At 65.8% G+C, this 56,681-nt stretch carries 50 protein-coding genes, 1 pseudogene and 1 riboswitch (1 of these 52 running past the window's edge); of the genes and pseudogenes, 27 read left to right on the top strand and 24 right to left on the bottom strand.

Annotation, left to right across the window (positions count from 1 at the left end):
- Positions 1-1,243, bottom strand: partial view of an ATP-dependent Clp protease ATP-binding subunit ClpA gene (gene clpA / locus LO787_RS25800; RefSeq protein WP_232493811.1) — the 5' portion only. The gene continues 1,127 nt to the left of window position 1, outside the view; 1,243 of the gene's 2,370 nt are visible here — the first part of the coding sequence; its start codon is at positions 1,241-1,243; its stop codon lies beyond the left edge, outside the window.
- Between the two features lie 146 nt (positions 1,244-1,389).
- The gene (locus LO787_RS25795; protein ID WP_232493810.1) at positions 1,390-1,608 is read right to left on the bottom strand and encodes a DUF1192 domain-containing protein; all 219 of its coding nucleotides are present in this window, start codon (positions 1,606-1,608) and stop codon (positions 1,390-1,392) included.
- Positions 1,609-1,756: 148 nt separating this feature from the next.
- Between LO787_RS25795 and LO787_RS25790 the strand changes: the two genes are divergently transcribed.
- The 3 genes from LO787_RS25790 to LO787_RS25780 all read left to right on the top strand — a co-directional run bounded on the left by LO787_RS25790 (position 1,757) and on the right by LO787_RS25780 (position 4,211).
- Positions 1,757-2,041, top strand: a complete 285-nt coding sequence (locus LO787_RS25790; protein ID WP_232493809.1) for a GIY-YIG nuclease family protein — start codon at positions 1,757-1,759, stop codon at positions 2,039-2,041.
- Positions 2,042-2,300: 259 nt separating this feature from the next.
- Positions 2,301-3,305, top strand: coding sequence for an NAD(P)H-quinone oxidoreductase (locus LO787_RS25785; RefSeq protein ID WP_232493808.1), 1,005 nt, complete (start codon positions 2,301-2,303; stop codon positions 3,303-3,305).
- A gap of 198 nt (positions 3,306-3,503) precedes the next feature.
- Entirely contained in the window at positions 3,504-4,211 is a 708-nt protein-coding gene (locus tag LO787_RS25780; RefSeq protein ID WP_232493807.1) for a DUF1013 domain-containing protein, read from the top strand.
- 98 nt (positions 4,212-4,309) lie between these two features.
- Here LO787_RS25780 and LO787_RS25775 read toward each other — a convergent pair whose 3' ends face one another.
- Entirely contained in the window at positions 4,310-4,786 is a 477-nt protein-coding gene (locus tag LO787_RS25775; RefSeq protein WP_232493806.1) for a bactofilin family protein, read from the bottom strand.
- Between the two features lies 1 nt (position 4,787).
- Positions 4,788-5,897, bottom strand: coding sequence for a M23 family metallopeptidase (locus LO787_RS25770; RefSeq protein WP_232493805.1), 1,110 nt, complete (start codon positions 5,895-5,897; stop codon positions 4,788-4,790).
- 289 nt (positions 5,898-6,186) lie between these two features.
- On the opposite strand from LO787_RS25770, the gene LO787_RS25765 reads away from it, so the two are divergent.
- The 5 genes from LO787_RS25765 (at position 6,187) to LO787_RS25745 (ending at position 9,582) form a co-directional block, all read left to right on the top strand.
- Positions 6,187-7,476: a glutamate-5-semialdehyde dehydrogenase gene (locus LO787_RS25765; protein WP_232493804.1), complete on the top strand. Its 1,290-nt coding sequence runs from the start codon at positions 6,187-6,189 to the stop codon at positions 7,474-7,476.
- Complete coding sequence (locus LO787_RS25760) at positions 7,440-8,138, top strand: nicotinate-nucleotide adenylyltransferase (protein ID WP_232493803.1); 699 nt, start codon at positions 7,440-7,442, stop codon at positions 8,136-8,138. The genes LO787_RS25765 and LO787_RS25760 overlap by 37 nt, the downstream gene beginning before the upstream one ends.
- Positions 8,139-8,251: 113 nt before the next feature.
- A complete protein-coding gene (gene rsfS, locus LO787_RS25755) occupies positions 8,252-8,653 on the top strand; it encodes a ribosome silencing factor (protein WP_232493802.1) in 402 nt (133 codons plus the stop codon).
- 113 nt (positions 8,654-8,766) lie between these two features.
- Positions 8,767-9,192: a 23S rRNA (pseudouridine(1915)-N(3))-methyltransferase RlmH gene (locus LO787_RS25750; RefSeq protein WP_232493801.1), complete on the top strand. Its 426-nt coding sequence runs from the start codon at positions 8,767-8,769 to the stop codon at positions 9,190-9,192.
- A gap of 9 nt (positions 9,193-9,201) precedes the next feature.
- Positions 9,202-9,582 (top strand): ribonuclease HI, encoded by a 381-nt coding sequence (locus tag LO787_RS25745; RefSeq protein WP_232493800.1) that lies wholly within the window; start codon positions 9,202-9,204, stop codon positions 9,580-9,582.
- Positions 9,583-9,593: 11 nt separating this feature from the next.
- Here LO787_RS25745 and LO787_RS25740 read toward each other — a convergent pair whose 3' ends face one another.
- Together LO787_RS25740 and LO787_RS25735 are read right to left on the bottom strand one after the other, a co-directional pair.
- Entirely contained in the window at positions 9,594-10,163 is a 570-nt protein-coding gene (locus LO787_RS25740) for a hypothetical protein (RefSeq protein WP_232493799.1), read from the bottom strand.
- A 65-nt stretch (positions 10,164-10,228) separates the two neighbouring features.
- Positions 10,229-10,621 carry a RidA family protein gene (locus LO787_RS25735; RefSeq protein ID WP_232493798.1) on the bottom strand — a complete coding sequence of 131 codons (393 nt, stop codon included), beginning with the start codon at positions 10,619-10,621 and terminating at the stop codon, positions 10,229-10,231.
- A gap of 143 nt (positions 10,622-10,764) precedes the next feature.
- Between LO787_RS25735 and LO787_RS25730 the strand changes: the two genes are divergently transcribed.
- Positions 10,765-11,352, top strand: a complete 588-nt coding sequence (locus LO787_RS25730; protein ID WP_232493797.1) for a TetR/AcrR family transcriptional regulator — start codon at positions 10,765-10,767, stop codon at positions 11,350-11,352.
- A gap of 91 nt (positions 11,353-11,443) precedes the next feature.
- The gene (locus tag LO787_RS25725) at positions 11,444-12,679 is read left to right on the top strand and encodes a murein hydrolase activator EnvC family protein (RefSeq protein ID WP_232493796.1); all 1,236 of its coding nucleotides are present in this window, start codon (positions 11,444-11,446) and stop codon (positions 12,677-12,679) included.
- 470 nt (positions 12,680-13,149) lie between these two features.
- Here the strand turns inward: LO787_RS25725 and LO787_RS25720 are convergent, their stop codons facing one another.
- The 10 genes from LO787_RS25720 to LO787_RS25675 form a co-directional block, all read right to left on the bottom strand.
- A complete protein-coding gene (locus LO787_RS25720; protein ID WP_232493795.1) occupies positions 13,150-14,316 on the bottom strand; it encodes a tyrosine-type recombinase/integrase in 1,167 nt (388 codons plus the stop codon).
- Positions 14,317-14,804: 488 nt separating this feature from the next.
- The gene (gene cobU / locus LO787_RS25715; protein ID WP_232493794.1) at positions 14,805-15,311 is read right to left on the bottom strand and encodes a bifunctional adenosylcobinamide kinase/adenosylcobinamide-phosphate guanylyltransferase; all 507 of its coding nucleotides are present in this window, start codon (positions 15,309-15,311) and stop codon (positions 14,805-14,807) included.
- Positions 15,308-16,765 carry a cobyric acid synthase gene (locus LO787_RS25710; RefSeq protein WP_232493793.1) on the bottom strand — a complete coding sequence of 486 codons (1,458 nt, stop codon included), beginning with the start codon at positions 16,763-16,765 and terminating at the stop codon, positions 15,308-15,310. The genes cobU and LO787_RS25710 overlap by 4 nt, the downstream gene beginning before the upstream one ends.
- Complete coding sequence (cbiB, locus tag LO787_RS25705; protein WP_232493792.1) at positions 16,753-17,691, bottom strand: adenosylcobinamide-phosphate synthase CbiB; 939 nt, start codon at positions 17,689-17,691, stop codon at positions 16,753-16,755. The genes LO787_RS25710 and cbiB overlap by 13 nt, the downstream gene beginning before the upstream one ends.
- Positions 17,684-18,658, bottom strand: coding sequence for an aminotransferase class I/II-fold pyridoxal phosphate-dependent enzyme (locus LO787_RS25700; RefSeq protein WP_232493791.1), 975 nt, complete (start codon positions 18,656-18,658; stop codon positions 17,684-17,686). The genes cbiB and LO787_RS25700 overlap by 8 nt, the downstream gene beginning before the upstream one ends.
- Positions 18,655-19,365: an adenosylcobinamide-GDP ribazoletransferase gene (locus tag LO787_RS25695; protein WP_232493790.1), complete on the bottom strand. Its 711-nt coding sequence runs from the start codon at positions 19,363-19,365 to the stop codon at positions 18,655-18,657. Before LO787_RS25695 ends, LO787_RS25700 begins: the two co-directional genes overlap by 4 nt.
- 154 nt (positions 19,366-19,519) lie before the next feature.
- The gene (locus tag LO787_RS25690; protein ID WP_232493789.1) at positions 19,520-20,080 is read right to left on the bottom strand and encodes a histidine phosphatase family protein; all 561 of its coding nucleotides are present in this window, start codon (positions 20,078-20,080) and stop codon (positions 19,520-19,522) included.
- The gene (gene cobT / locus LO787_RS25685; protein ID WP_232493788.1) at positions 20,077-21,093 is read right to left on the bottom strand and encodes a nicotinate-nucleotide--dimethylbenzimidazole phosphoribosyltransferase; all 1,017 of its coding nucleotides are present in this window, start codon (positions 21,091-21,093) and stop codon (positions 20,077-20,079) included. The genes LO787_RS25690 and cobT overlap by 4 nt, the downstream gene beginning before the upstream one ends.
- On the bottom strand, positions 21,090-21,497 hold the full coding sequence (locus tag LO787_RS25680; protein ID WP_232493787.1) for a DUF1636 domain-containing protein: 408 nt from the start codon (positions 21,495-21,497) through the stop codon (positions 21,090-21,092). The genes cobT and LO787_RS25680 overlap by 4 nt, the downstream gene beginning before the upstream one ends.
- A 319-nt stretch (positions 21,498-21,816) precedes the next feature.
- A complete protein-coding gene (locus LO787_RS25675; protein ID WP_232493786.1) occupies positions 21,817-23,784 on the bottom strand; it encodes a TonB-dependent receptor plug domain-containing protein in 1,968 nt (655 codons plus the stop codon).
- 167 nt (positions 23,785-23,951) lie between these two features.
- Positions 23,952-24,143, bottom strand: a riboswitch (cobalamin riboswitch).
- A gap of 74 nt (positions 24,144-24,217) precedes the next feature.
- Between LO787_RS25675 and LO787_RS25670 the strand changes: the two genes are divergently transcribed.
- Positions 24,218-25,525, top strand: coding sequence for a cobyrinic acid a,c-diamide synthase CobB (locus tag LO787_RS25670; protein ID WP_232493785.1), 1,308 nt, complete (start codon positions 24,218-24,220; stop codon positions 25,523-25,525).
- Here LO787_RS25670 and mdoH read toward each other — a convergent pair.
- The 4 genes from mdoH to LO787_RS25650 form a co-directional block, all read right to left on the bottom strand.
- On the bottom strand, positions 25,504-27,342 hold the full coding sequence (gene mdoH / locus LO787_RS25665) for a glucans biosynthesis glucosyltransferase MdoH (RefSeq protein WP_232493784.1): 1,839 nt from the start codon (positions 27,340-27,342) through the stop codon (positions 25,504-25,506). The genes LO787_RS25670 and mdoH overlap by 22 nt on opposite strands.
- Positions 27,339-28,829: an OpgD/OpgG family glucan biosynthesis protein gene (locus LO787_RS25660; RefSeq protein ID WP_232496423.1), complete on the bottom strand. Its 1,491-nt coding sequence runs from the start codon at positions 28,827-28,829 to the stop codon at positions 27,339-27,341. Before LO787_RS25660 ends, mdoH begins: the two co-directional genes overlap by 4 nt.
- Positions 28,830-28,927: 98 nt before the next feature.
- Positions 28,928-30,136 (bottom strand): efflux RND transporter periplasmic adaptor subunit, encoded by a 1,209-nt coding sequence (locus LO787_RS25655; RefSeq protein WP_232493783.1) that lies wholly within the window; start codon positions 30,134-30,136, stop codon positions 28,928-28,930.
- Positions 30,129-31,184, bottom strand: a complete 1,056-nt coding sequence (locus LO787_RS25650; RefSeq protein WP_232493782.1) for a TolC family protein — start codon at positions 31,182-31,184, stop codon at positions 30,129-30,131. The genes LO787_RS25655 and LO787_RS25650 overlap by 8 nt, the downstream gene beginning before the upstream one ends.
- 449 nt (positions 31,185-31,633) lie before the next feature.
- Between LO787_RS25650 and LO787_RS26130 the strand changes: the two genes are divergently transcribed.
- The 5 genes and pseudogenes from LO787_RS26130 to LO787_RS25630 all read left to right on the top strand — a co-directional run bounded on the left by LO787_RS26130 (position 31,634) and on the right by LO787_RS25630 (position 34,854).
- Positions 31,634-31,768, top strand: a complete 135-nt coding sequence (locus LO787_RS26130) for a cupin domain-containing protein (RefSeq protein ID WP_255700827.1) — start codon at positions 31,634-31,636, stop codon at positions 31,766-31,768.
- Positions 31,769-31,811: 43 nt separating this feature from the next.
- A pseudogene (locus LO787_RS25645) lies at positions 31,812-32,219 on the top strand (hypothetical protein); the annotation flags it as partial.
- Positions 32,220-32,376: 157 nt separating this feature from the next.
- A complete protein-coding gene (locus LO787_RS25640; protein WP_232493781.1) occupies positions 32,377-32,583 on the top strand; it encodes a hypothetical protein in 207 nt (68 codons plus the stop codon).
- Complete coding sequence (locus LO787_RS25635; protein ID WP_232493780.1) at positions 32,580-32,858, top strand: MFS transporter; 279 nt, start codon at positions 32,580-32,582, stop codon at positions 32,856-32,858. The genes LO787_RS25640 and LO787_RS25635 overlap by 4 nt, the downstream gene beginning before the upstream one ends.
- Positions 32,859-33,279: 421 nt before the next feature.
- Positions 33,280-34,854 (top strand): DUF389 domain-containing protein, encoded by a 1,575-nt coding sequence (locus tag LO787_RS25630; protein WP_232493779.1) that lies wholly within the window; start codon positions 33,280-33,282, stop codon positions 34,852-34,854.
- Positions 34,855-35,380: 526 nt separating this feature from the next.
- Here the strand turns inward: LO787_RS25630 and LO787_RS25625 are convergent.
- From LO787_RS25625 to LO787_RS25615, 3 genes are read right to left on the bottom strand one after another with little or no spacing between them, the layout of a single operon-like run.
- A complete protein-coding gene (locus LO787_RS25625; RefSeq protein WP_232493778.1) occupies positions 35,381-38,470 on the bottom strand; it encodes a TonB-dependent receptor in 3,090 nt (1,029 codons plus the stop codon).
- A 23-nt stretch (positions 38,471-38,493) separates the two neighbouring features.
- Positions 38,494-39,426 (bottom strand): FecR family protein, encoded by a 933-nt coding sequence (locus tag LO787_RS25620; protein WP_232493777.1) that lies wholly within the window; start codon positions 39,424-39,426, stop codon positions 38,494-38,496.
- On the bottom strand, positions 39,423-39,992 hold the full coding sequence (locus LO787_RS25615; protein ID WP_232493776.1) for an RNA polymerase sigma factor: 570 nt from the start codon (positions 39,990-39,992) through the stop codon (positions 39,423-39,425). Before LO787_RS25615 ends, LO787_RS25620 begins: the two co-directional genes overlap by 4 nt.
- Positions 39,993-40,238: 246 nt before the next feature.
- On the opposite strand from LO787_RS25615, the gene LO787_RS25610 reads away from it, so the two are divergent.
- The 5 genes from LO787_RS25610 to LO787_RS25590 all read left to right on the top strand — a co-directional run bounded on the left by LO787_RS25610 (position 40,239) and on the right by LO787_RS25590 (position 50,168).
- Positions 40,239-42,842, top strand: coding sequence for a TonB-dependent receptor (locus LO787_RS25610; protein WP_232493775.1), 2,604 nt, complete (start codon positions 40,239-40,241; stop codon positions 42,840-42,842).
- 11 nt (positions 42,843-42,853) lie between these two features.
- Entirely contained in the window at positions 42,854-44,287 is a 1,434-nt protein-coding gene (locus LO787_RS25605; protein ID WP_232493774.1) for an alkaline phosphatase family protein, read from the top strand.
- 69 nt (positions 44,288-44,356) lie between these two features.
- The gene (locus LO787_RS25600; protein ID WP_232493773.1) at positions 44,357-47,377 is read left to right on the top strand and encodes a TonB-dependent receptor; all 3,021 of its coding nucleotides are present in this window, start codon (positions 44,357-44,359) and stop codon (positions 47,375-47,377) included.
- Between the two features lie 67 nt (positions 47,378-47,444).
- Positions 47,445-49,073, top strand: a complete 1,629-nt coding sequence (locus tag LO787_RS25595; RefSeq protein WP_232493772.1) for an alkaline phosphatase D family protein — start codon at positions 47,445-47,447, stop codon at positions 49,071-49,073.
- A 24-nt stretch (positions 49,074-49,097) separates the two neighbouring features.
- Positions 49,098-50,168 (top strand): hypothetical protein, encoded by a 1,071-nt coding sequence (locus LO787_RS25590; protein ID WP_232493771.1) that lies wholly within the window; start codon positions 49,098-49,100, stop codon positions 50,166-50,168.
- 29 nt (positions 50,169-50,197) lie between these two features.
- Here LO787_RS25590 and LO787_RS25585 read toward each other — a convergent pair whose 3' ends face one another.
- Complete coding sequence (locus tag LO787_RS25585) at positions 50,198-50,338, bottom strand: hypothetical protein (RefSeq protein WP_232493770.1); 141 nt, start codon at positions 50,336-50,338, stop codon at positions 50,198-50,200.
- Between LO787_RS25585 and LO787_RS25580 the strand changes: the two genes are divergently transcribed.
- The 6 genes from LO787_RS25580 to LO787_RS25555 all read left to right on the top strand — a co-directional run bounded on the left by LO787_RS25580 (position 50,327) and on the right by LO787_RS25555 (position 56,667).
- Positions 50,327-50,728, top strand: coding sequence for a hypothetical protein (locus LO787_RS25580; RefSeq protein ID WP_232493769.1), 402 nt, complete (start codon positions 50,327-50,329; stop codon positions 50,726-50,728). The genes LO787_RS25585 and LO787_RS25580 overlap by 12 nt on opposite strands.
- On the top strand, positions 50,682-51,779 hold the full coding sequence (locus LO787_RS25575) for a hypothetical protein (RefSeq protein WP_232493768.1): 1,098 nt from the start codon (positions 50,682-50,684) through the stop codon (positions 51,777-51,779). Before LO787_RS25580 ends, LO787_RS25575 begins: the two co-directional genes overlap by 47 nt.
- Positions 51,780-51,803: 24 nt before the next feature.
- A complete protein-coding gene (locus LO787_RS25570; protein WP_232493767.1) occupies positions 51,804-53,285 on the top strand; it encodes a hypothetical protein in 1,482 nt (493 codons plus the stop codon).
- Positions 53,286-53,876: 591 nt separating this feature from the next.
- Positions 53,877-54,674 carry an extracellular catalytic domain type 1 short-chain-length polyhydroxyalkanoate depolymerase gene (locus LO787_RS25565; RefSeq protein WP_232493766.1) on the top strand — a complete coding sequence of 266 codons (798 nt, stop codon included), beginning with the start codon at positions 53,877-53,879 and terminating at the stop codon, positions 54,672-54,674.
- On the top strand, positions 54,671-55,117 hold the full coding sequence (locus tag LO787_RS25560; protein ID WP_232493765.1) for a barstar family protein: 447 nt from the start codon (positions 54,671-54,673) through the stop codon (positions 55,115-55,117). The genes LO787_RS25565 and LO787_RS25560 overlap by 4 nt, the downstream gene beginning before the upstream one ends.
- An 86-nt stretch (positions 55,118-55,203) precedes the next feature.
- Positions 55,204-56,667 carry a CYTH and CHAD domain-containing protein gene (locus LO787_RS25555; RefSeq protein WP_232493764.1) on the top strand — a complete coding sequence of 488 codons (1,464 nt, stop codon included), beginning with the start codon at positions 55,204-55,206 and terminating at the stop codon, positions 56,665-56,667.
- The last annotated feature ends 14 nt before the right edge of the window (positions 56,668-56,681 follow it).

Raw genomic sequence — 56,681 nt, 5'->3', positions numbered from 1 at the left:
TCACGTCGATCGCCTTGTCGGGCAGCTTGCGGTCGTTGATGTAGCGCGCCGAAAGCTCGACCGCGGTCTTGATCGCGTCAGGCGTGTACTTGACGCGGTGGTGTTCCTCGAACGCGGTGCGCAGGCCACGCAGGATCTTGATCGTATCCTCGATGGTCGGCTCGTTCACGTCGATCTTCTGGAACCGGCGCAGCAGGGCGCGGTCCTTCTCGAAGTGGTTGCGGAACTCCTTGTAGGTGGTCGAGCCGATGCAGCGGATCGTGCCGCCCGACAGCGCCGGCTTGAGCAGGTTCGAGGCGTCCATCGCGCCGCCGCTGGTCGCGCCCGCGCCAATCACGGTGTGGATCTCGTCGATGAAGAGGACCGCGTGCGGCATCTTCTCCAGTTCGGAGACGACCTGCTTGAGACGTTCCTCGAAGTCGCCGCGATAGCGGGTGCCCGCCAGCAGCGAGCCCATGTCGAGCGAGTAGATGACCGCTTCGGCCAGAACCTCGGGCACTTCGCCCTCGACGATCTTGCGCGCGAGACCTTCGGCGATGGCGGTCTTGCCGACGCCGGGATCGCCCACGTAGAGCGGGTTGTTCTTGGAACGACGGCACAGGATCTGGATGGTGCGATCCACTTCGGGGCCGCGACCGATCAGCGGGTCGACCTTGCCGTTCAGCGCCTTCTCGTTGAGGTTGACGGTGAACTGGTCGAGCGCGGAATCCTTCTTGCCCGCGGAAGCCTTGGCCTCTGCCTTGTCTTCGGGCGTCGGCGGGGTCTCCTCGGCGCCCTTGGGGCTGCGGTCCTCGATCCGCTTGCCGCCCTTGCCGATGCCGTGGCTGATGTAGCTGACGGCGTCGAGGCGGCTCATGTCCTGCTGCTGCAGGAAGTAGACCGCGTAGGAATCGCGCTCGGAGAACAGGGCGACCAGCACGTTGGCGCCGGTCACGGTGTCCTTGCCTGACGACTGGACGTGCAGGATCGCGCGCTGGATCACGCGCTGGAAACCGGCGGTCGGGGCGGGATCGCCCTTTTCCTCGGTCTTGAGCGACTGGTATTCCTGGTCGAGATACTGGCGCACCACGTCGCCAAGGTCGCCGAGGTCCACGCCGCAGGCCTGCATGACCTGTGCCGCGTCGGTATCGTCGATCAGCGCGAGCAGCAAATGCTCGAGCGTCGCGTACTCGTGGCTCCGTTCCGACGCATGGGACAGGGCCGAGTGCAGGGTCTTTTCAAGGCTTTGGGCGAAACTTGGCATTTAAGCGACCTTCATTTCGAGGGACGACTCTCCTGTGTGGGGAGCTTGGTGGTCGGTGGTTACGATAGTGATATAGGCATGCTCGGGATCGTTGCGAGGGGGCCTGCCAGCGGATGCCGAAAGGCAGCGAGACGAGGCTGCTATCCTCAAGATGATCGCGGCCTGAACAGCGCATCCGCCGCGAGGCGGTGTGCGGACGATGCGTTTCTATGTGCGCGGATGCGGGCGATCTCGGCTTCGAGAAGCGCGCTGCGCGCGTCCAGTTCGTCCAGCGAATAGCGATCCAGGCTTTCACCGGCGAGGAGGCTGGCGGCTCCGAAGTCGCCCTCGGATGACCGCCGCAGAGGTCGGTCTTCTTCGTCCATTGCAATGCAACATCGGACTCGAAATCGGCAGTGTCAATGGGGCCTTGGTGGAGGGTGTGGATGATGGGTAGTTCCCAGGTGCCGTTAAAATATTGTCGTCATCCCAGCGAAGGCTGGGACCGCTGGCAGCATTCGCTACGCTGGCGTGATGCGCGGCTGGACCTACATGCTCACCAACAAGCCTCGCGGCGTGCTGTACATCGGCGTGACCGCCGATCTGCCCGCACGTATGATGCAACATCGCAATGCGGCGGGCTCGGCATTCTGTCGCAAATACGGGCTCAAGCGGCTGGTGCTGATCGAGCCGCATGAGCGGATCGAGGATGCGATTCGTCGAGAAAAGGCGCTCAAGGCGTGGAAGCGGGACTGGAAGATCCGGCTGATCGAGGAAGGAAATCCGCAATGGGTGGACCTGTTCGATCGATTGATCTGAGCGAACGTGCCATTCAAAAACATGCCGCCATCCCAGCGAAGGCTGGGACCGTTATGACCCTGTCACGCCCGATCGCGCCGGCGCTACCTGACGGCACTTACCTAGCCGCAAGCGTTCAACACAACGGCCAGCGGTCCCAGCCTTCGCTGGGATGACGATTGTTTTATAAATCATTGTTCGGAATGGATCGCCATTTGCCTTCATTGTCGCGCGGTTTTCAGGTTCCCCACCCCCCGCATCCTGTGGCACAGGGGGGCTCATGTTAGCTGACCTTCCTGTCACCATGACCGCGGTTGGGTACGACTCGCCCGGCGGCCCCGATGTCCTTCGCGTAGAAACGGTTACGGTGCCTCGGCCCGGACCCGGCGAAGTGTTGGTCAAGGTTGCCTTCGCGGGGGTCAACCGTCCCGATGTGGTGCAGCGGCAGGGCAGCTATCCCCCGCCGCCCGGCGCCTCGCCGATTCCCGGGCTGGAGATTTCCGGTACGGTGGCCGCGCTGGGCGAGGGCGTCAGTGCCTTCGTTCCGGGACAGCAGGTCTGCGCGCTCGTTTCGGGCGGAGGATATGCGCAATACTGCATTGCAAAAGCGGGCCACTGTCTGCCGGTGCCGGACGGTCTGCCGCTGGACGAGGCGGCGGCGCTGCCGGAAACGCTGTTCACCGTGTGGCATAACGTGTTCGAGCGCGGCTACGCCCGGGAGGGCGAGTGGCTGCTCGTCCACGGCGGCACCAGCGGCATCGGCACGATGGCAGCGATGCTGGGACGGCATTTCGGGCTGACGGTGATCGTTACCTGCGGTTCGGCGGAGAAGTGCGAGGCGGCGCTCAGGATCGGCGCGCATCACGCGATCGACTACAAGGCCAGCGACTTCGTCGAGGAAGTGGCGCGGATCACCGAGGGGCGCGGCGTCGACGTCGTGCTCGACATGGTTGCGGGCTCCTACGTGGCGCGCAATCTCAAGTGCCTCGCACCCGATGGCCGCCACGTCACCATCGCGGTGCAGGGCGGCGCGAAGGCGGAGATCAACATGGCCGTGGTGATGACGCGGCGCTACACGCTCACCGGATCGACGCTGCGGCCGCGGACCGATGCATTCAAGGCGATGGTCGCGCAGGAGATCCTCGACTGCGCCTGGCCGCTGGTGGAGGAGGGGTTGCTGCGGCCGGTGATGGACGCGCGCTTCCCGCTCGCCGATGCTGCTGCCGCTCATGCGCGGATGGAAGCGGGCGATCATGTCGGCAAGATCGTGCTGGAGGCGGGCTGAGGGGCGCTCGGTGTACGCTAGGTGCCGTTCAGTACACCCGAAATGATGCCTGAAGGGCGTTTCACGTGAAACGCATCGACGGAATGACGCAATTTTCGGCCCCTTTTACTTGCTCCTCCGGCAAAAATTCCCTAAATCGACCCGGTGAGGCCGCTCCGCGAAGGGGCGGCCCTTATTGTTTCCGCCGGAGATAGAGACATGAGCCAGCCCACTCCGCTGATGCCGCACGCGACCGCCTCGTGGCTGGTCGACACGACCGCGCTGACTTTCGAGCAGATCGCAGAATTCTGCGGGCTCCACATGCTCGAAGTGCAGGCGATGGCCGACGATCTGGCATCCAGCAAGTACACCGGTCGCGACCCCGTGCGCTCGGGCGAGCTGACGATGGAAGAGATCGAGAAGGGGCAGGCCAACCCCGACTACAAGCTGCGCATGCACAAGGTGCCGGTCACTTCGACCCGCACCAAGGGCCCGCGCTACACCCCGGTCTCGAAGCGCCAGGACAAGCCCGACGGCATCGCCTGGATCCTGCGCAACCATCCCGAAGTTTCGGACGCGCAGATCGGCAAGCTGATCGGCACCACGCGCAACACGATCGCGGCGATCCGCGACCGTTCGCACTGGAACATCGCCAACATCACTCCCAAGGATCCCGTCACGCTGGGCCTGTGCTCGCAGCGCGAACTGGATGCGCTCGTCGCCAAGGCGGCGAAGAAGGCGGGGATCGAGGACGATGGCCAGAACGATGAGCGTCTGGTCGATGACCGGCAGGCCCTGATCGACGAACTGCGCGCCGAGCGCGAGGCCGCCTCGCGCGCCGCCAGCGAAGCCGCTCAGGAAGCCGAAGTCGCAGCCTGGCTCGAAGCCAAGCGTGCCGCCGAAGCCGCCGAGGCACGCGGCGAGTAAGATCGCCCGAGGCTGAATCGAAAAGGGGACATGGGATCGGCTCCCATGTCCCCTTTTTCGTGCCCGAAACGATCATGGAAGACCCGCCGGTCCGGGACTCACTCTGCCGCGGAAGGCAGGTCCAGTTCGCCCTCGACGGGCTCGGCCTGAACGGCCTCGACCTTGGCGGCCTCCGCCTTTGCAGGCGCAGAGGCTGGCAGTCGCGCAATCGCTGGCGGATGCTGCCCGCCGTGCGGAGTCAGGCGCCCTTCCAGACGCGCGCCCTGCTCGATGGTCAGCGTGTCGTAGGACACGTCACCCTCGATCCGCGCGGTCTTGAGGATCACGACGTCGCGCGCCGCAACCGCGCCGCGCACAAGTCCGGCAATCCGAACCGATTCGGCCCGCACCGCGCCGGTGATCTCGCTGCCCTCGCCCTGGACGAGCGAACTGCAGGAAATGTCGCCGTTGACGCAGCCGTCGACGTGCAGGTCGGCGCTTGCCGAGATGTCGCCGGTGATGGCGGTGTCGCTCCCCAGCATCGAGAAGCTGGAACTGTTGATGCTCGCACGCGAGCTTATGAAGGCCTTGGCCATGTCAGTGGTTCTCCCTCTGGGCCCCGTTGTTTCCCTGGATGCTTGCCCCCTGATTTCGTGCCGCTTCGAGGAACGGGCGCGGATTGACCGGACGGTCGTTCACGCGCACCTCGAAGTGCAGATGCGGTCCCGTCGAGCGGCCGGTGCTTCCCATCGCACCGATCAGCGCCCCGGCTTCGACTTCCTGTCCCACGCGGGTGCGGAAGCCGGAAAGGTGCCCGTAGCGGGTCATCAACCCGTTGCCGTGCGTCACCTCGATGCAGTTGCCGTAGCCCGACTTCTGCCCGACGAAAGTCACGCGGCCCTGAGCGGCCGCATAGATCGGCGAGCCCATCGGTCCGGGAAAATCGAGCCCGGCGTGGAACGCCGCGCCGCCGGTGAACGGGTCCGAACGATAGCCGTAGCTGGATGAGACGTAGGCGACATGCGCCGGGCTCACCTGCGGGATCGAGGCGAGGCCGTTCTCCAGCGCATCCATGCGCGACAGGCTGCGGCCCATCTTCACGAAGCGCGGATCGACGCTGCCATCGGCTCCGGTGGCGAGCTTCACCAGCGGGCCACCCTCGGCCATGCGAGCGCGGGAGATCATCGCGTTGGGATTGAGGCCGAGCTTGCGGATCGAGGCCATCGCGGCATCGGAGCGCTGGTCGGCATAGCGGGTGAGACGGTCTACAAGAGCGAGCTGCTCGGCCTCGATCTGGGCGAGAGCACCGGCACCGGGAATCGCGGCGCTGACCTTCTTCACGGTTGCATCGGTCTGCGCAGTCGGTTGCGCCTCGCCGGACTGCTCGGGCAGTTCCTGGATATGAGCATCGACCACCTGCTCGATGAATTTCTGGCGGCGGGCGAGATCGGCTGCGACGGTATCGACGTTCTCGCGGTACTGTGCAACGTTCTGTTCGGCCTTGGCGACGTTGGCCGCGCGCTTGGCGAGTGCGGCGCTTTCGCTGCCGGTGGAAACCTGCGAGAGCGCAAGCGCGCCCACCGATGCGGCCCACATTCCGAGCACGCCGACTGCGGCTCCTGCGGCCATCTTCTGTGCCCGCGAGGAAACGCGGATGAAACGAACCTGTCCCTGCGACCGCATGATGAACTCGCGGTCAGCGAACATGGTCCGGAGGCGCTGAAGCAGCGCCTCGGCTGACTTGGAAGGCAAAACGACCCCGCTTGAAATCTATGTCTCAGTCCCGGGCCGGGCAGTTAGCAGCGGGAAGTTACCAAGGCGAATCGGCTGAACGTGAACCTCTGCGGAATCGGGGCGAGTCGATATGGACTCGCGGCGAGTTGAGGAACCTTGCCGAAATGCGGTAAAAATCGGCAGGCGAATCGATTGCAAACGCCTGTTCGGGCGCCTTGCAATCCGGTGACAACTGCACGCTGCGATGATAGTCCCGCTTCCCATGACCGAGCAGAGCACCCTGATCGCCGAACCCGCAGCCCTCTCGCCCGAGGCGCTGGTCGAACAGCTCGCCCGTGACGGTCGCGCGGCCCAGCGCGTCCTCGCGAAGCTGACCGATGCCGAGAAGGCCGGGGCGCTGCGAGCTGCCGCCACGGCGCTGCGTGACGCGGAAGGTGAGATTCTCGCCGCCAACGCGCAGGATATCGCTGCTGGTGAAGCGAAGGGATTGTCCGGCGCGATGCTCGACCGCCTTCGGCTCGATCCCGCGCGCCTTGCGGGAATCGCTGACGCCGTGGATCAGGTCGCGAACCTGCCTGATCCGGTCGGCGAAGTTATCGCCGCCAGCGAGCGCCCCAACGGCCTCAGGCTTTCGCGCGTTCGCATCCCGATCGGGCTGATCGGCATCATCTACGAAAGCCGTCCCAACGTTACCGCCGACGCCGCTGCTCTCTGCCTGCGCTCGGGCAATGCGGTGATGCTGCGCGGCGGGAGCGAGGCCCTGAATTCCAACCGCGCCATCCGCGCAGCCTTTGCCAGGGGGCTGGCGAGCGTCGGCCTGCCCGAAGCCGCGATCCAGCTCATCCCGACGCAGGACCGTGCCGTCGTCGGCGCGATGCTGACGGCTGCGGGGCTGATCGACATGATCGTCCCGCGCGGCGGCAAGAGCCTCGTCGCACGCGTGCAGGCCGATGCGCGCGTGCCCGTGCTCGCGCATCTCGACGGCATCTGCCACACGTATGTTCATGCTGCCGCCGATGCGGAAATGGCGCGCAAGCTCACGCTGAACGCCAAGATGCGCCGCACCGGCATCTGCGGGGCAATGGAGACGCTGCTGCTCGACACGCAGTTCCCCGAGAGCGAATCGGTCGTCGCAGGCCTGCTCGATGCGGGCTGCGAGCTGCGCGGCGATGCCCGCGCGCAGGCGCTCGATCCGCGCGTCCTGCCAGCCACGGACGAGGACTGGGATACCGAATATCTCGATGCCGTGCTGGCAGTCGCTGTCGTAGATGGAATCGAACCGGCGCTGGAGCATATCGCTACGCATTCCTCGCACCACACCGAGGCCATCGTTACCGACGACGCCGAAACCGCCGAGCGCTTTCTTGCCGAAGTCGACAGCGCGATCGTCATGGTCAACGCCTCCAGCCAGTTCGCCGACGGCGGCGAGTTCGGCCTCGGTGCAGAGATCGGCATAGCCACCGGCCGGCTGCATGCGCGCGGTCCGGTGGCGCTCGAAGGCCTGACGACCTACAAGTGGCAGGTCCGCGGCACCGGGCAGGCGCGCCCCTGAAACCGGCCAGATCTCGCCCCGGCCCCGTGACGGGGCTGCTCGGCGGCAGCTTCAACCCGGCGCATGGCGGGCACCGGCGGATCACGCTTTTCGCGATCGAGGCGCTCGCATTGGACGAAGCATGGTGGCTGGTCTCGCCCGGCAACCCGCTCAAACCGAGCACCGGAATGGCCCCGCTCACCGCAAGGGTGGGTTCGGCGCAACGACAGGCGCGAAGAGCGCGAATCTGGGCCACGGCGATCGAGCGTGAACTGGGCACCCGGTTCACCGTCGATACTCTCAAAGCCCTGCTCAAACGCTACCCCAAGCGGCGCTTCGTGTGGCTCATGGGGGCAGACAACCTCGCCCAGTTGCATCGCTGGAAGGACTGGCGGACACTGGCACGACTCATGCCGATTGCGGTGATCGCGCGTCCGGGGTATGATGGCGCTGCCCTCGCGAGCCCCGCGATGGCCTGGCTGGGGCGCTTCCGGAGACCCCTGACCAGCCTTCGCGGTCCGGAAAGGTGGAGCGCACCTGCGCTGGTGACATTGCGATTCGACCCCGATACGCGGTCGGCAACGGCGATACGCCAGGCCGATCCCGACTGGGCACGAAGGTTCGGAAATCGACCTTCGCGTGACGCAGTCACGTTCCACATGATCCCCGGGACGGCGGAATGACTGGCCTTTCGGCCTCTTTCCCGCATATCCGGCTTACACGGCAGACGATCGAACGCGGCAGGGTGGTTTCCATCCTGTCCGGTCGGTTTTGAAAGGAGCAGAACCCAACCAAGATGCCACAGGCAGAACTACAGCCGGAATCAACCGGCGCCACCCCGCTTCCGACGCTGATCGAAAGCGATGATCCGTTGCTCAACCTCGTCCTCTCGTCGCTCGACGACGATCAGGCGCAGGAACTGGTGACGATCGACCTCGACGGCAAATCGAGCATCGCCGACTTCATGGTGATCGCTTCGGGCCGTTCGACCCGCCAGGTCGCCTCGATGGCGCAGAAACTTGGCGAGCGACTGAAGGAAAACGGCTTCGGCCATCCGCGTATCGAAGGCCTTCCGGCGGCCGACTGGGTGCTCGTCGATGCGGGCAGCGTGGTCGTCCACCTGTTCCGTCCCGAAGTGCGCACCTTCTACAACCTCGAGCGGATGTGGGGCTTCGACGGCCCGTCCGGGGCGGCCTGATCTCCGCCTAGAGGATGATCCTCCGGTCGCGACGGTGGCCGGAAAATCGAAAGGAAATCACGCGGGGGTCCTGCTCCGTCCCCGCGTTCCTGGCCCGATTGCGCTAGAAAATCATGCTGCTGCACATCATTGCCCGCGGAAAGATCGGCCGTTCGCCTGAGGGTGAGCTGCTGGACCGCTATGCAAAGCGCATCTCCTGGCCGTTCCGGCACAGCGAGCTGCCCGACACGGGCGGCAAGGTGCCTCCTCCCGCCCATACCCCGGTCCGCGAAGTCTTGCTCGACGAGCGGGGCAAGGCGATGAGCTCGGAAGAGTTCGCCGCGCTGCTCGGCCGCTGGCGGGACGAGGGCGTTCGCGAATGCCGCTTCCTGATCGGCGCGGCTGATGGCCATGGTGACGAGGCCCGTGCGCAGGCGGACCACCTCCTCTGTTTCGGCCGCATGACGTGGCCGCACATGATGGCGCGCGCGATGCTGGCCGAGCAGCTCTGGCGCGCCACCGCGATCCTGTCCGGCCATCCGTACCATCGATCCGGGTGAGCAAGCGACGTGGTGCGCAGGCTGAAGGTGTTCTTCGACGGCGGCTGCCGCCCCAACCCCGGCCCGATCGAGGCCGCGGTGGTGGTGCGGGGCGTTGCGCACATCTTCGAGGATTGCGGCTCCGGCTCGAACAGCGACGCCGAATGGCTGGCACTGATCCGCGCCCTGGAAGTCTGCCGCGATCAGGGTCTTACCGAAGTCGAACTGATTGGTGACGCCGTGGAAGTGATCCGGCAGGCGAACCGGGCCTTGCAGCATGGACAGGGCTCGCAGCCTCACGCGGCCCGGTTCCTGGCCCTTGCGGCAGAGGTCGCACCCTCGCGCATCCGCTGGATCAGGCGCGAGCAGAACCTTGCGGGGATTGCACTGGCCGCCCGGCATCCACGCTGAGCAAGACGGCTCTATCTGCTCAACGCGTAAGTCGCCGTGGCGATGACCTGCACGCGATCCGTGCTTTGTCCCGGCGCCTTTGCACGGCTGATCACCATCGAGAATGCCGGGTCGACCCGACTTCTGAACTGTGTCGACACCATGTCCCCGCGCACGGTGCTACCGAGTTTTTCCCAGCGCTTGCCGAATTCCGGAGCGCTGAGCACAGCTTCCACAGGCGGTTGAAGATCTGCTGCACCGCCTCCGGTGACGTGGCACATCGGCAACCGATCCGAAGTGACCAGAACATACCCCGCATCTGTGGTTGAATTGATGCGCCAGTAATGGTTGCCTGCCCGCAACGCCGTAGGCGGAAGGTTGATCTCCTCGACGCGATCGACCGCTCCAATCTGGTTGCCGAGCCCGGTGCTCGAAACGAAGGGCTCGCTCCCGCTTTCCCAACTGGCGGGGTTCAGCACCCACTCCTCGCACCCCTTCAGGGCGCCGTTGAAGCCGGTTTCCAGCACACTCTGCGCATGCGCGGGGTGGGAGAGTGCCGTTGCGGCGACGAGCAGGATGAGCCGGTGCATGGCTGCGATCATTAGTCGCAATCCCTCTTCTTTCCCAGCCCGGGGGGGGTTGGTGATCGCAGGTCGGATTGGCCCCATCATCCGGGAATACGGGCGATCACCTTGATCTCGAAATCGAAGCCCGCCAGCCAGTTCACGCCTATGGCCGTCCAGTTTGGGTAGGGCTGTTCCGGGAAGACCTCCGCCTTCACGGCCATGAAGGTATCGAACTGCTTTTCCGGATCGGTATGGAAGCTCGTCACATCGACGATGTCGTCCAGTCCGCATCCTGCGGCTTTGAGCGTCGCTTCCAGATTGGCGAAGGCGAGCCGGACCTGCGCCGCGTAATCAGGCTCCGGCGAGCCGTCCGTGCGGCTCCCTACTTGCCCTGAGACGAACAGTAGGTCGCCTGATCGGATCGCTGCCGAGTAGGCATGGTTCGCGTAAAGCTCATGGCGACCTTCGGGGAATACGGCTTGGCGCTTGGCCATGGATTATCTCCTTTTCGAAATTGCGGGATCTGGGGCGGACCGACCGGCCATCCCTTTCCTTTCACATACGCTACGTATATAGATGTGGCATACGCCATGTATGTCAAGTCGCATACGCCACGTATTTGAAAGAAGGATGGTTCATGGCTGCCCGAAGTCGCGCGAAAACGATGGAGGAGAATCGAGCAAAGCTGCTGGTGGCGGGGCGAAAGGCTTTTGCCGTCGAAGGCTTTGCGGCCGCATCGATGGACGAACTGACCGCATCTGTGGGCCTGACGCGCGGCGCGCTCTATCACAACTTCGGCGACAAGAAGGGGCTGCTCGCTGCCGTCGTCGCGCAAGTCGATAGCGAGATGGCGACCCGCGCCCGGGCTGCTGCCGGGGATGCTGGCTCTCTGTGGGACGAGCTTTTGGCGGAGGGGGCCGCCTATATCGAAATGGCGCTGGACCCCGAGGTGCGCCGTATCGTCCTGCTCGACGGTCCGGCGTTCCTCGGCGATCCGTCACATTGGCCCAGCCAGAACGCCTGTCTGGAGGCGACGAAACAGGCGGTTGCGCAACTCGTTGCCGATGGAACGATGAAGGCGGTCGACGTCGAGGCCGCCGCCCGCCTGCTGTGCGGCGCGGCGCTCAATGCGGCCTTGTGGGTTGCGGCCAGCGAAGACCCGCTGGCGACACTGCCGAGGGCCGTCGATGCCTTCAGGCTGATGGCCGAGGGGTTTCGGGCCTGAATTTTCCGCCCTTCGTCGGGGCAAGCGTGGGAAGGGGGGCTGTCGCATTTCCTCTCTTCCCGGCTGACTCGCGCTGGCCTAACACCGCATCGTGAAGCCTTTTTCCCGTACAGCGCTGATCCTTGCGTCGCTCGGTATAGCCGGGTTCGCCACGCATGCGCTCACGCAGGCGGGCGGGCTGGCTGTGCTCGATCCGGCGGTGGACGCGGCTCAGGCGCGGCAGGAGATGATCGCCGCGCGGCGTGAAGGAGCGCTGGCGGGCAGGCGCGCGGAAAAGCTGGAAGCGCGTGCAAGGCAGGTCGGTGAACAGGCCGAGACCACCGCACGAGAGGCTGCTGCCGTCGCCGCGCGGATTCAGGAAATGGACGCCCAGATCGCCGCCGAACGCGCGCAGATGCGGCTGATCGCTTCGCAGCGCGCGGGGCTGCGCGCGCAACTGGCTGAAAAGCAGGGGCCTCTGGCACGACTGACGGGCTCGCTGCAGCGCCTGTCGCGGCGGCCTCCGCTGCTGGCGCTGCTACGCCCCGGCTCGGTGCAGGACACCGTCTACATGCGCGCGCTGCTCGATACGATGCTGCCGGAGGTGGAGCGGCGTACCCGCTCGCTCAGGGCAGAGATCGAGCGCGGACGGGCGCTGGAGCAGCAGGCCAAGGCGGCTGCGGCCGGGCTCGCACAGGCGCAGGGCCAGATGCAGCAGCGCCGCCAGCAGCTTGCCGGGATTGAATCGCGCCAGCGGCTGGAGGGCCGCGAGGCGAGCGGGATCGCCGCGCGCGAGAGCGAGCGCGCCTTGGCGCTCGCTGAAAAGGCGCGCGACCTTGGCGATCTGGTGCGCGAAGTCGGGCGTCAGGGTGAACTCCGCGCAGAGCTCGCAGCACTTCCAGGGCCGATCATGCGCCCCGCCCGACCGGAGGATGCGCAGGTCATCGGCGCGGGCCAGTTCACCCCGCTACCCGAGGGACTGGCGAGCTACATGCTGCCCGTGACCGGTCGCCTGCTCACCGGCTTCGGCGAGGATGCGCCGGGGCAGGCGCGGTCTAACGGGCTGGTCATGGCGCCGCGCGATCATGCGCAGGCGGTGTCCCCGGCGTCGGGGCGGGTGGCGTTCGCGGGGCCTTATCGGGGCTTCCAGAGCATCGTCATCGTCGAGCACGACGGTGGCTGGACCTCGCTCATCACGGGCCTTGCGCGGCTGGACGTCACCGTGGGTGAGCGGGTGGTGGCGGGCTCACCTATCGGTGTGACCGGCCCGCGAGACCCACGCGTCATGGTGGAACTGCGGCGCGACGGTGTGCCGGTCAATCCGTTGCAGTATATTCGGTCACTCTGAAAACGGGACGTTCCTCCCCGAGCTTGTCTCCGGGAGGTGGCAGTCGCGCAGCGACTGACGGAGGGGGAATGGCGCGAGGTTCTCGACCCTAAAGCTGGCGTCGGGCTTCCCCTGGACACTCGGGATCGGTGCAAATAATTGCGGCTTGTCACCTCGCGCGACTAGGTAGGCTTCTAGCGACGCATCCGAGATAGCGTGGCCGCTACCGGGCTGCTCCAGATCAGCGAAAAGCAATGAAGATAGGCCTAGTCGGTCGGAGAGGGTGTCAAGCGAGGCACCACGCCCCCCGCTTTGAGGCTCGCCATAAGCAGTGGCCATCAATTCAGGGCCGCAAACCACCGACAACAGGCGGAGAGCTTCGCCCATTGTGATGGAAGCCCAATCTTTCCGGTCTTCCGCAGACATCCGATAAAACCGTTCGATCTCTGCCTGAATTTGGTTCAGCGCCTTTCTGCGGGTCGCAGCATCGCTCATGGCGTGTCGGCTTTCTCGCCACCCTTGGATAAGAATTCCCCCCACGCATCCATGAGCGTCCGACGCATCTCCATGAACTTCGTCCGCTTATAAGCCCGCACCACCTTGTCCGGCACGGTGTGGGCCAAGGCAGCTTCCGCCACCGCATCGGGCACATCCGGCATCTTCTCCGCAGCCCAATCCCGGAAGGACGAGCGGAATGCGTGGGCGTTGTAGATCAGCCCGGCATCTCGCATGACCTTGCTGAGTGCCATGTCGGATAAGGGCTTTAGGCGCTGGCCGGGGAAGATCAGGGCTTTGGGATCGACCTCCCTTTTGCCTTTGATCTCGGACAGCAGCGCCATGGCTGCCTTGCTGAGCGTGACGGTGTGCGGCTCGCGCAGCTTCATGATCTCGGCAGGTCGGTTCCACTCTGCCTTCTTGAAATCGATCTGGCCCCATGTTGCGAACCGGACCTCGCCGGGGCGGGCTGCCGTCAGGATCAGGAACATCAGGGCGCGACGCCCGCTGGTTTGGCTCTCGCCTCCAAGCCGGGTCATGAAGGCGGGCACATCAGGATAGGGCATCGCGGCGAAATTTCCGCCCTTCGGCTGCTTGGGCAGGCCCACACCCACCGATCGTCCTGGGGCTTCCGTCGTTCGCCAGCCCTTCGAATGGGCGAAGTTTAGCACCTGTCCCACGCGCATACGGAGCTTGTGAGCCAGTTCGGGCTTCGTGGTCCAGATCGGCGTCAGCATCTTCTGGATGTTAGCGGCGTCGATCGTATCGACCCGGCGGTTGCCCAGCGAGGGAAAGGCGTAGGTTTCCAGGGAGGACAGGAAGGCGTCGGCGCTCTTCCCCACCCATCCGGACTTGAGAGCGGCGTGCGTCTTCTTGGCCGCTTCCTTGAAGGTCGGGATGGGGCGCCGGTCACGATCGCGCTCGGCGATAGGATCGCGACCATTGAGGGTATGTTTCCGCAGCTCAGCGGCCTTCTCACGGGCCTCGGCCAACGTCAGAGCCGCCAGCGATCCAAGGCCGATGTCCCGGCGCATCTTGTCGCGCTGCACCCTAAGGATCCAGGACTTGGCGCCCGTAGGCTTCACGACCAGATAGAGCCCGTCGCCATCGCCGTGACGCCCGGGCTTTGCATTCTTCACACCAAGGGCATTGAGCTTACCCATCCAGTTCCCTCATCCGTTACCACATAAAATCGTGGTTTGCCGCGAACAAAGGAGAACATATGCGAACCCTTGGATTGGTACAACCTAGGGAAACCGGGCGAGTCGAGGATAACCCCGAACATTCGCGAACAAAGAGTTATGATCCTGTCGGGTGCACCATTTCCCTCACATCGCCCTCTCGTCTGCATCCGCGTCCACTGCGGTTCATCGCGCGTGAGGTGCCGCCCGTCTTTATGATCCGTTAATATACGGATCGTTTCGCGGCGCTGGCTCGTTCGTCACGGGAGTTCTCCCAACGAAACGAGCCCAGCACTTTGTCCACCGAACATCGCGCCCACTTCTGGGGCATCAAGGCCGCGCAGGCGGGTATTCCTCTTTCCAGCAATCCTTACGCAAGTCCCCGACAGAGAGCCGCCTGGGAGGCGGGCTACAAGCACGACCCTCTGGCGGAGATGCCGAGACAGCCGCTCAATTCCTGACGGCCGCAATCATTTCAGCTTCAGCGGCAGCCCGGCGGCGACGAACTGCACTTCGTCGGCCAGTGCCGCGATGGTCTGGTTGAGGCGACCCGCCTCGTCGCGAAAGCGCCGCGCCAGCGCGTTTTCGGGGACGATGGAGAGGCCGACTTCGTTCGAGACGAGCACCAGCGGCTTCGCGCAGCGCGCGATGGCCTCGCACAGCGCAGCGGTCGGTGCCTCCAGTGCCATATCCGCCAGCATCAGGTTCGACAGCCAGAGCGTCAGGCAATCGACCAGCACCGCGTCCGCTTCCCGCGCCGCGCGGTCGATCGCGGCGGCGAGGTCCAGCGGTTCCTCCAGCGTCGTCCAGCGCGGGCCGCGGTCGTCCTTGTGACGGGCGATGCGCTCGGTCATCTCGGCATCGAAGGCCTGCCCGGTGGCGATATAGCACAGCCGTCCCGGCACCGCCTCGACGCGTGCCTGCGCGAACCGGCTCTTGCCCGAACGCGCGCCGCCGAGGACGAGAAGGCTGCTCATCGGCCCGCCCCCGCCAGCGCCAGCAGACCGCCCACGTCGAGGTGCTGCTCCATCGCCGTCGCCAGTTCATCGAGCGCGGCGTCCACGCGAGCGTCATTGTCGAACCCGTCCGACACTGCGCCGATCCGCTCCAGCAGCGCGGTCCGCAGGCCCGGCTTCGCCAGCAGACCGTGGCAGTAAGTGCCGAAAGTCCGCCCGTCCGTTGCCACCGCGCCGTCGGGCCGCTCGTTGCCGAGGCGCGCAAACGGGCGGGCCGCGTCCGGCCCCTCGGTCACGCCCATGTGCATCTCGTAGCCGGTGAAGTGCGCGCCCATCGCCGTTCCTTCCACCTGTTCCAGCGTCTTGCGGGCATCGAGCACGGTCGTCACGTCGAGCAGGCCGAGCCCGGCGATCTCCCCCGGCGGGCCTTCGATGCCGTGGGGGTCGGCGATGGCGCGGCCCAGCATCTGGTAGCCGCCGCAGATCCCCAGCACCGCACCCCCGCGCCGATGGTGGGCGAGCACGTCGATGTCCCAGCCCTGCGCGCGCAGGAAGGCCATGTCGGCGATGGTCGCCTTGGAGCCGGGCAGGACGACCAGCGCCGCCTCTGCCGGAATCGGCGTGCCCGGCGGGATCATCGCAAGGTCCACGCCGCTCTCCTGCCGCAGCGGGTCGAGGTCGTCGAAATTGGCGATGCGCGGCAGGATCGGGCAGGCGACGAGCAGCTTGCCCGCCCTGCCGCCAAGCCCGCGTTCCAGCACCACCGCGTCCTCGCTCGGCAGCCGTGCGACCGCGCTCTGCCAGGGCAGGACGCCGAAGCCGCGCCAGCCGGAGCGGCGCTCGATCTCGGCATAGCCGTCGGCGAACAGCGCCGGATCGCCACGGAACTTGTTGATGATGAAGCCGCGGATCATCGCCGCATCCTCGGGATCGATCACCGCGAGGGTGCCGACCACGGCGGCGATCACCCCGCCCCGATCGATGTCGCCCGCCAGTACCACCGGCACCTGCGCCTCGCGCGCGAAGCCCATGTTGGCGATGTCGCCGCTGCGCAGGTTGATCTCCGCCGGAGAGCCCGCGCCCTCGACGATCACGAGATCGCAGCGCGCCTCCAGCCTGCGGTAGCTTTCCAGCACTTCGCCCAGCAGCGGGCGGCGCGCCTCGCGGAAGTTCGCCGCGCCCAGCGTGCCGCGCACCTTGCCGTGGACTATGAGCTGCGAGGTGCGGTCGGCCTGCGGCTTGAGCAGCACCGGGTTCATGTCGACATGCAGCGGCGCGCGGGCGGCGAGGGCCTGCAACGCCTGCGCGCGGCCGATCTCTCCGCCCTCGGGCGTGACGGCGGCGTTGTTGGACATGTTCTGCGGCTTGAACGGCAGCACCGTCAGCCCCCGGTTGGCGGCGGCGCGGCACAGGCCCGCCACCAGCACCGACTTGCCGACGTCCGAACCGGTCCCCTGCAGCATCAGGCCAGCCATTGTACCCCCAAGGCGGTTACTCCAAGCAGGACGCAGCCGCGCCGGTAGATGGTGAGGGCGCGCGAGAGGTCGCGCGGGGTGGCGTCGGCACCGTGCTGGCCGATCCAGGGCTTGTCGGCAAGCATGCCGTCGTAGGCGATAGGCCCGGCCAGCCGTACGCCCAGCGCGCCCGCCATCGCCGCCTCCGGCCAGCCCGCGTTGGGGGAGGCGTGGCGGGTGTGGTCGCGGACCATGACGCGCCAGCCTCTCAGTCCGGCAAGGCAGATCAGCACGCCGGACAGGCGCGCGGGAGCCAGCATGACGAGGTCGTCCAGCCGCGCGGCGGCCCAGCCGTAAGGGCCGAACGGCTCCTCGCGGTGGCCGATCATGCTGTCGGCGGTGTTGATGGCCTTCAGCGCCCAGACTCCCGGCAGGCCGAGCAGCAGCAGCCAGAACAGCGGGGCGACGACGCCGTCGCAGAAGCTCTCGGCAAGGCTCTCGATGGCGGCGCGGGTGACGGCGGGTTCGTCGAGTCCTTGCGTGTCGCGGCCCACGATCATGCCCACGGTGCGGCGGGCTTCGGGGAGGTCTCCCGCCAGCAGCGCGGCGCGGATCGGGCGGACGTGATCGTCGAGGCTGCGCGCGGCCATCGCGGGCCAGGCGAGCAGGGCGAGGATCGGCCAGGCCCATGCTCCGGCGAGAGCGCGCACGGTGGCTTCGATGCTGGTGGTGGCGGCGATCACCATGGTCAGGAGGAGGAGCATAGCCGCGATCCCGCAGACTCGGCGGGAGGTGAGGCTGGCATCGCGGCGGTTGAGGCGGCGCTCGGTGGCGGTGATGATCCGGGCGAAGAGGCCGACCGGGTGGCCGGTCAGCGCGTGGAGGCGAGTGGGCCAGCCGAGCGCGCCCTCTATCGCCAGCGCGGCGGCGGCGATGGGTTCAGCCATCGGCGAGGGCTCTGTCGAGGCGCACCAGCGCGGCGGGATCGGCGGGCACGCCAAGGCGCAGGGTGCCGGGGTGATCGGTGAAGGGGCGCGTCAGGATCCGCGCGCGCGCCAGCCGCTCGAACAGGGCGGGGGCCTTGGTGATGTAGCGGAACAGCGGGCACGCGCCCTGCGGTGCGAAGCCGTGGCTGGCGAGCACGGCGTCGAGCGCGGCGGCGCGGTGGGGCAGTTCGGCACCGGTCCGCTCGATCCATGCGGTATCGGCATAGGCGGCGGTGCCCAGCGCCAGCGCGGCGGCGTGGAGCGGCCAGCTGCCCAGCAGCGCGCGCAAGGGGGCGGCCAGCGCGGGCGGCGCGATCACGAAGCCGAGGCGCAGGCCCGCAAGGCCGAAGAACTTGCCGAAGGAGCGCAGGACGATCAGGCGTTCCGCGCTGCCGACGTGCGCGACGACGCTCATCTGCGGATGGCAGTCGGCGAAGGCTTCGTCGACGATGAGCCAGCCGCCCTGCACGGCGATGGCGTCGTGCCAGTCGAGCACGGCGGCGGGCGGGCGCAGCAGGCCATCGGGGTTGTTCGGGTTGGCCAGCACCACCGCTTCGGCACCTTGTGGGGCCTCGGCGAAGGCGATGGGGCGCGATGTCGCGAAGGCTTCGGCGTGGGTGCGGTAGGCGGGGGTGAGTGCGCGGCCGGGGAGGGCGAGCAGTCCGGCGAGCAGGCGTAGGGCGGTCTCGCTGCCGGGGACGGCGCAGACCAGTTCCGGTGGGGCGCCGAAGTGGCGGGCGGCGGCGGCCTCCAGCGCGGCCAGCGCATCGGGATCGGGCAGGGCGGACCATTCGATGGGCGGGACGGCGCCGCTCCACGGCAGCGGGTTGAGGCCGGTCGAGAGGTCCAGCCACTCAGCCGGATCGCCGCCATAGGTCCGCGCCGCTTCGGTCAGGCGGCCGCCATGGTGGAGCAGCGCAGGGTTCATGGCAGCAGCACCAGCGCGGTGAGTAGCGCGGTCTCCACCAGCTCTATCCCCGCGCCGTGGCCATCGCCCGAGATGCCGCCCAGCCTTGCGCGCAGCCACCAGCCCCACAGCGGCGCGGCCATGAACAGGGCGAGGAGCGCGGGGAAGAGCAGGATCGCGGCGGCTATGGCGGCGAGGCTCCATGCTGCGAGGTGGACATGGCTCACCCCTTCGCGGAATTTCGAGCCCAGCCCTGCGTGGAGCGGCGGCAGGAACAGCGTCCAGCCGATCGGGGCGATCCGGGCGAGCACCGGCACCAGCACCAGCGCGCCGACTTGTGCGGGCGCGATGGCGTGGAGCAGCACCAGCTTGGCCGCCAGCTGTAACCCGATGGCGACGACGGCGAAGCTGCCGACGTGCGGGTCCGCCATGACCGCCGACAGGCGCTCCCGATCCCCGTGCGCCGCACCCGCGCCGTCCGCCACGTCGCCGAGGCCGTCGAGGTGCAGCGCCCCGGTGATCGCCACCCAGCCGACCAGCCCCGCCAGCGCCGGCACCCACGCATCGCGCGGCTGGAGCAGCCACCATGGCAGCGCGACGCAGGCCCCCACCACCAGCCCCGTCGCCGGAAACCAGCGCATCGCCCGCGCAAAGTCCCGCGCGTCGGCCTTCACCGGAGGCAGCGGCAGGCGGGTGAGGAATTGCAGGGCGAGGATCAGGCCTTTCACAGGCGGGCTCCCCCCTGGCGTCGTCCCGGGCTCGACACGGGACCGTGGGCCGTGAACAGCCCACCGTGCCGGGCGTGCCCCGACGCATGCGTGCGCCTAAAGACGGCCCACGGTCCCGGATCAAGTCCGGGATGACGGGGGGATGCAATCCAAGTCATGCTATCAGCCCCGTGATCTGCGCGGCTTCGTCCGGCCACACGCGCAGGGTGAGGACGCTGGCGTAAGGGAGGTCGAAGGCCCAGACCTGCCGGTGTTCCATGTGGAACAGCACCGAAAGCGCCGCCCGCATCGCACCGGCGTGCGTGACGACGAGCGTATCGCCCTCGATCCGCCCAAGCGCCAGCGCCACGCGGGTCTTGAGGGCGGACCATGTCTCGCCGCCGGGCGGGGCGTGGGCGTCGGGATCGTCCCAGAATCGCGCGTAGGCGGCTGGATCGACTTCGGCGGCGGCAAGGCCAGTCCATGCGCCGAAGTCGAGTTCGCGCCAGTCGGCGTCCACGCGATGCGCAACATCCCGCGCCGCCGCCACCTGCCGCGCCGGATCGAGCGTGCGTCCCAGATCGGAAGACACCACGGAGTCGAACGCCAGCCCCTCCGCCCGCGCCACGCACTTCGCCGTCTCGGACGGCAGCGCGGGCTCGTCGCGGTGGCCCAGCAGCAGGCCGGGTCGCTGCGGCGCGCCGTGGCGCATCAGGTGGAGGGTAAAGCCACTCATGCCGGGTTGGCGACCGCCGCTTCCTCGAACGTCGCCATCTCGCCGTGGGCCGCCAGCGCCGCGCGCACGATCGGCACTGCCAGCGCCGCGCCGGTTCCTTCGCCAAGCCTGAGGCCGAGGTTCAGCAGCGGCTCCAGCCCCAGCCGGTCGAGCAGCCGCGCATGGCCTGCCTCGGCTGAGCAGTGGGCGGCGATGCAGTGGTCGGTGAAGCGCGCATTGTCGCGCACCAGCGGCGCGATGGCGGCGCTGGCGATGAACCCGTCGAGCAGCACCGGCACCTTGCGCAGCCGCGCGGCAAGGATCGCACCCGCCATCGCCGCGATCTCCCGCCCGCCAAGGCGGCGCAGCGTCTCGAAGGCGGAGCCGCAGTGCGCGCCGTGGAGTGCCAGCGCGGCCTCCACCGCCGTTTCCTTGCGCGTAAGGCCGTGGTCGTCGATCCCGGTGCCGCGCCCGGCCCAGTCGTGGGCCGCGCCGCCGAGCACTTGTGCGCAGAGGGCCGCGGCGGGCGTGGTGTTGCCGATGCCCATCTCGCCCACCAGCAGCAGCCGCGTGTCTGCATCGAGCGCCGCCGCGCCCCGGTTCAGCGCGTCGAGGCACTCCGCCTCGCTCATCGCCGGTTCCAGCGTGATGTCGCCGGTCGGCCGGTCGAGGTCGAGCGCCACCACCGACAGCCGCACCGCGCAGGCGCGGGTAAGCGCGTTGATCGCTGCGCCGCCCGCCTCGAAATTGGCGACCATCTGCACGGTCACTTCGGGGGGATAGGCGCTGACGCCCTGCGCGGTGACGCCGTGGTTGCCGGCGAAGACCACCGCCTGCACCGGGTCCGCGACGGGGCGCTCATGTTCCTGCCAGCCCGCCATGAACACCGCGATGTCCTCCAGCCGACCGAGCGCGCCGGTGGGCTTGGTGAGGCGCGACTGGCGGCTGAGCGCGGCGGCGCGCGCCTCAACGTCGGGCTGCGGCAGGGTGGCGAGCGCGGCGGCGAAGGCGGCGGGATCGGCGAAACGGATCATGTGCAGACGTAGCCTTCCGGCGGGGTGCGGGTGATGAAATGGCCCTTCACGCCTTGCGGCCATTCGCGGAAGGGCACGCGGCCATGCTCGCTTTCCGCATGGCGCGCGGCATATTCGAGGATGGCGCGGGCGGCATGCTCGTCCGGGGTGAAGTCGCCCAGCACGTAGCCGACCTTGCCCGGCGCGCGGATGTGGACGGTGCAGTGGCGCGAACAGGCGAAGAGGCAGGGCATGGACTGGACCTCGACGCCCCGAAGCGTCGGGTCGGCATCCTGCACCGCGCGCATCGCCGCTTCGAGCAGCGCGCCGCCGCGCTGGCCCTCGCCGTCCTCGCGCTCGTCGGCGCTGAGGCGGCAGGTGTTGCACACGACCACCGAGGGGCCGGGGGTGACGGGGGTCAGCATGGTGGGATCTCCGTTCGGGCCTGCTTTGTGCCGCGATGTGCGCCGTGGATTGCTTCGCTGCGCTCGCAATGACGAGGTGCCCTGTCCCTACTGCCCGTCATCCCTGCGAAGGCAGGGATCCATCCGGGCTTGCCGCCTCGCGGTGAGCAAGGTGTCGCGGCGAGAAGGGCGATGGGCCCCTGCCTTCGCAGGGGCGACGGGGGTTTGGGACGGGAGGTGTCCGCCTCCAAGCTCGTCATTGCGAGGCCCGCAGGGCCGCGGCAATCCATGGCCGCTGGGCGCCGGTCATGATGAACGGCGGGGAAGGACACCCCTTGCATCAGAACCGGCTGCGCACGCCGACGTAGACGGTGCGACCCAGCGCGGAATAACCCGCCGCCGTCTCGTAGTCCTTGTCGGTCAGGTTCTCGACGCGGCCTTGCAGCATGAGGTTCTCCTTGATGCGCATCTGGGCGCGCAGGTCGATCAGCCAGTAGTCGGGCAAGGTTGCGGTGCCGGTGGCGGCGTTGAACGTCCTGCCCGAGTAGCGCGCGGCGACGCTGGCGCGAAGCCCTTGCGGCAGATCGACGCCCGCTTCGGCATTGGCCATGTGGCGCGGCACCCGCTGGAGCTGGCGGCCGTAGGTGGCGGCGCCTTCGGTGCGGTCCTCGGCCTTGGTCCAGCTGTAGTTGCCCTCGGCGAAGAGGACGCCGAGGCGCGCCGATCCGGCGAGTTCGAGGCCGCGCGCGGTCGCCGCCTTGACGTTGGCATAATAGCCGAAGCGGCTGGTGGTGGTGCCGGGGATGTAGCACTCGGCGGGCAGCGTGCCTCTGGTGGGGCAATAGGCGAAGTCGATCAGGTTGTCGGTATCGCGCTCGAACCAGGTGGCGGACAAGCGCAGCGCCTTGCCGAAGTTCTGCTCGGCGCCCAGTTCCCAACCCTTGGCCTTCTGCGGGGCGAGCCCGGCGGTGCCGTAGATCGAGTACATCTGGTAGAGCGAGGGCGCCTTGAAGCCCTCGTCGTAGCTGGCGCGCAGCACGGTCGCGCCCTCGTTCGGGGTATAGGCCGCGCCCGCGCTCCACACCGTCTGCCCGCCGAAGCGCGACTGGTGATCGTAGCGCGCCCCGCCGTCGAGGGTGAGGCCACGCAGCGGCGTCACGCGCAGTTCGGCGTAGAGGCTGTCCATGTCCACCGCATAGGGCTTCAGCGCATAAGGGGCGGCGTTGTTGGCGGGGGATGCGGTGGTCATCCGCTGCTCCTCGCGCTCGGCCCCGAACACGGCCTGCACCGCGTCGTTCAGCGTCAGCGTGCCCTGGTACTCGTAGCGGCGCAGGCGGCCGTGCGCGTCGAAGGTGATCTGGCGGATCGAGCGGGTGGGGTCGTAGTTCTCGCGGTCGGTCTCGTTCTGGAGCACGGCGATGCGGTTCACCAGCCTGCCGTCCAGCAGCGCGAAGTTGACGCCCGCGTAGCCCGACCACTCCTTCGTCTTGCCGTAGGCGAGGGTGTCGCCCGAAGTGCCGTCGAAATCGTTGGTCGCATCGGCCCAGTAGCCACGCAGATCGACGCTGACGCCGGGGGCGACGCGCAGGGTCACGGTGCCGCTGGCGGCGCTGCGCTGGAAACCGTCATCCTCGGTTCCGTTCGACCGGGCCGAGATGCCGTCGGTGGTGAAGCGCGAGGCGGACAGGCGCCAGTCGATGAGGTCGGACGAGCCGCCCACCCCGGCGCGGGCGGAGATGGTGTCGTGCGTGCCCGCCTCCACTGCGAAGCTGCCTTCGAGCGGCGCGGTCGGGCGGCGGGTGCGCACGTTGACGACGCCGCCGGTCGCGTCGCTGCCCCACAGGATCGACTGCGGCCCGCCCAGGATCTCGATGCGGTCCACATCGTCGAGCAGGAGGTTGGAGAAGCCGTAACCGCCTGCCGTCGCGGACGGGTCCGACAGGCGCATGCCGTCGATCACCATGACGGTCTCGCCCGAGTCCGCGCCGCGGATGCGCAGCGAGGTCGTGGTGCCGTAGCCACCGTTGCGCGACATCGAGACGCCGGGGGTGCGCAGCAGCGCATCGGTGAGCGCGATCGGCTGCAGGGCGACGATCGCGGACTCGTCGAGCACGGTGACGGTGGCGGAAACGCGCTCCACCGCGACCGGGGTGCGCAGCGCACTGACGAGGATGTTGTCGGTGGCCTCCGGTGCGCCTTCAGGGACGTTCGGTGCGGCCTCGGTGCCGTTCAGTGCTTGGGCCGGATTGGCCGAAAAGAGCAGCGCGAGGGTGGCTGCGGTAGAGGTAAGATACTGTTTCACTTGCATTCCTTCATGCGGACGGCGGTGCTCCGTCGGCCTGTCGGAATGCGAGGGGTGGGCGGGCGCAGACGGACAGCGCGACGCCTCCCGCATGCCCGTCGGGCCGCCGGAGCGATGGCTGTCGTTGCGCGAGGAATGGCTTCCCCCGTTCGCCCGGCACACCCTGTCCGGTCGAAGAACGACTGCGACGGGCAGGTCTCCTGGCTCACGGGTCAACACCGGTTTTCGCCGCCTTCTCAGGGGTTTGCACCCCCAATGGCATGTGGCGAACGGCTCTTCCGCTTACAGTTGCAGGGGCAGCCCGGGCATTACACCCGCGTTCCCTTTTGATCCCCTCGCGGGGAACCTGTCGCGAGGGGGCAACTATCGTGCGGTGATGCCCCTTGCAAGAGCCCAAAGCTTGCGCCGACCTGCCGGAAACCATAGGTCCGCGCGGGAAATGACCGATATCGCCACAGCATCCTGTCCCGCCCTCCTCGTCACCGCGCCATCCTCGGGGCAAGGCAAGACGCTGGTGACGGCCGCCCTCGCCCGCCGCCACCGCAACGCCGGACGCCGGGTCAGGGTGTTCAAGTGCGGCCCGGATTTCCTCGATCCGATGGTGCTCGAAGTCGCCAGCGGCGCTCCGGTCCACCAGCTCGACCTGTTCATGTGCGGCGAGGCGCAGTGCCGCGCGCTGCTCCATGAAGCCGCACTGGAGGCCGACCTGATCCTCGTCGAAGGGGCGATGGGCCTATATGACGGCACCCCCAGCGCGGCCGATCTGGCGCGGAAATTCGCGCTTCCGGTGCTGGCGGTGGTGGACGGTTCGGCCATGGCGCAGACTTTCGGCGCGCTGGTCCATGGCCTTGCGACGTACCGGGAAGGCGTCGATCTCCATGCCGTCATCGCCAACCGCGTCGGCTCCGCGCGGCATGCGGAACTGCTGGAGGCGGGCGTGCCGTCCACGGTGAAATGGCTGGGCCATCTGCCGCGCGAGGCGGGGGTGACGCTGCCCGAGCGACACCTCGGTCTGGTGCAGGCGTCGGAAGTGGCTAACCTCGACGAGCGGCTGGACCGTGCCGCCGCGCTGTTGCCGGATACCGTGCTGCACTTGCCAACGCCGGTCGATTTTGCGCCGGGAACGGCGGAAATCGGCGCTGATCTATCGGGGCGACGCATCGCCATCGCGCGGGATGAGGCGTTCGCCTTCATCTACCGCGCCAACCTCGAATGGCTGGAACGGGCGGGCGCGAGCCTCGCGTTCTTCTCGCCCCTGTACGACGCCGAACTACCCGAATGTGATGCGCTATGGCTGCCGGGCGGCTATCCCGAACTGCACCTCGACCGGCTGGCGGCCAACACGCCGATGCTGGCGGCGATCCGTGCGCATCACGCGCAGGGCAAGGCGATTCTCGCCGAGTGCGGGGGGATGCTCTATACCTGCGCTTACCTGACTGACCGCCAAGGGAGAAGCGCGCAAATGCTGGGAATTTTGCCCGGTGATGCGACAATGCAGCCCCGGTTTGCCGCGCTGGGCATGCAGGAGATCGACCTGCCGGGCGGCACCCTGCGTGGCCACACCTTCCACTATTCGCGGCTGGAAACGGCGCTTTCCGCCGACCTAAGAGCCCGGACTCCGGACGGGCGCGAGGGGGAAGCGCTCTATCGCGTGGGCTCGCTCACGGCGAGCTACATGCACGGCTACTTCCCCTCCGCGCCGCTCGCCGTGGCGCAATTGTTCGGTCAGGCCTCGACCAGCGATTGACCCTTGGCGGCGAGGACTTCGGGCTCCTCGCGCGGGCCGGTGGGGCCAGCCTCGACGATGCCGGGTTCCGGTACGCGGAAGAACTTCGCGGCCCCGGCCTTCTGGCCGAGATTCTCGCTCGACGACAAGCTGATGAGCCATGGCGAGAGGAACAGGCCGACGATGATCGGCGAGAGCCAGATGGCGGTCGTCACATCGAGGAAAGCCGTTGCCGCCAGCGCCGCGCCGAGCAGCAGGTGCTCGCGCAGGTCGGGCAGGACTTCGCGCACGGTGATGCGGCGAGCGTCGCGGGTCTGCGTGTTCCAGCCCGCCGAGATGCCGAGCAACAGGCCCAGCAGCGCCTTGGTCTGCGTCACCATGGTGATCGGCGCGAGCAGCATGGCGAGCACCGTCTCCAGCGCGACCGAGCGGAGAACGGCGGTAGTGCCGCCGAAGCTGGCGCGGCGTTCGCGGTCCGCAAGCATCCAGATCAGGCCCATGATCTTGGGGCCGAACAGCAGCATCACCGTCAGCGCCAGCACGCTCGGCGGGGCGAGGGTGACAAACCCGCCGGTGCCCTGCGTCGCGACCTGACCGATCATGGTCAGGATGAGCAGCAGCCAGCCTGGCGAGGTGAGGTAGGCCGAGGCACCGATCAGCAGGTGCAGGCGGCTGGCCCAGTGCAGGCCCGACGCGCCGAGCAGTTGGAGGTGCTGCAGGTTGCCCTGCATCCAGCGCCGGTCGCGGATGGCCATGTCGACCACCGTGGGCGGGAATTCCTCATACGAACCGCCGATCATGACCATGTGAACGGCCCAGCCACGACGGCGCAGCAGGGCGGATTCGAGCATGTCGTGGCTCAGGATATGGCCGCCGAACGGGGCCTTGCCGGGGAGTTCGGGCAGGCCGCAGGCTTCGGCGAAGGCGCGCGTGCGCACGATGGCGTTGTGGCCCCAGAAGTTGGCTTCGGAGCCCGACCACCACAGCAGCCCGGCGCTGGCGATGGGGCCGTAGGCCTCGCTCGCGAACTGCATCCAGCGCTGGAACAGCGTGCGGGCATTGGTGATCATCGGCACCGTCTGGAGCAGGCCGATCGAGGGGCGCTCTTCCATGATCGAGGCCATGCCGACGATCGTCTCGCCGCTCATCATCGAGTCCGCGTCGAGGATCAGCATGTTCTCGTAGGCGCCGCCGAAGCGCTTCACCCACTCGGCGATGTTGCCGGGCTTGCGGGCGATGTTCTTCTCGCGGCGGCGGTAGTAGATCTTGATCGGTGCATGATCGGCGAGTTCGCGCCAGGCCGCTTCCTCGCGCTTGCCGTGGAAGGGGTTGGAGTCGCTGAGGACGAAGAAGTCGATCCACGCTGCGCCGCCCGCTTCGGCGATGGAGTAGGCCATGGCGCGCACGCGGGCGAAGACTTCCTCGACGCCCTCGTTGTAGACCGGCATCAGCACGGCGGTCTTGTGGCGCAGGCTGGAGGCCGGGCTGGGGAGTGCGGTGAAGCCCGGATGTTCGCCGGTTATGAGTTTGAGGAAGCCCATCGTCGCGGTCACAAAACCGAACGAGATCCAGCAGAACAGCGGCACGAAGAACACCAGCAGCGCCACTTCGACCCAGTCGAGCCCATCACGCGACAGTTCCATGCGCACCGTGCTCGACGCCGCAAGACCGATCACCGCCGTCAGGGCCAGCAGCAGCAGGCGCTTCACCAGCATGCCGTGCGGCGCGGTCAGAACCTCGCGTGCGCCGGGCGGATTGCCCCACAGGTTCTGGATCGGCATCGCCATCGGCGATTCGGCCGGAAGCATCGGCGAATGGTTCATGGGCGTCGCACTCATGTTTCGATGGCCTTGATAACGGTCTCACTGAGCGCGGAGTTGCCGCGCTTTAGGAAAAGTCTGAATTGCGCCTGTGCAACAGCGGCGGAGCGTACGTCGATCATCGCCCGCCACCGGCCTTCCGAGCGCGCCACCGGATAGGCGACGGCGGACACTATCGCCCCTTTAGGTAGGTCGGTGTCCGGCGTCACGCCACTGTCCCGCCCCAGTCCTGCGAGCGCCGGCCCGGCGAAGTCGAACACGAACTTGCGCACGCCGTCGAGCGGCGGCGAGCCGGGCGCGCCGCCCGGCCCTTCGAAACTATCGACGCAGCGGGAGGTGCTGTTTGTGGTCGGATCATTCGAAGTCCAGGTCAGCCGATAGGCGATATCGCGGCGCTGCCCAGCCTTGGCGAGACGATCGCTGCGCCAGAACAGCGCGATGTTGTCGAGCGTCTCGGCGTTCGTCGGCATCTCGTAGAGCCCGACCGAGCCCGGTCCCCAGTCACCCTTGGGCTCCACCCAGAGCGAGGGGCGGCGGTCGTAGAACACGCCGTCGTCCTGATAATGATCGAAAGTCTGGTCGCGCTGGAGCAGGCCGAAGCCCTTGGGCGAATCCGCGCGCAGAGAATTGAGGCGGGCGACCCTGGGGTTCTCCAGTGGACGCCAGACCCGCTCCCCATTGCCGGACCAGATGGCGAGGCCATCGGAATCGTGGATCTCCGGCCGCCAGTCGTTGCGGGCGCGTGGCGGGCTGGCCTGATCGTACCAGAACATGCTGGAGGCAGCGGCGAAACCCAGTTGCGCCACGTCCTTGCGCAGGAACAGCGCTGCGGTGACGTCCTGCGTCACGCCACCCGAAGTCTTGCGGCAATCGAAGGCATAGGCACCCGCAACGCTGGGTCCGTCCAGCAGCGCGTGGATGCGCACGGCGTCGGCGCCGACCTGCTCGATCCAGAAATGCGTGAAGTCGGGGAATTCCTCCCCCTTGGCGAGCCCTGTGTCGATGGCGATGGCGCGCGCGGAGAGGCCATATTGGTCGCGTCCACCCGATGAGCGGAAGTAGCTTGCGCCCTGCCAGGCCAGCCAGTCGCTGCGTCCGCTCGCATCCATGACGCGAAAGCCGACCGCATCGGTGTTCCCGCCGCCGACGAAGAGGCCCGAGGTGTCGACGATCTCGCGCGCCTGCCCACCCTCGACCACGGCGATGCGTACCGGCTTGGGGGCGGTGCCGCGCACGGCGGGGAACAGGCGCACGTTGCCCGCGATGGTGGGAGCGTCACCATACGTCAGCTTTCCGGCAGCATCGTAGTTGGCAGCCGCATGCGTCGATTCCGCAAGCGCGACGTAAGGCTTGCGGGCAAGATCGCGTGCGCGGGCGACGAGCTTGTCCCACGAGAACGGCTCCGGCGCGCCGAGCCGACCGCCCGTTGCAGCCTTCACGCCGCCTGGAAAGGCGCTTGCCGCCGCGAGCGCCGCAAACAGCCCCATGGCGGTGCGGCGCGACATCTGCGCGTCGTCGATCGAGATAGTTTCCACCCTTGCTGCCGAGGATTTCCGTCGAAGCCCATACGCACGGGCCGCCGAATTGTTGCAGTTCGGACCTTTCAACGACCTGACGCGGGCGCTCCGGCTGTCGCATCCCGCCAACCGATGATCGCACGATCGTCCGGTTTCAGGCCATTTGCGAAGACTTCGGTGCGTTTCCCGTCGCTCGCCCCGACGGTCACGTAGACCCGGCGCGGCTCGCCCCGATCGAGTACGTAGATGCGATCGCGACGCCGCGGTCCGCGCACCCCGGGCTCGAACTCCAGCGCGGCATTGGGGACCAGCAGGACGTTGCGCCGCTCGGGCAACTCGATCTCGACCGTACCCGCCATGCCGAGGCGTACCTGCGGCCCGGGCTTCTCGATGGTGAACACCGCGCGCGGCGGCACTGTCTGCGGGGGCGGAGATACGCGCAGCAGGGTCAGCGTGGCCGACTGCGGCGCATCGGGCTGGGCGTCGAGCCGCACCTGCGCCAGCGTGCCTGCCTTGATCGGCCCGGTCAGCTGCGTGTTGAGCGGTACCTCGATCGTAAGCGGTGCTATGCCCTGCGCGATGGTGAAGAGCGGCTGATGTTCGGCGATGGCTTGGCCGGGCTGTGCATGGCGCATCGCGAGCACACCGGTGAACGGCGCGCGAACTTCGGCCCCTGCCTTGCGCGTCTCGTCCTCCTTGAGCTGAAGTTGCGCAGCCTTGACCTGCGCCCTTGCTGCTTCGACGCTGAGGTCCGCACGACGGGCCTCGGCCCGCGCACGCTCGATCTCGTTGAGTGATGGTGCGCGTCCACCCGACCGGCGCCAGACGCTTTCGAAGCGGGCGAGGCGCGATCCGGTGTCCTGCGCGGCGACTTGCGCCGCCTCCAGAGCAGCCTGCGCCGCCGTCAGTCCCGAGCGGCCGATCTCGACCGCGCCTTCGACTTCGCCGGCATCGATGATCGCGAGCAGTTCGCCCTGCTTCACTTCGCCATCGCTCTTGCCCGAAACCCATGTCACGCGACCGGCGAGCGCGGAGAACACCGTCACCTCGCCGGACCCGCTCACCTGTCCGCGCTCCGAAACCAGCGGCGTCAGGTTGCCGCGTTCGATTGGGGCCGAATAGTAGGGCGAATCCTCACCGGTGACGAAGCGGACGAAGAACGTCAGCGCTCCCAGGGCCGCGAGCGCCAGCACCAGCAGGCTCAGCCAGTGGCGCATCACGCGCCGGGGGGCGGCGCCGAGCAGCGTGTCGAGCGGAGTGTGTGCGTCCTGTTCAGTCGCGGGTTGGTCAGTCACAGGGCGCAGTCACCGTTATCGTGGGGTCGGTGGCCGAGGGATCGGGGGCGACGATCGGCGCAAGGCCTTCACGCGCCCATTCCCCGTCCTTCCCGGACCAGAGATCGAACGTGGCCGTCACCCTGCCTGCCCGCGCATCCACCAGCGCAAGCTCGACACCCAGCGCGGCGGCCTCCGTGACATAAAGCGTGGAGAAGGCTCCGGCTCCCTCGCGGTAGGCGACACGGGCATCGCGGACCGTGCGGCGCGCTTCATCGAGCGCCTGCGTCAGCCGCGCTTCGCGCAGCACCGTGTCGGCGAGCGCTGCACGACGGGGCTCTTCCGGCGGGGCAATGGACAGAGGGTCAATCGGCGGATCGGGAATGGCGCCCGGTGAGCCGAGCTTGGCGGCAAGTGCGTCGGGCTGTTCGCCCACCAGCCTTGCGAGCTGTGCCATGGCTTCGTCGAGCCGTCCTTGCGCAAAGCCGAGTTCGCCTTGTGCCGTCTCATCCTGCGAACGCGCGAGCGAGCCGTCGATCGCCGAAGCCAGCCCGGCCTCGCGCCGGAACTGCGCGACCTCCGCATTATCCTTGTACTGGGTGCTCAAGCTGCCGCGCAGCGCGACGTCCTGCTGCAGGCGACGTACCTCTATATAAGCGAGGGCGATCTGTCGGGCGAGGCGTTCCTTGCGGGTCGATACGCGCTCGACCTTGTCTTCCCGAATCTGGGGATCGGCCTTCACACTTTTGTCGCCCAGCAAGCGGCCGAGCCTCGCGCCGATCCGCCTGGCGTCTTCGGCGGTCTGGTGATCGTACTGGCGAAGCGAAGCGATGCGACAGATGACTTCAGGGCTGATGTCCAGCCCTTGCTGAACCAGCGTTGCGAGTACAGGGTCGCCTGCCTCGCGCCACCATGCGGGCGCGGCAACGGACGGGGACGCGCTTGCCTCCGTTCCGCCGGCTGGCGTCGGTGCGCTGGCGACGTCCTTGCCTGCACCCGCGCAACCCGCAGATGCGAGAGCGAGTGCCAGAAGCGCGGCATTGCCCCGCCACGCACGTGATCTCAACATTCTCGACACGTAAACTCCGATAGCATCTGAGTGCGGTGACGCAATCATGCTGCGACAGCGAACGCAGGAATGGCCGTCTGGTGGCAAGGCAGATGTGCGATTGCTCCATAATATAGGGGTGGTGTGGAGCCCTGCACGCACCGCGCCGGGGCCGCATGCCTCACGAACCGCAGATTTCCGTCATTTGTTGGAAAAACTTCCAGACCTTTGTACAACTGCGACCGGCCGAAAGTTCAGACCTCTATCCCAATAGGGCAGGCCGCCGAAGCCCAGTTTCAGATGATCGATCAGTGCCCTCATCTTGGCAGACGACCTAGGCCCGTTGCGGATAGGCGATCTTGATCGGGGTCACGTCGGGATCGACGCCAATTTCAAGGATTTCGAGCGCGCCGTCCCTGACCGCCTCATAGCTGTGGAACGTCGGAAGCCACGCAATGCCAAGGCCCGCAATGAGTTTCTATACGGAGCCCGCCGGTGCGAACCATTTCGCCATGACGGGCGACGAGGCGGCCATCGTCGCCATCTCCGGCTATGGCCCTACGAGCGCCGACTATGTCGAGGCGAGGGATGTGCCGCGCCGTTAAGCCCCGCCGCGATCCGCGGTCCGATCATTGATTTTAAGCAGGCTCGGAAATGACGTTTTCGCGCATTGCCGTGCTGACCAAGGCGCGCGAGGCGATCATCCACAAGGAGTTTCACCTTTCCAGCGCCGATCGGCGTCTGGTGGGGGAGAAGGGCTACGACGCCGCGATCGTTTCCGACATTGAGGCGAAGTGGCTGGGTGCGGCGTTGACGGAGCAGTCGGTGTCGATGGTCTCGGTGATCGGCAGCGACGTCAACCAGCCGGAGCTCGTCCCGCGCGCGCTCATGGCGCTGGCGGATGCGGGCATCGGCATGGTCGCGATGCAGCAGCAGATCCGCAACGTGGACGTGCAGTTCATTGTCGGCGTCGAGGACTTCGATCCGGCCGTGCGCGTGCTGCACAAGGCGTTGGTCGAAAGCGTGGCAACCGCGCCGGAACGCGCGGCGGCCTGACGCCCGGTTCGACTTCGCCGATGCTGAACGCCATCTCGATGCTGATGGCGGGCGGCGGGTTCATGAACACGCTCGTCAGCGTGCGACTGGAACGCGCGGGAAGCGGCCGCTGGCGATCGGCCAGTTCACGCTGAACCTCGGCGGTGGCGGTTCGACGATGCCGCTGCTGGTAGGCTCGATCCTGATCTCGCTTGCCGTGCCGGTAGTCCTGACCCGGATCGCCGCGCCTGCACCGGGCGAGGGCGCGTCGCTGGGTTTCCGCGAACTCTACGCCGTCTCTCCGCTCGGCATCGTCGGTGCATTCCTGACCGGCGTAATGCTCGGCGCTCGGGGCTGGACCCGTCGGCGACCGCGCTGTTCATGAGCGTGGTCATCATCGGCGGCGTTGCGCTGCAATGGCCGCTCGGTCGCCTGTTCGACCGCATGGATCGGCGCAAGGTCATCGTGATTGGCTGCGGCGGAACGCTGGCTGCCAGCATTGCCATCGCCGTGATGGGCGCAAGTACGGCGCTGATGGCGTTCGGTGCCCTATTCGGCGGTCTCAGTTTCGCTCTGTACCCTCTGTGTGTCGCTCACACCAACGACCCACGCAGGTGTTGTGGTCTCCAACCCAGGAAGCCCGTGTGCGCTTCATTCTGAGTGAACTTGTGGCACCCGGACACCCTCGCCGGTCACGCGAGTGCGGAAACTGATGTTCGTTCCCGGCAACCTAGCGGGGCAGGGGCAAACACAGATATTCCTCGATACCAAAGCTAGGCGGAGCGCGGCGATCACCGTGCGCTATCGACCGGGATCGGTGCCGAGTTGGGGCGTCTCGTTCTCTTAGGTAGCTGCCGGAGCTGGCACACCGCCGCCGCACGACAGTCTGGCATGGTATAGCCTCGCTTGTTTCCTTCCGGCCTATCCACCGGCTGCCGCGAACGTATCGCGCAGCAGTGAAAAGCACGAACAGGCGCTGAACGACTATCGCATGGTCGTAAGGTCGCTCGGCACCTGCAACTGCACGCGATGACGGTGCTTATTCCATCGACGATTTGAAGGTTACGGGGACGGGGCAGGAATGACGGCATCTCAATCGGCAGCGCCGGCGCCCGAGGGCGGCATCCAGGAAAGGCTGGAGCATGTCGCGCTTTACCGCTGGTGGCGCCGGTCGGTCGTGCGGCGTGTCGATCACGAAGCGGTGATGGCGCGCATCGTCGAGGATAGTGGCTGGACGCCTCGCTACGCCTTTATGGTGATGATGTCGGCCGGCATCGCGGTTCTTGGCCTCCTGTTGTCCTCTCCCGCGGTGGTGATCGGCGCCATGCTGATCTCCCCGTTGATGAGCCCGATCCTTGGGCTGGGGTTCAGCCTTGCCCTGTTCGACTTCAGCGAGATGAGACGGGCGCTGACGGCGCTTGCGATCGGTGCCAGCGCGGCGGTGCTGTTCACGGCGCTGATCGTTGCGCTGTCGCCGCTCCAGGCGCCGACCAGCGAGATCATCGCGCGCACGCGACCAAACCTGTTCGATCTCGCCGTGGCGCTCTTCGCAGCGCTTGCCGGAACGTTCGCGATCATTCGTGGGCGCGGTGACACGATCGTCGGCGTTGCCATCGCAACGGCGTTGATGCCCCCGCTTGCCGTGGTCGGCTTTGGCCTTGCGACGTGGAACATGCCGGTGCTGGGCGGCGCCTTCGCACTGTTCGTCACGAACTTCGTCACGATCGCGCTTTCTGCGATGATAATGGCCCGGTTCTACGGTTTCGGCCACTACCTCTCCAGTCAGCAGACGTGGACGCAGACCTTCGTTCTGCTCTTCGTTTTCGTCGCAATGGCCATTCCGCTTGGCATTTCCCTCAAGCAGATTGCCGGCGAAGCGGTGACGCTGAACCAGACCCGGTCCTTCCTCTCCGAACGATTTGGTTCCGATGCTCGGGTTACTCAACTCGACATCGACTTCGACGCACAGCCGGCGGTGGTTCGGGCCGTCGTCATAACGCCGCGCGGCAGGATGAAGCGTATCGCAGCTTTGCAGGATGATCTCACCGCAAGACTGGGTCAGCCGATCAGGCTGCGTTTGGACCAGGTCCTGCTCGAGGCAGGGGCCGGCCCAATCGAGGCCCAGCGCGAGGAAATCCGGCAGGCGGGCGAGGCTGCCGCCATCGAGACCCTGCGCATCGCGAGCTTGTCGCAGATGCTCGCCCTGACGGCTGGCATATCTGCCGACAGCGTCACGATCGACCGCGATCATCATCGGGCAATGGCAAGCGCGACGCCGCTTCCCGGGGCGACCCTCGCCACATACCGCACCCTGGAGCGCCGGGCTGCTGCTCAGGCGGATGGATGGGACGTGGTGCTCACCCCGCCACAGATGGCATACCCATTGATCGGCTTCGTCGGTTCTCAGGATGCACTCGACCTTCCCGCGCGCGAAGCAGTTCTTGTGACGGCATGGGCGGCGAAGCGCTGGAATGTGCGCGCGCTTGGTGTTCCGGGGCTGCCGGAGGAGGCACCACAGACGGCCTCTTTGACCCAGCGACGGGCTATCACCATCGCTGATCTTCTGCGAGAGAATGGTGTCGAAGCCGTGCCCGCTCCGACCGCTGGAAGCCGGTTTGCTCTGCGAGAAGTCGAAGGAGATGGGGAACAACCTTGAGCCCGGCCCTTGTCAGCGCGCTGACCCTGCTGGGTGCGCTCGTTCTGTTTGTATCCGAGCGGGCGTGGTCAAATGTTTCGGGTGTTCCTTTAGGCCAATTGCCGTGCAGCGGGCGCGTCAGGATGCAGGGAGAGAGCGACAGTGTTGCGGATCAGCGCGATCAGGTCGGGCACGGCCTGTATTCGGTTCGACGAGAGCTGGCTTTTAAGGTTGAACGGTGCGAACCCAGCGATAGCTGACGGTCTGCACTTGGGCTGCGAAATTTGGGCGCCAAGCGTCCGAGATGGGCCGCTCCCTGTGAAGCGTTCTACCCATGGCCGTAAGGCCACCTGAGTTATGCCATGGGATTATCAGAATTTCACCCCGCCGCGCGCAAGGTTGGTGCGAAGCGAACACTCGAACCCTGTCAGATATGGACGATTCGCTTCTTTCTCGACCAGCATGCGACCTGCCGATCACGCTCGACAAGCCGCTCTTAGGCGGATGGTCATGGCGCCGCTTATCACAAGGTTGCTAACGCGAGTGCTCAGCGCCGGATGGTGATGGTGGTGAGAAAGTAGCGTCCTACCTGATCGTAGATCGTGGTGTCCTTGTACACCGGGTAAATCATCGGCGGCCTGGCATCGGTGATGTTGCGGATGCCGAACGAGGCAGTCATGTTCCCGTCGAAACGATAGGCGAATGACAGATCGGCATAGATGTGAGCCGGTATCGAATTGCGATCGAAGACTTCATCGGATTCCGCGTTGATCTCGTAGCGGCTTGTTCCGATGAAGCGCAGGCTTGCGGCGGCGCTGAAACGGTCGGTGCTCCAGGCTGCCTGAGCCGTAGCTTGCAGGCGGGGATGTTCCCAGTCGCCGTCGTAGCGCACGTCGCCCGTGTCGACGCCCGGCGTGCTCTCAACCATATGCCGCAGCAGGTAGGTGCCGTTCACCTGCAACTCGACCTGCCCGGACCCGAGCCTGCGCCGATAGGCGGCGCCGAAGTCGATCCCGCGGGCGGTCAGCCGGGCCGCGTTGATCTGGCTTGTCGATATCGCGGTGACCCGCCCATCGGACGGGTTGCGTGTGACGGCGTCGCAGAACGGATTTTCGATGCTGGGCAGATCGACGCAGAGGTTCAGGATGGTGGTGTAATCGAACTGCGTGATGGCATCGCGGATGTCGATGTTCCAGTAGTCCGCCGTCAGTTCCAGGCCGGCGACTAAGGAGGGCCTCATCACCGCTCCCACGGTCAGGCTGTTCGATGTTTCCGGGCGCAAGTCGCGGTTGCCCTGCGTGGTGATGATGGGCCCGACCTTGAAGTCGCCGAGGGGAACGAGGATGCCGAGAGCCCGGCAATTGGCGGACCGGGTGGCGCTCTGGTAATAGTCCGCCGCCTCGCACGGGTCGGTGATCGAGCCGGTCTGGCGCGAGACGGGCACTTCGTAGAGTTCCCCGAAATTCGGCACGCGCACGCTACGCGACCGCATGGTGCGCAGCATCAGGCCGCGCATCGGCGTCCAGGTGCCGCCCAGCTTCCACGTTCCCGTAGAGCCCACCGAGCTGTAGTGCGAGTAGCGATAGGCTCCTTCCAGATCGAGGCTCTGCGCAAACGGCAGATCGCGCAGCAGCGGCGCTTTGGCTTCGGCATAAAGCTCCCGGACGCTGAACGCGGCATCGAGGTCCGGGTGGACGGTATAGCCTGATCCGCCGTAGGTATATTCCGAAGGAGCGAGAGGATCGTCGCGGGTGTGCAGCGTCTCGCGCCGCCGTTCGAAGCCCAGCACGATCTGTATGGGGCCGTATGGCAGCTGCATCGGCGCACCGGCGAGGTCGAGGCCCCAGATCGCCTGGGTGTTGACCCTGCGCTCCCGCCGCGTGCCGAGCACGTAGGCCGCGAGTTGGGCGGAGGGCGGTGCCTGCCCGAATATGTCGTGCGGCACGCACCCCTCCGCCCTCGCTGCGGGATCGCGGCAGGCGGGCAGCCCGGTCCATGGATCGCTGACGACGTCGCGCGCGGCGAGCCAGTGGGACATCACGGGTATGTCGCTGGTCCGCACGTTGTCCACGGTGCGGCCGTATTGCTGGAAGGCGCTCCAGTGCAGCACCTCGCCGAGCCTGCCTTCGAGCTTCTGCCCCACGGTCAGGCTGCGACGGTCATGATACTCGCGCATTATCGGGAAATTGCCGTAGGTCCGCTCGATATCGAGCCGGGTCAGGCCGTTGGCCAGCATGAATTCGCGCAGCCCGTCCGGCAGAAACGGGTTGTCGAGGTAGGCCACCGAACCGCCCGCGCCGTTGAACCAGGTCGTCCGGCTGTCGTCGCGGTGGCGGGGAAAGCTGGCCGTGCCGCGATAGTCGGAGGCTCCGAAGTCGGCGTAGGCGCGGTATGCGATGTCGTCGGTCAGATCGTAGTCGAGACGCCCGATGACGGCGAAGGAATTGAGCCCGCCGCGAAGCTGGTCGGTATCGCGGAGATTCCGCCCGTCGCCGCCGTTGCCGTAGCTGAAATGGCCCGGATAATACGTCTGCTCGTAATGCGCGGGCCGTGGAGTGCCGCCATCGACGATGTACGACTGCCCCTTGAAGTGGAAGCTGGGGCGGTAGTCGAAATAGATCTGCCGGAAGTCCGGAATGGTGATCTGGTCCGGAATGCCGTCGTTTGCGCCCGTGTTCGCCGGATTGGCGATGCTGCGAATGTAGGTGGCGTAGCGCTGGGCGTAATCAAGCGCGGCGACATGCGAATATGTGGCGCCGAGCGCAACGGATCCCCGCCGGTCGGCGAACGTGGTGCCCGTCGACAGAGAGATGCTGGTTTCCGGGGCATCTCCGCTTTGGGAGATGCCGTGCGTGGCCGACAGGTTCAGGCCCTCGACCTGCTTCTTCGTCACGATGTTTACGGCGCCGGTCACGGCATCCGCGCCGTAGATCGCGGTGGCGCCGCCGGTGATGATCTCCATCCGCTCGATCATGGCGGTCGGGACCATCGTGATGTCTACTGCGGACGACCGCGCCGACCCGGACACGCGGCGCATCCCGTCGATCAGCGTCAGGCTGCGGTTGGTGCCGAGGCCGCGCAGCGACACCGAGGAGACGCCCGCGTCCCAGCCCTGCCCGAAGGCGTTGCCGAGCCCGATCCCGGCGGCGACCGAGGATTCGCGGGTCAGCACATCGTAGGCGGTGGTGCGGCCGAAACGGAGCGCCTCGTCCATGTCGATGACCTGCAGGGGCATGGCCGAACGGCCCGGCGTCTGCGGAATGTGCGATCCGGTGACGACGATCGGTACGGGCGCCTCGACGACCGGCGGGTGGATGTGCCGCTCCGGCGCGACGCCCAGAACCGCGACGCTGCCGTCGAAGGAGACCAGGGTGAGGCCCGACCCGGCGAGCAGGCGTTCGAGGGCGGCACGCACCGGCGCGCGCCCGCGCACGCCCGATGTCGTCCGGCCCTTCACCGCATCGCCACCGACGAGGATCTGGATGTCGGCCTGCCGCGAGAAGACGCGGATGGCGGATGCGGCCGGGCCGGCCGGAACGTCGAACCCGCGCTCGCGCGCGTGCGCAGGCACGCAGGCGAGGGCGGCGCCGGCGACGAGCGCCAGCGATACCGGGATCAGGCGGGCGCAGGAAAGCATCGCGCAGCCGCCCTATGCCCGGCTCATTTCTTCTCGATGACGAGCATTCCATCGCGCTCGCTGACGCGCGCGCCGGTGAGGGCGGCGGCCGCTCTCGCGAACTCGGCAGGACGGTCCGGCTTGAAGCGGCCGACGATGGTCATTTCACCGATTGCCGGATCCGCGATGACGATGCGCGTGGAATTGACCCGGTTGAACCGTGCGGCAGCCTCGCCGATCGACGTGTCGTCGAACCAGAAGCTTTGCGCCGGGCGCAGGGAAGCCCTGGGAGTGCCCGCCGGGTCGAGCGTAAGCGCATTGCCCGCATGGAGCATCACCGCCTTGTCGCGCGCACCCTCGGCCCAGACCCGGACCGTGCCTTCGGTGACGCGGACCATGCCGCCGTTCTCGCCCACGCGGCGGACCGAGTAGACCGTGCCCGTCGCCTCGGCATAGACCTGACCCGAACGCACGATGAAAGGCCGCGAGCGGTCCTTCGCGACATGGAACGTCGCCTCTCCGCGCTGGAGGGTGATATGCCGGAAGTGCCCGTCGAAGGCCGAGGCGATGGCGCCATCGCTGCCGAGATCGACTGACGATCCGTCCGCCAGCTCCTTCGTCTGTACGGATGTTGCGGGCGACGATTGCATCACCGGCAGTGCGAAGACGAGCGCGGCGGCGCTGGCCGCGACCGCAAGACCGATCGCAAAGGCCCGGCGCGGGAGGCGCGGATGGACTGTGTCGCCGCCCGGCTCGTCGTCGTTGCTGGCAGTCGGCATCGGAGCGGCCAGCGCGGCGTCCTCCATTGCGAAGTACGCTGCCTGCGCGCGCAGGTAGGCGCCCGCGTGCAGCCGGTCCTGGGCCAGCCACGTTTCAAGCTCGGCCCGTTCGGCATCGGTCATGTCCGAGAGGGCATTGCGTGCGGCCCATTCTGCCGCCGTCGCATCCATGCGCTCGCGTGTCTCGGTGTCGGTCAAGGGCGTCCGCCTCCTGCCCGGTCGGGCTCCTGCATGTCACTGACCCGGTCTTCGTCGGCAAGCATCTTCATCACCCGGCGGATGCCGCGCGTGACGTGGTTTTCCACGCTGTGTTCGCTGATGCCCAGCCGCTGCGCGGTCTCCTTTTGCGACAGCCCGTGCAGGCGGCGCAGTTCGATGACGCGGCGGCAGGTGAGCGATACCGTCGATAGATACCCGTCGATGCGCAACAACTCCTGCCTGGCTTCCGCCGCACGGTCGGCACGGGGATAATCATCCTCGACGCCGTGCAGCTCGATTTCCGTCACGGTTTTTTCGCCGGCTACCTTTCCGCGCCGGAACGTGTCCATCGCGATCGAGCGCGCGGTGGTGAAGAAATAGGCGCGCCCGTTCTCGATGTGCGCCACCGATTCCAGCGCGGCGAGGCGGCAATAGGCCTCCTGCACCACGTCGTCGACGTCGAGCGAGGGCCCATAGCGACGCGCCAGCCAACCACGGACGGCGGTTTCGTGGGGCAGGATTTCCCGCGCCACCCACCTCGCAATGCTGTCGCGTTGAGCCGTCATGGAAAATGCCCGCGCCCGAATCCCGATGTTCTTGTCCGCGTCGTCAGACCCTGCCGACGATGCTCCGCGCCCCTAGGCTTCGTTGTGTGACGGGACGATTACATTTCTGGCAGAGACGGCACTGCCCGGTGGGTTACGCAAAAATGTAATAAAATAGACCTTAAAATGTAATTTAATTTCTGGTGACGGAAACTTTCTGGAACGTCGTCTCAGGGCTGTCTGCGCTGTGCAGGGGGGCCATTTGCCATGACGTTTCATCGCTACCTGAATTTCGCATCGCTCGGCGCAGTCGCGCTCGCCACGATCCAGCCCGCTTTCGCTGAGGAGGAACCTTCCGGCGAGATCGTCGTCACCGGCAGCGCCCTGCGCAACAAGGAGGCGATCACCCAGCGGCGCGAAGGGCTGGGCGTCGTCGACTCGGTCAGCCAGGACGATACCGGCGATCTTGCCGACGAAACCGTGGCCGAGGCGCTCATCCGCCTGCCCGGCGTCAACGACATGCAGACGCTCTATGGCGAGCAGACCGCGAAATACATGTCGATCCGCGGTATCTCGCCCGATCTCAACTTCGTGTCGTTCGATGGGATCGGCATGTTCTCCGCTGCAAACGACGGGGCGGGCAGCCGTCGCGTGGATCTTGCGCTGATCCCGACGCAGGTCGCGCAGACCACACAGGTCTTCAAGACCTTCACCCCTGACATCGACGGCGGCGTGATCGGCGGTGCGACCAACATCGTACCCTACAGCGCGCTCGAAGGACGTGACCAGTGGTATGTCAGCGCCCGGGCGCAGTACCGGCCCAGTTCCACCGACGTCTACGCGAGGAACAGCCTGGGCGACTATGTCGATACGAAGTTCGGCGGCACGCTCAAAGGGCTGTGGGTCAAGCGGTTCGGGTCCGAAAGCCAGTTCGGCGTGGTCGCCAGTGCGGTCTACACGCAGGAAAGCTGGACCGCTTCCAAGCCCAACATCAACGCCCGCACCTACCTCAACGCCGCGGGCAAGGCGGCGGCGGAAGACCTGTCCGACTGGGACGGCAACGCCGCGATGCCGAACCGTATCCGCACGCTGAACTACACCAAGTTCCGCAAGCTCTACGGCGGCTATCTCGGCCTCGAATACCGCGCCGCGCCGAACCTGACGCTGACCGCATCGGTGTTCGACTACCGCCAGGACGAGGACCAGACGCTCAACGACTACCGCGTCGACAGCATCGCCAGCCCCCAGTATCTCAGCCCCACCGTGGCGCGCATGAAGATCGGCGTGATCCGCCCCTTCGTGGACTACGACCGGTTCAAGACCGAGTTCCGCGGCAGCATCCTCAAGGGCAAGTGGGAGATCGACCCGGCGACCGTGCTGGAAGTGCGCGGCGGCTACGGCCTCTCCACCTTCCGCAACACCGACCTCGGCGTCGGCTATTCGTACAGCCCCAAGGCCGATTACGTCACCGTGGACATGACCGATCCGCGTCCGACCTTCGTGTTCGAGAACCCGGCGGACATGGTCAACATCGCCAACTTCTCCGGTTATTCGGCGGCGGACATCACCAACAGGGCGGATTTCGAATCCTGGGAGGGCCGCGCCGACCTGAACCACAACTACGGCGGCGATACGCTCGGCTTCGGCTTCGCGGTGGGCTTCGATGCGCGGACGGTCGATGCTGTGCGCGACCAGACGACGATCAACTACAACAAGCCCAACGGTGGGCTGGGCGACATCGGCTTCGTGCCGGACGAGGTCTCGTTCGGCTTCCCGTACCGCACCGTCTACGTCGACCTCGCGAAGTTCAACGCGAGCGTGAAGCCGTCGCTCACCGTCAACCAGGCGTCGAGCCTGAGCGCCTCCTACGCCAGCGACTACGGCTATCGCGAAACCATCCTTGCCGGCTACGCCAGCGCCATGTTCGCGACCGAGCGCACGCGCCTGATCGCGGGCGTGCGACTGGAGGACGTGGACTACCGCGCCGACGTCCCGCAGCGGGTTGGCAGCGTCTACGACGGCACCATGCAGGTCTACAACGGCGGCTACCGCTATGCGCTGCCTTCCGCCAGCCTCACGCATGACCTTGGCGACAGCCTGCGCCTGCGGGCCGCCTATTCGAAGTCGCTCGGCCGCCCGGCGTTCTCGGACATCGCGCAGGCCGAACTCGTCAACAACGAGAGCCTGACGATCACCAAGGGCAACCCCGACCTCAAGCCGCGCAAGGCCAACAACTTCGACGTGGCGCTGGAGCAGTACTTCAACGGCGGCAACGGTCTCGTCGCGGTGAGCGGGTTCTACAAGAAGATCGACGACGAGATCTTCGACCTGCGCACGCAGCAGGAACGCAATGGGGTGATCTACGACGTCACCACCCCGCTCAACGCCACCAGCGCCTCGCTGAAGGGCATCGAGTTCCAGTTCATCGACAACGGGATCGGCTGGCTGCCCGGTCCGCTGAAGGACCGGCTGGGCGTCTCGTTCAACGTGGCGCGCATGTGGGCGCACATGAGCTACATGAACGGCGAGAACCGCATCAAGCGCGACAACCTGCTGTTCCAGCCGGACTGGGTCATCAACGGCAGCGTGTTCTACCGCATCTTCAACGATGGCGAGATCCGCGTCGCCTACCGCTGGGCGGACCGGAACCTCAATACCGTCAACGCGCAGCCTTATGCGGACTACGTGCTCAAGGCGCGGGGCCAGATGGACGCCTCCCTGCGTCTGCCGATCACGCCGAACCTGATCGTCAAGCTGGAGGCGAACAACCTCCTCGGCGACGATTACTCGATGATGCACGGGTATTATTCCGAGCGCTACACGCTGAGCCAGGACCGCAAGTTCTTCCTCGACATCGTGTTCAAGCACTGAGGGGCGGGAGGATGACCAGCTTCACCCGCCGCCGCCTGCTGCAGAAGTCCGCGCAGGGCCTTGCCTTCTCGGCCGGGGCCACGCTGATGCCGCCCAACGTGCAGAAGGTGCTGGCGCAGGGGCTGCGCCGGAGCGGCTCCATCCGCGACATCAAGCATGTTGTCATGCTGATGCTGGAGAACCGGTCCTTCGACCATTACTTCGGCACGCTGCCGGGCGTGCGCGGTTTCGGCGATCCCACCGCCATGACGCTGTCGACCGGGCGCAGCGTGTTCCATCAGCCGGATGCGCTGAACCCGGACGGCTACATGCTGCCCTTCCATCTGGACACAGCGAACCACGCCGAACTCATCCCCTCTACCAGTCATGCCTGGGCGACGCAGCATGCGGCGTGGAACGGGGGCCGGATGGACAACTGGCTGCCCGCCCACCGCGCTGCGGACGGCGATCACGGTCCGTACACGATGGGCTACTTCAAGCGCGAGGACATCCCGTTCCATCACGCGCTGGCCGATGCCTTCACGATCTGCGATGGCTATCACTGCTCCGTCCTCAGTTCGACGCGGCCCAACCGGCTCTACTACCTGACCGGCACGATCGACCCGGACGGTCTGGCAGGTGGTCCGCACACCACGCAGAAGACCCCGCCGGAAGGCCTGCGCTGGAAGACCTATGCAGAGCGTCTGGAGGAAGCGGGCGTGAGCTGGAAGGTCTACCAGCACGCGGACGACGGCACCGGCTTCAACGTGCTGCGCCTGTTCCGGCAGTTCATGGATTCTGCGCCCGGCTCACCGCTGCGGTCGAAGGGCATGCCTTCGGCTTCGGACGGTGAGTTCGAATGGGACGTGATGCACGATCGCCTGCCCACGGTGACGTGGCTGTGCCCGACCAACGAGGCCTCGGAGCATCCGCACAACTCGATCCCATCGGCGGGTGCGGAGTTCATCGCGGGCAAGCTCGATGCGCTCGCCGCCAATCCGGATGTCTGGGCAAAGACCGCCTTCATCATCAACTACGACGAGAACGACGGCCTGTTCGACCACGTTGCCCCTCCGGTCGCACCTGCGGGCACGCCGCATGAGTTCGTCGACGGCGTGCCCATCGGCGCCGGGTTCCGCGTGCCGTGCATCATCGCCTCGCCGTGGACGGCCGGTGGCTGGGTGTGCAGCCAGAACTTCGACCACACCTCCGTCCTCCAGCTTCTCGAGCAGGTGACGGGCGTGCGCGAGCCCAACATCTCACCGTGGCGGCGGCGCACCTTCGGCGACCTGACCGCCGCGTTCCGCTTCGGTGAGGCGCCCGCGCAGGCGCCGCAACTGCCCAGCACCGCCGGGCTGTTCCATCGGGGGCGGCATTCGAAGAGCCACCTGTCCTCGCCACCGCTTCCCGCCGACGCGCAACTGCCGCCGGTGCAGGAGCAGGGCACGCGCAACCGCATCGCCTGAGCGCGGGTCGTTTCCATCAATCGATTTTTGAGAGCCGCGCGACTGCGGCGATTTTCGGGGGTTAAGTTCATGAAGTCTCGGTATTCGATCCTGTGCTGCGGGGCGGCGGCAATCGCCATCGCGCAGGCCATGCCCGTACAGGCGCAGGAGAGGGCGGCCAGCGCTGCCGCGCCGCAGAAGGCGGAAGGCGCCGTGCGCGGCCGCGTGTTCAACACCGTCACCGGCGAATACGTGCGCAACGCCGAGGTCCGCCTCGCGGGCGAGAAGACCGTCGTCTATTCGGATGAAGGCGGTTCCTTCCGCCTCAACAACGTGCCCGCCGGCGAGGCGCGCGTGATCGTGCGCTATACCGGCCTTCAGGAGCAGGCCATCGTCGTCCAGGTGACGCCCGGCGAGACTTCCGATGTCGATTTCCGCCTCAACGCACCCTCGTTCGATGCCGCCAGCGGCGTAGACGGCGCCGCGATCACCGTCACCGCGATCCGCGACGGTCAGGCAGCCGCGATCATGGAGCGCCGCGCCGCCACCAATGCCAAGACAGTCGTTGCCGCCGACAACTACGGCCTGCTGACCATGGGCGACGTGGGCGAGTTCATGAAGCAGATGCCCGGCATCTCGCTCGACTACACCGAGGTTGACGCGACCGCCGTGCGCATCGGCGGCCTCGATCCCAAGTACTCCACGTTCACCACCGACGGTGCCCGCATGGCGACGGCGACTTCGAACAACAACAACGGGCGCCAGAACTCGTTCGAGCAGATGTCGATCACCGGCATCGAGTCGATCGAACTGAACAACACGCTCACCGCGCGCATGGACGCGGATGCGCCGGGCGGCACGATCAACCTGCGCTCCAAGTACGCGTTCCAGCGCAAGGGCCGGTTGCTTCGCCTCCAGGTGGGCGGCGTCGGCACATCCGATTCCGGGTTCTTCAACTCGATCTACCTGCCCGATGACAAGAAGCACGCCACCATCAAGCCTTCGGTTTCGTTCGGCTATGGCGATGTGTTCCTCGACGGTCGGCTCGGCGTGGCGTTCAACGCGAGCTACAACGCCAACTACGTCCAGCAGGACCGCATCCAGACCGACTGGTCCTACCTCGCCGATGGCCGGGTGATCCCGTATCAGGTGATGTGGCGCCCCGGGCCGAAGGAGACCAGCCGTACCGCCGCCAACCTGACGCTGGACTTCAAGGCGACCGACAAGCTGACCCTGTCGCTGCGCGGAACCTACTCGTTTTACGAGGTCGAGTACTACAACCAGTACACCTACCTCATCTTCGGGACCACGACCCGCTCCTACGCCACGCCGGATTCGACCTCGACCCATATCGTCGTCAATCCCAACGGCACCAACACGCGCCTGCACACGCAGTATTCGCATCGTTATGCCGGGACGCCCGCGATGCTTCTCGCGCCCAAGATCGAATACAAGAGCGATACCTGGGAAGCCGTGTTGCGCGGCAGCTATTCCAGTTCCGAGTTCAATTTCCGCGACAACAGCAAGGGCTTCTTCCAGCGCACCGACACGCGCCTGACGCGCATCGGCTTCACGCTGGACCGGCCCTCGGAAACCTCGAACGCATGGACGCTGACGCAAACTGCGGGCCGCCCATGGGGCGATCCCAACAGCTACAATCGCGACGACGACATCGGCAACAACATCCGCACGGCGGAATCCGACGCGCGCAACGAGATGTACGGCGGTAACCTCGACCTTCAGAAGCAGGTGGAATTCGGTTCGGTCCCGGTCACCTTCATGGCGGGTGCGGGCGCCCGCGTGAACGAGTGGTGGACGAACGAGGGTTCGTACAGCCAGTTCCAGTACGTCGGTCCGACGGGCGACCTTTCGCAGAAGGCGCTCGAGGCGGTGATCCCCGCCACCGACAAGTACAAGTTCGAGATCATCGGCTTCGACGCGGGCAACATGAATGCCCAGAACTGGCGCGCCGACAGCAACTACGCGATGTACGACATCTACAAGGCGCATCCGGAATACTTCGTCCCCGACACGGTCGGCAACCTCAAGCGTGAGCTGGACAACAACAAGCGCGTCAAGGAAGACATCTACTCCGCCTACGCCGAGATCCAGGGGCAGGCTGGCCGACTGAAGTTCGACCTCGGCCTTCGCTACGAGAATACCCGGACCGGCGCGCAGGTCGCCAACATCCGCCCGGACAGCGAAGTGGAGGCGGCGGGCTACAAGACCAATACGGTCGAGGGGCTGCTCTACCAGTACAACGGCGGCACTTACGGCACCCGTCGCGGCAAATACGACGACTGGTTCCTCTCGGGCGGTCTCAAGTACGACTTCACCGACAAGCTCGTCGGCCAGGTCTCCTTCAGCCAGTCGATCCTGCGCCCCGACTACGGCAACCTGGGCGGCGTGGTGTCGATCAACGACGACAGCCAGACCGTCAACGTCCCCAACCCGCTGCTCAAGCCCGAGCATTCGACCAAGTACTTCGCGAGCCTGCAGTACTATCTTGAGCCCTCGGGCATCATCGGCGTGTCCTACTACCGGCTCGACCTGAAGGACATGCAGGTCACCGGCATCGAGGTCGATCCGGCAGCGGTCGGCTTCGACCCGAACGAATACGCGGGCTATATCTTCCGCAGCGCGCAGAACGTTCCGGGCACCAGCACCAACTCGGGCGTGATCTTCGAGTACGACCAGCAGCTGACGTTCCTGCCGGGCGCTCTGAAGGGGCTGGGCCTGCGCGGTTCGGTCACGCTGATCGATACCGACGGCCCGCGCGTGAACATGCCCAAGCAGTCGGCGAACTGGGGCGTGCGCTACAGCCACTCGGGCTTCGACCTGCAACTGACGGGCAACTGGCAGTCGAAGTATCGCATGAGCGCGCTCAGCAACACGGAGACGACGGCCAACAACGGCATCCTCTACCATACCGACCGCGCGCTCTGGAACCTGAGCCTCAGCTACAAGGTCAACAGGAACCTCGAGGTGCTGATCGCCGGTCGCAACATCTTCAACTCGCCCGACATCGTCTACTCGAACGTGCGCAGCCGCGTGCGCCAGTACACAGTCTACGGATCGATGTGGAACGCCGGCATCAAGGCAACCTTCTGATCTGCCCCTGCTCCCCCGCGCGGCTTTCGCGCGGGGGAGCCCTTATTCCTTACCGGAGACGATTTTCATGGTTCTGACGACGGATCGCCGCTCGCTCGTGCTTGGCGCCGGGCTCGGGCTCGGCGCGCTCATGTTGCCCGCGGGCCGGGCGCTCGCGGCCGGGATGCTGGCGGCGCAGGGCTTCACGCATGGCGTCGCCAGCGGCGAGCCGGGTTCGGATTCCATGCTGCTGTGGACGCGCTACGTGCCGTCCACCGACGCGGACAGCGTGCGCCTTGATGCCGAGATCGCGCTGGATGCCGCGTTCACCAGGCCCGTCCCTGCGGGTTCGGTACGGACCGGCGGCTATCGCGACTGGACCGCGAAGGTCACCGTCGACGGCCTCAGCCCCGGCACCGTATACTGGTATCGCTTCGTCGCGCCGGACGGCAGCAAGTCGCCGGTCGGCCGGACCAAGACCCTGCCGGTGGGCGACGTCAGGCGCTTCGGCCTCGGCGTGTTTTCCTGCTCCAACTTCCCTTACGGCCGCTTCAACGCCTATGCCCATGCCTCCGCGCGCGACGACCTCGACCTGTGGCTGCACGTGGGCGACTATATCTATGAGAACGGCAATGCGACGGTGAATCTGGTCACCGGCATCGACGGGCGCACGCTGGAGCCGGACCACGAAATCCTCGCGGTCGCGGACTATCGCCTGCGCTACGCCTGTTACCGCGCCGATCCAGACCTCCAGAGCTTGCACCGGCAGGCGCCCATGGTGGCGCTGTGGGATGACCACGAATCCTCTAACGACAGCTGGGAAGGCGGCGCAGCCAACCACCAGAGCGACAGGGAAGGCGCCTGGGACATCCGCCGGGCCGCCGCGATGCAGGTCTATCGCGAATGGATGCCGGTGTCGGACGAGCCGTGGAAGGCTTACACGATCGGCACACTGGCGACGCTCTATCGCACCGAATCCCGCCTGCTCGCCCGCACCAGGCCGATCGACATCAACGCCGCGTTCAAGTCCGGCGACCCCGACGCGCTGAAGGCCTTCCGCGACGGTCCTTGGCAGGATCCCTCGCTGACGATGCTGGGCACGACGCAGGAAAGCTGGCTTTCGCATGCCTTCAGGGCGAACGCCCGGACGACCGCGTGGCAACTCGTGGGCATGGGCACGATCATCGGCCGCACCGTGATGCCCCGCCAGATCACCGACTGGCTCAAGCCGGACGCGAAGAAGGGCACCGTCGATCGCTACCGCAACGGCGTGCGCGCCGCAGCGCTCGGCCTGCCGCTCTGGATGGATCGCTGGGACGGCTACCCCGCCGCCCGCGCGCGGCTGCTCAATGCGGCGCAGCAGGCTGACGCCGATCTCGTCATGCTCGCCGGCGACAGCCACAACGCATGGGCCTATGCGCTGGTTGAGGACGGCAAGGCGGCAGGCGTTGAGTTCGCCGGGCAGGCGGTGACTTCGGGCGGCATGGAAGGTGACCTTGGCGTCGATCCCGCGATCGCGGCGGCCGGCTTCATCGCGGCCAACCCGGAGATGAAGTTCGCCGACACCAGCCGGCGCGGTTACATGATGATCGACGTCACCCCGGAACGCGTCACCGGCGAATGGCTGTTCATGCGCACCGTGCAACAGCCAGACCTCGCCCTGTCCGGCACGCATCGCATGTCGGTCGAGCGCGGTCGCCGCGTCTTCTCCGCCTGACCACGGCACCGGGAGCCCATCCGCATGAGACGTCTGCTGATCTCTACCCTGCTTGCCGTTGCCGCCCCTGCTGCGGCTACACCCGATCCGGTCTTTCCCAAGCGCCAACTGGCCGGCCCGTTTAAGTCGGGCCACGTTCAGGGCATCGCCGTGGATCGCAAAAGCGGATACATCTACTATTCGTTCACCAACATGCTGGCGAAATACGATTTCCGGGGGAGGTTGGTGGGAACGCTCGTCGGCTGGACGGGCCACCTGGGTGATCTCGACTTCAACGAGGCGGATGGCAAGGTCTACGGCTCGCTGGAGTATGGCAAGCAGGACGCGTTCTACATCGCGGTCATCGACGGCGGCCGCATCGACCGGATCGGCATTCCGGCACAGGGCAGCGATATCCTGCGGACCGTCTACCTTCCCGAAGTGACCCGCGACTATGCCGCGCCCGGCCATCGCTACGGTTGTTCTGGCATCGACGGAGTGGCGTTCGGTCCGGCGTTCGGGCGCGCCGATGGGCGGCACTACCTGACGGTAGCCTACGGCATCTACGGCGACAACGCGCGCAGCGACAACGATCATCAGGTTCTGCTTCAGTACGACGCGGGCGACTGGGCTCGCCACGCACGCCCGCTTGAAGAAGGGCCGCCGCATCGGCAGGGCCCTCTGCGCCCGCGCACCAAGGTGTTCGTGAGGACGGGCAACACGCGCTACGGCGTACAAAACCTCGCTTACGATGAAACCCTGAAACGATGGTTCATGGGTGTCTATACGGGGTCCAAACCCTCGTTTCCGAACTACTCGCTGTTCGCGATAGACGCGCTTGCCCAACCGGCTCGCAGGGCCCTGTCGGGCGTCCCGGGCAAGAATGGTGACAAGGAAGAGCAGGGGCTCGTACTGCCTCTGTCACGCGATGGGCTGGAGCATCCGGCATCGGGTATTCGGGGATGGAACAGCAAGGCTGACGTCGGCCTCCAGCCGTTGGGACAAGGTCTCTACTACCTTGCCGTCAACTCCCGCTCGCCCGAGGGGCAGGCCGCGGAGGTCAAGCTGATGCGCTGGGCGAAAGCGTCAGCAACGGGGTTCACCCCCGTGCCGTAGGAACGTCGCGCTTCTCCGACAAATGATTGTCAGGCCGAAAAGCCGTGGTCATCCACGCCCGTATCGTCCTTCCGACTGCGCAGCGCCTCGATCACTTCGCGCATCGTCTCGGTATCACGCGGTTGAGGTCGCGCTTGGGGGTGGGGCACCTTGATGCCGTGCTCGCGCATCCACTGCATCAGTTCAATACACAGAGGATATTGGCCTATCGGGCACTGTTAGTCGGCCAAGTTGGAAAAGAGGCCGGTCCGCACCCAAGGAGTGAAAATCATCATCTGAACGGCGGCGAAGGGGCGGAAGCCGACCCGTATGAGCGACTGCTATCCGGATATTCCGGCTCTGAACCTGACGTTCCGCAACCGGCAGCTCGCGAGCAACTAACGCCGTTCACCATCCATGGTATGAACTACCGCTTTGAGGCAGGAGGCGTTATTCGCCCGCCGAAAAAGCTGCCATCTGTCCGTGCTGGACCAACAGACTTGCTCGAGATCGGTATCGGTGCCCTAATGGGTCATGGCCGAATTTTCTTTAACCCCACCGACCTATCTTGGCGAATTTGATGATGTGGTAGATCGATTTCCCTGGGCGTCAGAGCGTGCCCTCGATGCCGTCGATTCCATTCTCTTGCGCCATCTGCTTGGCACCAGCATTGGGCTCCTTAACGACGGCTATCTTGCCAGCCAACCCATTCTTCTTGAGATGGCGGGCAACACCAACAGCCTTCTGTGTCGGATGCTCGAAACTGGCTTTCTCCGGGTGCTTTCTGCAGCGGGTCGCCCGAGCCGTTCGATTGAGCAGCGAGCTGCCAGCGGTGTAGTCAGCCATGCCGCGCGTATTGCAGCCCCGGATTGGGTCGAGATCGCCGAAAAATTGGATCGTTTGTCACCGGCGCCTTGGCCCAAAGCGGATTTGACACCTGGCTTTAGACAGCTGGCGCTGCGCGCCGCCGCCCATCTGGAGAGCGCTCCTGTCTCAGATCAGATGGCGTCCCTAAGCTTTCCATCATTGCAACTTCGGCGGTTCATCGAGCTCCTTGAGGAGCACCCCTTTGCGCCTCGCACCCAATTGGAAGCCCTACTTGCCTTGGCAGTACGCGCGCGTGAGATCGATCTTGAAGCTCGGAACGACGCGATGGTTCTGGGCAATATCATCTATCATCTGAACTTTGCCGCTACGCTAGCCCTCGAAAGGGTGGATGGCGCTTTTGCTTCAACCTTGTTGAACCATAATACTTCGGGATTACTTGGCATGGAGCGCATGCCGACGTCCCTGCACATTTCCATTTTTCCATCCGCAATCGCAAAAGAATTGGTTCATGGCCTTGTCGATGCGCTTGCAAATCCGGAGCATAATTTGTCGAGGATACGCCGGGCATTTTTACGCAGCCCGCTTGATGAGAATACACAGGCCGCCTACCGGGCAGCTCTAGTGCCTTTTTCCCGAGATGACGGTATTCCCGTGGCTCCGGCCTTCGTACTTCAACCTCATTTTGCTGATAGCTCAACCATTCTTGCCTGCTTTAATTTCAAAGATTTCAGAAAATCGAATAATAGCTCGATTTGCTCGATTTTTGTATCGCGGGAGCAGGCACATGATATTCTAAGAACTTAAGAGATTCTCGTTTGGGGGCGAACGATGTTCAGTGGGTTCCAGCGTCAGGTTACCTACTATGGTACACTTGACGATGTCGTTGACCGATATCCCTGGCCCAACCCTCTCGATTTAAGGGCACTTCGCCAACAACTCGTCACTTCGGCGATCTACGGCAGACAGTTGCTGATAAATGACGGCTACCTCGTCGCGAACCCACTGTTGGTTCCTGACATCCAGAACATAGACAAATCGCTGCTCGGCGCCATGCTAACGACCGGTGTGGCCCGGCTTTTCTCCCGCAACCGAGATGCGGACCTCGCTCAAGGTATCATGAAGACGGCGGAACGCGTCCGTTCACATCGGTCGATCACCGAGACGAAAGACTGGCCCCGCTTGCGGCGTCAACTCGATTATCTCTCTCAGCGCGTGCGTCAGGATACGCAACCTTGGCCTGCAGACAAGAATATGGGACACCTGTTTTATCTGCTTATGGCCCGCCTCGCCGCGCTTCCGGGCCGAGAGCGGGATTCTGTCATCCCTCGTGAAAACGGAGAGGACTTTGATGCCGTCTTCCGAATGTTCGACGATGCGATCGACAAGGACAGTTTTGATGCTGCCCGTTCCTTGTGGGAAGAATATGCATGGCGACATGTCGCGCAACGAGACATCGACCCGAGCGCATTAGGCGCGATTAGGATTCCGACAGATCGCCTGGTGCGCTTCCCGGGATATGACCGCGTTACCGTTCTCATGAACATCGCAAACGAGGCCTATCATTTCGCCTATGCTGCTGGGGCAGGACACTCGATACGGTCAAATCCGACAAAGCCTGATGCGCCCCGCGACGTTGGCGTATCGACGGCGCTTGTAAGTGTCTTTCCTGATTTGGCTCCCCGGGAGAATATCCAAGAGATCGAGATTGACCATGCGCACATCGCACGGTTCAACCAGCTCATCGTATCGTTACCTGCAGATATCGAGTTCGGCACAGACTTCCGATTCGTGCGTAGCATCGATAGCGACGATGAGGTCCGCGAGAGCCGAAACGGATATGTCGCAGCGCTTGAGCTTTTCGCCAATGGCGGTGACTTTGAAACTGCCTATAAAATCCGAACAGACTATGTAAAAGCGCTGGCCAAATATATGGGGCCTGCACTGCGTATGAAGCGCAGATATATAGGTTACAAGATGCTCAGCGACCTCATGTTGGGTTACGCTACTGACGCGATAAAATTGACCCCAGGCATCGGCTTTCTGGTATCGACGAGCATTGATCATCTCCGGAGCAAGATGATCGAACGGATGCTTTCGGCACGCGTAGAGGCCGCGCTCGGAGAAGAGGGGATTCGAGCTACTCAGGAGCGCGGCGCGCTGCCGCTTGCTCGCAAATACGGCTTTTATCTAGGCCCTCTACAAACAGAGGGTGTTAATCTTCTGCTCGATCAGGTCGGCCCTCATCCAAGCATGAGGAAGTTGCTCAGTAACGATGGGAGAGTAGAGATAGAAGCTCGCGCGGTGACTTGATTTTTTGGTTCATCTTCGAAAGCCGGCGTTCGCCGCTGTCCTCAGGAATGGCGGCTTCATCCCCGCCCCAGTGGCAACCTGAATGTCCTCTGCCGGGCGTTCCAGGATCTCTGTCGAACGGCTTGGATGGGGCGAGTGTCTGCCGTCCCGCAGGCTCGCCCCTTATCAGACGCTCCGCCGCCGATTTTCCGTTCCCAGGTGCGACCCGTCTGCTTGCCCATCCTGGATGCCCGAGCATCGCCATGCGGAGAACAGCAGGTCTACTGCCAAAGGGTGACATCCCGCTCCGGGTCTGAGATGCTCGCCTCTTCTGTCGCTTCAGTGCAAGCAAGAAAGCCTAATCAAGGCGCAATGGCCGATTTCTTAAAGACTCTCTCGAAAGCAGCACGCCTCCTTCGCAAGGGCCGTCCAATGTCGGCACTGATCGCCATGCAGGGCGGCTTGGAGCCCCGAGCGCCCGCCAAACCCAGATCACCAAAAGCACCCCGACGCCTCAGCGGAAAGCCTGCGGCAACTCGGCAAGCGCGCCCGGCGCCGGGAACCTTCGGCGCGCATGAGTTCGACTGCGCGCACGGCACGATCCACTTCCGGTTGTACACGCCGCGCGGCTCGAAGCGCCGCAACCTTCCCCTCGTCGTCATGCTGCACGGCTGTTCGCAGACCGCGTCGGACTTCGCGACCGGAACCGGCATGAACGAACTCGCCGATGAACTGGGTTGCCTCGTGCTCTATCCGCAGCAGTCTCAGCGGGCGAACCTGGCGCGATGCTGGAACTGGCATCGGCCAAGAAACCAGACGCGGGGTGCGGGCGAACCGGCGCTGATCGCAGCGCTGACCCGCCATGTCCTCGCGCTTACCGCAGGCAATCCGAAACGGGTCTTCATCGCGGGCATTTCAGCAGGCGGTTCGGCTGCCGCGATCATCGGCAGCGCCTATCCGGACCTGTTCACCGCAGTCGGCGTCCATTCCGGCGTCGCGCGCGGCACGATCCGGACTTTGCCCTCGGCGCTCGCGGCCATGCGCGGGGAGGGACGGGCCAGATCGACCGGCAGGGCAACCCGCCCCCTGCCCACCATCGTCTTCCATGGCGACGAGGACCGCGTCGTCCACCCCTCCAATGCCGCGGGGTTCCTCAACACGCTGGAGCGCTCGCAACCCGGCGCGCTGATTTCGCGCACTTACTACGGCAAATCCGACAGGGGCCGGGACTTCACCCGCAAGGTCTATCGCTCGTCGAGCGGGAATATCCTGCTGGAGGACTGGACCATTCATGGAAGCGGCCATGAATGGTCGGGCGGCAGCGCCTTCGCGTCCTACACCGATCCGCTTGGGCCGAATGCCTCGCGGGAGATGATGCGCTTCTTCCTGTCGCAAAGGAGGGCAAGTTGAAGCCTGAAACGACATCTGCATCGCAAAGCCGGGACGACGGAGGCGCAATCCCTCACAAGCAGTTCGAGATAGACGGCAACGCAATCACCGACATTGCGTCGTTCTACGCTCAGATAAACCGATTGCTCATGGCCCGGGAAGCATGGGAGCTGGCCGAAAGTCTCGATGCATTAAACGACGTGCTTTACGGCGGCTACGGCGCCATCGAAGGCCGCGAGCCTGTGCGCATCGTCTGGAAGGACATGGCCGCTACGCGCGCCGCGCTCGGTCGGGAAGCGACTTGCGCATTCCTGCGCGCACGACTGGACACGAGAACGATGTTCAACGGCTCGCCCATCGTTGATCAACTGGCAGCGCTGGAGAGCGGCGCAGGCACCACCTATTTCGACGTGGTGATGCAAGTCTTCGCGGACCATCCCAACATCGAGATCGTACCCGCATGACCGTGAGACACGACCGAGCGCTGGCGATGCTGACACGATCTACGCATCCGTTCGTTGGTCACCGATAAGGTAGCACGAGAGACGAAATGAAGACCCCCGAACCGCCCGCAGGCATGGAAATGGAACTCAAGCTGGAGTTGGATGCGGCGGGTATGGAAGTTCTCGGTGGCTCCGACCTGCTGGCCGATGCACCGATCACCGTTTCGCAACGCGCCATCTACTTCGATACGCCCGACCAGGCCCTGCTCCACGGCGGGCTGTCGTTGCGCATCCGCAGGGAAGGCGACCGCCGGGTCCAGACAGTCAAGGCCTCGGGCGCCACAGCCGGCCTTTTCGTGCGCCCGGAGTGGGAGTGCGACGTCGCCCACGACGAGCCCGTGCTCGATCATACCAGCCCGGTCAGGGCCTTGGTCGGCAACGGCGCCGACGCGATCACGCCTGTCTTCATCGTCGAGAACCAACGCCGCCAGTGGATGATCGGCGGCATCGAGATTTCGCTTGATGAAGGCCGCGTGATTGCCGGAGATCGCGAGACAACATTTGTCGAGGTCGAACTGGAGCACAAGAGCGGCGATCCGGCCACGATCTTCGCGCTGGCTCGGAAAATCGACGCGTCCGCACCCGTCCAGCTCGGCGTGATAAGCAAGGCTGAGCGCGGCTACAGGCTGCTTGGCCCCGCGCTTGCCGCCTCCAAGGCGCACCGCGTTGCACTGGACGAGAACATGACTGCCGCCAGTGCCCTGCAGGCCATCGGTTTCGCCTGCCTGCGCCACTATCGGCTGAACGTGCCGCTGGTGCTGGACCACCGGGATACGGCAGCGCTCCATCAGGCGCGGGTGGCGATCCGGCGCATGCGCTCGGCGCTCACCATTCACAAGAGCGTGTTCACCGATCGCGCGCTGCCAAGGCTGAACGCGGAACTGCGCTGGCTGGCGGCCGAACTCGGTAAGGCCCGCGACATAGACGTGCTGCTCAAGCGCACCAAGGAAGAGGACGTCAGGGCACAGTTGCTGGAAGCCCGGACGGCGGCCTACGACACCGTGGAAATCGCCCTGCAATCGGCGCGGGCGCGTGGCCTCATGATCGATCTCGTCGAATGGCTGAGCATGGGCGAGTGGCTGCGCGACGATGCCAATGCCGAGGCACGGACAACCCCGGTGCTCGGATTGGCGGCAGAAACCTTGCGCAAGCTGCGCAAGAAAGTGAAGAGGCAGGGCCACGAGCTTGAGGCTCTGGATGACGAGAGCCGTCACGAACTGCGCAAGACGGCCAAGAAGTTGCGCTACGCGACGGAATTCTTCGCCGCGCTGTATGACCGCAAGCGCGATCACAGGCGATTCAAACGGTTCCTGTCAGCACTCGAAGGACTGCAGGACAGCCTGGGCGACCTAAACGACTTGTCCGCCGCGTCCGCAACGCTGCGACGGCTGGGCGTGACCAGCGCGAATGCGGAGAAGCGGGCGGCAGACCCGAAGGCTCGAGCCGCCCTGCTGGAGCAGGCCGCAGAGCAGCACGATACGCTGATCGACAGCAAGCGGTTCTGGACATAGTGGCCACCTCCCGA

The organism is Novosphingobium kaempferiae (assembly GCF_021227995.1).
GTDB classification, from domain to species: domain Bacteria; phylum Pseudomonadota; class Alphaproteobacteria; order Sphingomonadales; family Sphingomonadaceae; genus Novosphingobium; species Novosphingobium kaempferiae.
The sequence above is the reverse complement of the archived record's forward strand: the minus strand, read 5'-3'. Positions and strand labels throughout refer to the sequence as shown.

What these genes read in the sequence shown, in the direction of transcription:
- LO787_RS25710 (WP_232493793.1), bottom strand. Translation starts at nt 16,765, where the DNA reads ATGGCTGGCCTGATGCTGCAGGGGACCGGTTCGGACGTCGGCAAGTCG.
- LO787_RS25650 (WP_232493782.1), bottom strand. Translation starts at nt 31,184, where the DNA reads ATGTTGAGATCACGTGCGTGGCGGGGCAATGCCGCGCTTCTGGCACTC.
- LO787_RS25675 (WP_232493786.1), bottom strand. Translation starts at nt 23,784, where the DNA reads ATGCAAGTGAAACAGTATCTTACCTCTACCGCAGCCACCCTCGCGCTG.
- LO787_RS25555 (WP_232493764.1), top strand. Translation starts at nt 55,204, where the DNA reads ATGAAGACCCCCGAACCGCCCGCAGGCATGGAAATGGAACTCAAGCTG.
- LO787_RS25610 (WP_232493775.1), top strand. Translation starts at nt 40,239, where the DNA reads ATGACGTTTCATCGCTACCTGAATTTCGCATCGCTCGGCGCAGTCGCG.
- LO787_RS25740 (WP_232493799.1), bottom strand. Translation starts at nt 10,163, where the DNA reads ATGATCGCAGCCATGCACCGGCTCATCCTGCTCGTCGCCGCAACGGCA.
- LO787_RS25575 (WP_232493768.1), top strand. Translation starts at nt 50,682, where the DNA reads ATGGCCGAATTTTCTTTAACCCCACCGACCTATCTTGGCGAATTTGAT.
- LO787_RS25595 (WP_232493772.1), top strand. Translation starts at nt 47,445, where the DNA reads ATGGTTCTGACGACGGATCGCCGCTCGCTCGTGCTTGGCGCCGGGCTC.
- LO787_RS25600 (WP_232493773.1), top strand. Translation starts at nt 44,357, where the DNA reads ATGAAGTCTCGGTATTCGATCCTGTGCTGCGGGGCGGCGGCAATCGCC.
- LO787_RS25780 (WP_232493807.1), top strand. Translation starts at nt 3,504, where the DNA reads ATGAGCCAGCCCACTCCGCTGATGCCGCACGCGACCGCCTCGTGGCTG.
- LO787_RS25730 (WP_232493797.1), top strand. Translation starts at nt 10,765, where the DNA reads ATGGCTGCCCGAAGTCGCGCGAAAACGATGGAGGAGAATCGAGCAAAG.
- LO787_RS25720 (WP_232493795.1), bottom strand. Translation starts at nt 14,316, where the DNA reads ATGGGTAAGCTCAATGCCCTTGGTGTGAAGAATGCAAAGCCCGGGCGT.
- LO787_RS25670 (WP_232493785.1), top strand. Translation starts at nt 24,218, where the DNA reads ATGACCGATATCGCCACAGCATCCTGTCCCGCCCTCCTCGTCACCGCG.
- LO787_RS25700 (WP_232493791.1), bottom strand. Translation starts at nt 18,658, where the DNA reads ATGAACCCTGCGCTGCTCCACCATGGCGGCCGCCTGACCGAAGCGGCG.
- LO787_RS25630 (WP_232493779.1), top strand. Translation starts at nt 33,280, where the DNA reads ATGACGGCATCTCAATCGGCAGCGCCGGCGCCCGAGGGCGGCATCCAG.
- LO787_RS25590 (WP_232493771.1), top strand. Translation starts at nt 49,098, where the DNA reads ATGAGACGTCTGCTGATCTCTACCCTGCTTGCCGTTGCCGCCCCTGCT.
- LO787_RS25615 (WP_232493776.1), bottom strand. Translation starts at nt 39,992, where the DNA reads ATGACGGCTCAACGCGACAGCATTGCGAGGTGGGTGGCGCGGGAAATC.
- LO787_RS25660 (WP_232496423.1), bottom strand. Translation starts at nt 28,829, where the DNA reads ATGTCGCGCCGCACCGCCATGGGGCTGTTTGCGGCGCTCGCGGCGGCA.
- LO787_RS25570 (WP_232493767.1), top strand. Translation starts at nt 51,804, where the DNA reads ATGTTCAGTGGGTTCCAGCGTCAGGTTACCTACTATGGTACACTTGAC.
- LO787_RS25635 (WP_232493780.1), top strand. Translation starts at nt 32,580, where the DNA reads ATGAGCGTGGTCATCATCGGCGGCGTTGCGCTGCAATGGCCGCTCGGT.
- LO787_RS25680 (WP_232493787.1), bottom strand. Translation starts at nt 21,497, where the DNA reads ATGCTGACCCCCGTCACCCCCGGCCCCTCGGTGGTCGTGTGCAACACC.
- LO787_RS25790 (WP_232493809.1), top strand. Translation starts at nt 1,757, where the DNA reads ATGCGCGGCTGGACCTACATGCTCACCAACAAGCCTCGCGGCGTGCTG.
- cobU (WP_232493794.1), bottom strand. Translation starts at nt 15,311, where the DNA reads ATGAGCAGCCTTCTCGTCCTCGGCGGCGCGCGTTCGGGCAAGAGCCGG.
- LO787_RS25735 (WP_232493798.1), bottom strand. Translation starts at nt 10,621, where the DNA reads ATGGCCAAGCGCCAAGCCGTATTCCCCGAAGGTCGCCATGAGCTTTAC.
- LO787_RS26130 (WP_255700827.1), top strand. Translation starts at nt 31,634, where the DNA reads ATGAGTTTCTATACGGAGCCCGCCGGTGCGAACCATTTCGCCATGACG.
- LO787_RS25765 (WP_232493804.1), top strand. Translation starts at nt 6,187, where the DNA reads ATGACCGAGCAGAGCACCCTGATCGCCGAACCCGCAGCCCTCTCGCCC.
- LO787_RS25775 (WP_232493806.1), bottom strand. Translation starts at nt 4,786, where the DNA reads ATGGCCAAGGCCTTCATAAGCTCGCGTGCGAGCATCAACAGTTCCAGC.
- cbiB (WP_232493792.1), bottom strand. Translation starts at nt 17,691, where the DNA reads ATGGCTGAACCCATCGCCGCCGCCGCGCTGGCGATAGAGGGCGCGCTC.
- LO787_RS25785 (WP_232493808.1), top strand. Translation starts at nt 2,301, where the DNA reads ATGTTAGCTGACCTTCCTGTCACCATGACCGCGGTTGGGTACGACTCG.
- LO787_RS25795 (WP_232493810.1), bottom strand. Translation starts at nt 1,608, where the DNA reads ATGGACGAAGAAGACCGACCTCTGCGGCGGTCATCCGAGGGCGACTTC.
- LO787_RS25640 (WP_232493781.1), top strand. Translation starts at nt 32,377, where the DNA reads ATGCCGCTGCTGGTAGGCTCGATCCTGATCTCGCTTGCCGTGCCGGTA.
- LO787_RS25625 (WP_232493778.1), bottom strand. Translation starts at nt 38,470, where the DNA reads ATGCTTTCCTGCGCCCGCCTGATCCCGGTATCGCTGGCGCTCGTCGCC.
- LO787_RS25585 (WP_232493770.1), bottom strand. Translation starts at nt 50,338, where the DNA reads ATGCGCGAGCACGGCATCAAGGTGCCCCACCCCCAAGCGCGACCTCAA.
- LO787_RS25750 (WP_232493801.1), top strand. Translation starts at nt 8,767, where the DNA reads ATGCTGCTGCACATCATTGCCCGCGGAAAGATCGGCCGTTCGCCTGAG.
- LO787_RS25770 (WP_232493805.1), bottom strand. Translation starts at nt 5,897, where the DNA reads ATGTTCGCTGACCGCGAGTTCATCATGCGGTCGCAGGGACAGGTTCGT.
- LO787_RS25605 (WP_232493774.1), top strand. Translation starts at nt 42,854, where the DNA reads ATGACCAGCTTCACCCGCCGCCGCCTGCTGCAGAAGTCCGCGCAGGGC.
- LO787_RS25690 (WP_232493789.1), bottom strand. Translation starts at nt 20,080, where the DNA reads ATGAGTGGCTTTACCCTCCACCTGATGCGCCACGGCGCGCCGCAGCGA.
- cobT (WP_232493788.1), bottom strand. Translation starts at nt 21,093, where the DNA reads ATGATCCGTTTCGCCGATCCCGCCGCCTTCGCCGCCGCGCTCGCCACC.
- rsfS (WP_232493802.1), top strand. Translation starts at nt 8,252, where the DNA reads ATGCCACAGGCAGAACTACAGCCGGAATCAACCGGCGCCACCCCGCTT.
- mdoH (WP_232493784.1), bottom strand. Translation starts at nt 27,342, where the DNA reads ATGAGTGCGACGCCCATGAACCATTCGCCGATGCTTCCGGCCGAATCG.